This is a genomic window from Streptomyces sp. NPDC017520, assembly GCF_044329855.1.
GTDB lineage: Bacteria > Actinomycetota > Actinomycetes > Streptomycetales > Streptomycetaceae > Streptomyces.
Genome location: NZ_JBIRKB010000006.1, coordinates 287,697 through 344,310, shown reverse-complemented (window position 1 = coordinate 344,310; position 56,614 = coordinate 287,697). Strand labels below are relative to the sequence as shown.

Annotated in this window: 50 protein-coding genes, 1 pseudogene and 1 riboswitch; of the genes and pseudogenes, 24 read left to right on the top strand and 27 right to left on the bottom strand. The window is 69.6% G+C overall.

Annotation, left to right across the window (positions count from 1 at the left end):
- Nucleotides 1-118 precede the first annotated feature (118 nt).
- The 4 genes from ACH4KB_RS17315 (at nt 119) to ACH4KB_RS17300 (ending at nt 4,465) form a co-directional block, all read left to right on the top strand.
- The gene (locus ACH4KB_RS17315) at nt 119-979 is read left to right on the top strand and encodes a M24 family metallopeptidase (RefSeq protein WP_398066774.1); all 861 of its coding nucleotides are present in this window, start codon (nt 119-121) and stop codon (nt 977-979) included.
- Nucleotides 976-2,748 (top strand): SDR family oxidoreductase, encoded by a 1,773-nt coding sequence (locus ACH4KB_RS17310; RefSeq protein ID WP_398066773.1) that lies wholly within the window; start codon nt 976-978, stop codon nt 2,746-2,748. Before ACH4KB_RS17315 ends, ACH4KB_RS17310 begins: the two co-directional genes overlap by 4 nt.
- Nucleotides 2,745-3,692, top strand: a complete 948-nt coding sequence (locus ACH4KB_RS17305) for a MerR family transcriptional regulator (RefSeq protein ID WP_398066772.1) — start codon at nt 2,745-2,747, stop codon at nt 3,690-3,692. The genes ACH4KB_RS17310 and ACH4KB_RS17305 overlap by 4 nt, the downstream gene beginning before the upstream one ends.
- A 191-nt stretch (nt 3,693-3,883) precedes the next feature.
- Nucleotides 3,884-4,465, top strand: a complete 582-nt coding sequence (locus ACH4KB_RS17300) for an RNA 2'-phosphotransferase (RefSeq protein WP_398066771.1) — start codon at nt 3,884-3,886, stop codon at nt 4,463-4,465.
- A 130-nt stretch (nt 4,466-4,595) separates the two neighbouring features.
- On the opposite strand, the gene ACH4KB_RS17295 is transcribed toward ACH4KB_RS17300, so the two are convergent.
- Nucleotides 4,596-5,489 (bottom strand): LLM class flavin-dependent oxidoreductase, encoded by an 894-nt coding sequence (locus ACH4KB_RS17295; protein WP_398066770.1) that lies wholly within the window; start codon nt 5,487-5,489, stop codon nt 4,596-4,598.
- A gap of 278 nt (nt 5,490-5,767) precedes the next feature.
- Nucleotides 5,768-6,003: pseudogene (locus ACH4KB_RS17290) on the bottom strand (LLM class flavin-dependent oxidoreductase); the annotation flags it as partial.
- 148 nt (nt 6,004-6,151) lie between these two features.
- Here ACH4KB_RS17290 and ACH4KB_RS17285 point away from each other — a divergent pair.
- On the top strand, nt 6,152-7,009 hold the full coding sequence (locus tag ACH4KB_RS17285) for an HAD family hydrolase (protein ID WP_398066769.1): 858 nt from the start codon (nt 6,152-6,154) through the stop codon (nt 7,007-7,009).
- Nucleotides 7,010-7,126: 117 nt separating this feature from the next.
- Here the strand turns inward: ACH4KB_RS17285 and ACH4KB_RS17280 are convergent, their stop codons facing one another.
- From ACH4KB_RS17280 to hisC, 5 genes are all read right to left on the bottom strand, one after another.
- Entirely contained in the window at nt 7,127-8,833 is a 1,707-nt protein-coding gene (locus ACH4KB_RS17280; protein ID WP_398066768.1) for a GAF domain-containing sensor histidine kinase, read from the bottom strand.
- Nucleotides 8,834-8,928: 95 nt separating this feature from the next.
- Nucleotides 8,929-12,465 carry a thiol reductant ABC exporter subunit CydD gene (gene cydD / locus ACH4KB_RS17275; RefSeq protein ID WP_398066767.1) on the bottom strand — a complete coding sequence of 1,179 codons (3,537 nt, stop codon included), beginning with the start codon at nt 12,463-12,465 and terminating at the stop codon, nt 8,929-8,931.
- An 87-nt stretch (nt 12,466-12,552) separates the two neighbouring features.
- A complete protein-coding gene (gene cydB / locus ACH4KB_RS17270) occupies nt 12,553-13,554 on the bottom strand; it encodes a cytochrome d ubiquinol oxidase subunit II (RefSeq protein WP_398066766.1) in 1,002 nt (333 codons plus the stop codon).
- Nucleotides 13,555-13,570: 16 nt separating this feature from the next.
- Nucleotides 13,571-15,082, bottom strand: coding sequence for a cytochrome ubiquinol oxidase subunit I (locus ACH4KB_RS17265; RefSeq protein ID WP_398066765.1), 1,512 nt, complete (start codon nt 15,080-15,082; stop codon nt 13,571-13,573).
- Between the two features lie 295 nt (nt 15,083-15,377).
- On the bottom strand, nt 15,378-16,457 hold the full coding sequence (hisC, locus tag ACH4KB_RS17260) for a histidinol-phosphate transaminase (RefSeq protein ID WP_398066764.1): 1,080 nt from the start codon (nt 16,455-16,457) through the stop codon (nt 15,378-15,380).
- A gap of 405 nt (nt 16,458-16,862) precedes the next feature.
- Here hisC and ACH4KB_RS17255 point away from each other — a divergent pair, with 405 nt between their 5' ends.
- From ACH4KB_RS17255 to ACH4KB_RS17245, 3 genes are all read left to right on the top strand, one after another.
- A complete protein-coding gene (locus ACH4KB_RS17255; RefSeq protein ID WP_006126041.1) occupies nt 16,863-17,975 on the top strand; it encodes a LacI family DNA-binding transcriptional regulator in 1,113 nt (370 codons plus the stop codon).
- A 174-nt stretch (nt 17,976-18,149) separates the two neighbouring features.
- Entirely contained in the window at nt 18,150-19,322 is a 1,173-nt protein-coding gene (locus tag ACH4KB_RS17250; protein ID WP_398066763.1) for a metallophosphoesterase, read from the top strand.
- A gap of 205 nt (nt 19,323-19,527) precedes the next feature.
- Nucleotides 19,528-20,358: a hypothetical protein gene (locus ACH4KB_RS17245; RefSeq protein ID WP_398066762.1), complete on the top strand. Its 831-nt coding sequence runs from the start codon at nt 19,528-19,530 to the stop codon at nt 20,356-20,358.
- Between the two features lie 76 nt (nt 20,359-20,434).
- On the opposite strand, the gene ACH4KB_RS17240 is transcribed toward ACH4KB_RS17245, so the two are convergent.
- Entirely contained in the window at nt 20,435-20,788 is a 354-nt protein-coding gene (locus ACH4KB_RS17240) for a DUF805 domain-containing protein (protein WP_398066761.1), read from the bottom strand.
- A gap of 312 nt (nt 20,789-21,100) precedes the next feature.
- Entirely contained in the window at nt 21,101-22,921 is a 1,821-nt protein-coding gene (gene thiC / locus ACH4KB_RS17235; protein ID WP_398066760.1) for a phosphomethylpyrimidine synthase ThiC, read from the bottom strand.
- Nucleotides 22,914-23,047, bottom strand: a riboswitch (TPP riboswitch). Its footprint overlaps the gene before it by 8 nt.
- Nucleotides 23,048-23,117: 70 nt before the next feature.
- On the opposite strand from thiC, the gene ACH4KB_RS17230 reads away from it, so the two are divergent.
- Nucleotides 23,118-24,464, top strand: coding sequence for a YibE/F family protein (locus ACH4KB_RS17230; RefSeq protein WP_398066759.1), 1,347 nt, complete (start codon nt 23,118-23,120; stop codon nt 24,462-24,464).
- 23 nt (nt 24,465-24,487) lie between these two features.
- Here the strand turns inward: ACH4KB_RS17230 and ACH4KB_RS17225 are convergent, their stop codons facing one another.
- The 4 genes from ACH4KB_RS17225 to ACH4KB_RS17210 form a co-directional block, all read right to left on the bottom strand.
- Nucleotides 24,488-24,925 (bottom strand): SsgA family sporulation/cell division regulator, encoded by a 438-nt coding sequence (locus tag ACH4KB_RS17225; RefSeq protein ID WP_024263706.1) that lies wholly within the window; start codon nt 24,923-24,925, stop codon nt 24,488-24,490.
- Between the two features lie 101 nt (nt 24,926-25,026).
- Nucleotides 25,027-25,803, bottom strand: coding sequence for an IclR family transcriptional regulator (locus ACH4KB_RS17220; protein ID WP_398066758.1), 777 nt, complete (start codon nt 25,801-25,803; stop codon nt 25,027-25,029).
- A gap of 370 nt (nt 25,804-26,173) precedes the next feature.
- Nucleotides 26,174-26,386 carry a DUF5326 family protein gene (locus tag ACH4KB_RS17215; protein WP_361873254.1) on the bottom strand — a complete coding sequence of 71 codons (213 nt, stop codon included), beginning with the start codon at nt 26,384-26,386 and terminating at the stop codon, nt 26,174-26,176.
- Nucleotides 26,387-26,555: 169 nt separating this feature from the next.
- Nucleotides 26,556-26,873, bottom strand: a complete 318-nt coding sequence (locus ACH4KB_RS17210; RefSeq protein ID WP_069743704.1) for a cupin domain-containing protein — start codon at nt 26,871-26,873, stop codon at nt 26,556-26,558.
- Between the two features lie 87 nt (nt 26,874-26,960).
- On the opposite strand from ACH4KB_RS17210, the gene ACH4KB_RS17205 reads away from it, so the two are divergent.
- The 4 genes from ACH4KB_RS17205 (at nt 26,961) to ACH4KB_RS17190 (ending at nt 30,357) form a co-directional block, all read left to right on the top strand.
- Nucleotides 26,961-27,338: a phage holin family protein gene (locus ACH4KB_RS17205; RefSeq protein WP_398066757.1), complete on the top strand. Its 378-nt coding sequence runs from the start codon at nt 26,961-26,963 to the stop codon at nt 27,336-27,338.
- Nucleotides 27,339-27,470: 132 nt separating this feature from the next.
- Complete coding sequence (locus ACH4KB_RS17200; RefSeq protein ID WP_398066756.1) at nt 27,471-28,595, top strand: cystathionine gamma-lyase; 1,125 nt, start codon at nt 27,471-27,473, stop codon at nt 28,593-28,595.
- A gap of 44 nt (nt 28,596-28,639) precedes the next feature.
- Nucleotides 28,640-29,119: an NUDIX domain-containing protein gene (locus ACH4KB_RS17195; RefSeq protein ID WP_003967847.1), complete on the top strand. Its 480-nt coding sequence runs from the start codon at nt 28,640-28,642 to the stop codon at nt 29,117-29,119.
- 344 nt (nt 29,120-29,463) lie between these two features.
- Entirely contained in the window at nt 29,464-30,357 is an 894-nt protein-coding gene (locus ACH4KB_RS17190; RefSeq protein ID WP_398066755.1) for a GNAT family N-acetyltransferase, read from the top strand.
- Between the two features lie 71 nt (nt 30,358-30,428).
- Here the strand turns inward: ACH4KB_RS17190 and ACH4KB_RS17185 are convergent, their stop codons facing one another.
- A complete protein-coding gene (locus ACH4KB_RS17185; RefSeq protein ID WP_398066754.1) occupies nt 30,429-31,640 on the bottom strand; it encodes an MFS transporter in 1,212 nt (403 codons plus the stop codon).
- 140 nt (nt 31,641-31,780) lie between these two features.
- Between ACH4KB_RS17185 and ACH4KB_RS17180 the strand changes: the two genes are divergently transcribed.
- Together ACH4KB_RS17180 and ACH4KB_RS17175 are read left to right on the top strand one after the other, a co-directional pair.
- A complete protein-coding gene (locus ACH4KB_RS17180) occupies nt 31,781-32,239 on the top strand; it encodes a MarR family winged helix-turn-helix transcriptional regulator (RefSeq protein WP_398066753.1) in 459 nt (152 codons plus the stop codon).
- A 50-nt stretch (nt 32,240-32,289) separates the two neighbouring features.
- Nucleotides 32,290-32,742: a GNAT family N-acetyltransferase gene (locus tag ACH4KB_RS17175; RefSeq protein ID WP_398066752.1), complete on the top strand. Its 453-nt coding sequence runs from the start codon at nt 32,290-32,292 to the stop codon at nt 32,740-32,742.
- Between the two features lie 173 nt (nt 32,743-32,915).
- On the opposite strand, the gene ACH4KB_RS17170 is transcribed toward ACH4KB_RS17175, so the two are convergent.
- The 3 genes from ACH4KB_RS17170 to ACH4KB_RS17160 all read right to left on the bottom strand — a co-directional run bounded on the left by ACH4KB_RS17170 (nt 32,916) and on the right by ACH4KB_RS17160 (nt 36,223).
- Nucleotides 32,916-34,292: a serine hydrolase domain-containing protein gene (locus tag ACH4KB_RS17170; RefSeq protein ID WP_398066751.1), complete on the bottom strand. Its 1,377-nt coding sequence runs from the start codon at nt 34,290-34,292 to the stop codon at nt 32,916-32,918.
- A gap of 85 nt (nt 34,293-34,377) precedes the next feature.
- Complete coding sequence (gene argG, locus ACH4KB_RS17165) at nt 34,378-35,826, bottom strand: argininosuccinate synthase (protein WP_398066750.1); 1,449 nt, start codon at nt 35,824-35,826, stop codon at nt 34,378-34,380.
- Nucleotides 35,827-35,857: 31 nt separating this feature from the next.
- On the bottom strand, nt 35,858-36,223 hold the full coding sequence (locus tag ACH4KB_RS17160) for a MarR family winged helix-turn-helix transcriptional regulator (protein ID WP_398066749.1): 366 nt from the start codon (nt 36,221-36,223) through the stop codon (nt 35,858-35,860).
- A gap of 94 nt (nt 36,224-36,317) precedes the next feature.
- Between ACH4KB_RS17160 and ACH4KB_RS17155 the strand changes: the two genes are divergently transcribed.
- Nucleotides 36,318-37,052 carry a dienelactone hydrolase family protein gene (locus ACH4KB_RS17155; protein WP_398066893.1) on the top strand — a complete coding sequence of 245 codons (735 nt, stop codon included), beginning with the start codon at nt 36,318-36,320 and terminating at the stop codon, nt 37,050-37,052.
- A gap of 187 nt (nt 37,053-37,239) precedes the next feature.
- On the opposite strand, the gene ACH4KB_RS17150 is transcribed toward ACH4KB_RS17155, so the two are convergent.
- From ACH4KB_RS17150 to ACH4KB_RS17140, 3 genes are all read right to left on the bottom strand, one after another.
- On the bottom strand, nt 37,240-37,635 hold the full coding sequence (locus tag ACH4KB_RS17150; protein ID WP_398066748.1) for a hypothetical protein: 396 nt from the start codon (nt 37,633-37,635) through the stop codon (nt 37,240-37,242).
- Between the two features lie 101 nt (nt 37,636-37,736).
- On the bottom strand, nt 37,737-38,093 hold the full coding sequence (locus tag ACH4KB_RS17145) for a hypothetical protein (RefSeq protein ID WP_398066747.1): 357 nt from the start codon (nt 38,091-38,093) through the stop codon (nt 37,737-37,739).
- Nucleotides 38,090-38,521 (bottom strand): hypothetical protein, encoded by a 432-nt coding sequence (locus ACH4KB_RS17140; protein ID WP_398066746.1) that lies wholly within the window; start codon nt 38,519-38,521, stop codon nt 38,090-38,092. Before ACH4KB_RS17140 ends, ACH4KB_RS17145 begins: the two co-directional genes overlap by 4 nt.
- A 119-nt stretch (nt 38,522-38,640) precedes the next feature.
- Here ACH4KB_RS17140 and ACH4KB_RS17135 point away from each other — a divergent pair, with 119 nt between their 5' ends.
- Complete coding sequence (locus tag ACH4KB_RS17135) at nt 38,641-39,891, top strand: hypothetical protein (protein ID WP_398066745.1); 1,251 nt, start codon at nt 38,641-38,643, stop codon at nt 39,889-39,891.
- Between the two features lie 238 nt (nt 39,892-40,129).
- Here the strand turns inward: ACH4KB_RS17135 and dnaB are convergent, their stop codons facing one another.
- Entirely contained in the window at nt 40,130-41,605 is a 1,476-nt protein-coding gene (gene dnaB / locus ACH4KB_RS17130; protein WP_398066744.1) for a replicative DNA helicase, read from the bottom strand.
- Between the two features lie 458 nt (nt 41,606-42,063).
- Between dnaB and ACH4KB_RS17125 the strand changes: the two genes are divergently transcribed.
- A complete protein-coding gene (locus tag ACH4KB_RS17125) occupies nt 42,064-43,401 on the top strand; it encodes an MATE family efflux transporter (protein WP_398066743.1) in 1,338 nt (445 codons plus the stop codon).
- Between the two features lie 131 nt (nt 43,402-43,532).
- Here ACH4KB_RS17125 and rplI read toward each other — a convergent pair whose 3' ends face one another.
- From rplI to rpsF, 4 genes are all read right to left on the bottom strand, one after another.
- Nucleotides 43,533-43,979 (bottom strand): 50S ribosomal protein L9, encoded by a 447-nt coding sequence (rplI, locus tag ACH4KB_RS17120; RefSeq protein WP_003967856.1) that lies wholly within the window; start codon nt 43,977-43,979, stop codon nt 43,533-43,535.
- 18 nt (nt 43,980-43,997) lie between these two features.
- Entirely contained in the window at nt 43,998-44,234 is a 237-nt protein-coding gene (gene rpsR, locus ACH4KB_RS17115) for a 30S ribosomal protein S18 (RefSeq protein WP_003967857.1), read from the bottom strand.
- A gap of 43 nt (nt 44,235-44,277) precedes the next feature.
- Complete coding sequence (locus tag ACH4KB_RS17110; protein ID WP_398066742.1) at nt 44,278-44,895, bottom strand: single-stranded DNA-binding protein; 618 nt, start codon at nt 44,893-44,895, stop codon at nt 44,278-44,280.
- A 74-nt stretch (nt 44,896-44,969) separates the two neighbouring features.
- Nucleotides 44,970-45,260: a 30S ribosomal protein S6 gene (rpsF, locus tag ACH4KB_RS17105; protein WP_398066741.1), complete on the bottom strand. Its 291-nt coding sequence runs from the start codon at nt 45,258-45,260 to the stop codon at nt 44,970-44,972.
- Nucleotides 45,261-45,591: 331 nt separating this feature from the next.
- Here rpsF and ACH4KB_RS17100 point away from each other — a divergent pair, with 331 nt between their 5' ends.
- From ACH4KB_RS17100 to ACH4KB_RS17090, 3 genes are all read left to right on the top strand, one after another.
- Complete coding sequence (locus ACH4KB_RS17100) at nt 45,592-45,933, top strand: hypothetical protein (RefSeq protein WP_398066740.1); 342 nt, start codon at nt 45,592-45,594, stop codon at nt 45,931-45,933.
- Between the two features lie 172 nt (nt 45,934-46,105).
- Nucleotides 46,106-47,224, top strand: a complete 1,119-nt coding sequence (locus ACH4KB_RS17095; RefSeq protein WP_018957343.1) for a peptidoglycan bridge formation glycyltransferase FemA/FemB family protein — start codon at nt 46,106-46,108, stop codon at nt 47,222-47,224.
- A gap of 85 nt (nt 47,225-47,309) precedes the next feature.
- Nucleotides 47,310-48,341 carry an alanine racemase gene (locus ACH4KB_RS17090; protein ID WP_003967862.1) on the top strand — a complete coding sequence of 344 codons (1,032 nt, stop codon included), beginning with the start codon at nt 47,310-47,312 and terminating at the stop codon, nt 48,339-48,341.
- Nucleotides 48,342-48,384: 43 nt separating this feature from the next.
- Here the strand turns inward: ACH4KB_RS17090 and ACH4KB_RS17085 are convergent, their stop codons facing one another.
- Together ACH4KB_RS17085 and ACH4KB_RS17080 are read right to left on the bottom strand one after the other, a co-directional pair.
- Nucleotides 48,385-49,899, bottom strand: a complete 1,515-nt coding sequence (locus tag ACH4KB_RS17085; protein ID WP_398066739.1) for a glycosyltransferase family 87 protein — start codon at nt 49,897-49,899, stop codon at nt 48,385-48,387.
- A 173-nt stretch (nt 49,900-50,072) separates the two neighbouring features.
- A complete protein-coding gene (locus ACH4KB_RS17080) occupies nt 50,073-52,847 on the bottom strand; it encodes a transglycosylase domain-containing protein (protein ID WP_398066738.1) in 2,775 nt (924 codons plus the stop codon).
- 400 nt (nt 52,848-53,247) lie between these two features.
- On the opposite strand from ACH4KB_RS17080, the gene ACH4KB_RS17075 reads away from it, so the two are divergent.
- The 3 genes from ACH4KB_RS17075 (at nt 53,248) to ACH4KB_RS17065 (ending at nt 56,492) form a co-directional block, all read left to right on the top strand.
- Nucleotides 53,248-53,955, top strand: a complete 708-nt coding sequence (locus ACH4KB_RS17075; protein WP_398066737.1) for a helix-turn-helix transcriptional regulator — start codon at nt 53,248-53,250, stop codon at nt 53,953-53,955.
- 59 nt (nt 53,956-54,014) lie between these two features.
- A complete protein-coding gene (locus tag ACH4KB_RS17070; protein ID WP_097865587.1) occupies nt 54,015-55,097 on the top strand; it encodes an inositol-3-phosphate synthase in 1,083 nt (360 codons plus the stop codon).
- 126 nt (nt 55,098-55,223) lie between these two features.
- Nucleotides 55,224-56,492, top strand: a complete 1,269-nt coding sequence (locus tag ACH4KB_RS17065; protein WP_398066736.1) for an MFS transporter — start codon at nt 55,224-55,226, stop codon at nt 56,490-56,492.
- Nucleotides 56,493-56,614 lie beyond the last annotated feature (122 nt).

Below are 56,614 nucleotides of genomic sequence, written 5' to 3'. Positions count from 1 at the left end.
TGTGCCCGTGCTTGTCCACAGGACGTGCGGCCCCCTTGACGCAGCCGCCGGACATGGTCACATTCATCAGTGTCACGTTACGGACGCGTACCGCACACGGCAGGGAACGGACGGTGGCATGACCGGCATGACCGCGGCAGTGCAGCATGAAAGCGCCCCGGAGCTACGGGGGTTCAGGGAAGTCCAGCGTCTGGCCTACGCCTGCGCGGAGGCGGTCGCCGGTCAGCTGCGGTCGGGGGTGACCGAGCGCGAGGCGGCCCGGATGCAGCGCACGTGGCTGCGCGAGCGAGGCGTGCGCGACTGGTTCCACCTCCCGTTCGCCTGGTTCGGAGACCGCACGGCGTTCGCCGGGTTCAAGGTGCCGTTGCAGTTCTTCCCGACCGACCGGAAGCTGGAGCCGGGGATGCCGTTCATCCTCGACCTGGCCCCGGTGTACAAGGGCTGCACCGCCGATGTCGGGTATGCGGGGTGCCTCGGCCTCAATCCACTGCACGATCGGCTGCTGGCCGATCTGGAGGCCCACCGCGAGCTGATCCTGCGGGAGGTGCGCGAGCGCCGTTCGCTGCGCGAGATATACGAGGACGTCGAACGCCTCATGACCGCACAGGGATACGCGAACAGGCACCGGGCCTACCCCTTCGGCGTGATGGCCCACAAGATCGACCGCGTCGCCGAACGCCGTTGGTCGCCAAAGGTGTTCGGCTTCGGCACCCAGGCCCTCAAGGGACTGGTGAGCGACGCGCTGCACGGTCATCGGGACGGCTGGTCGCCGCTGTGGAGCCCCTACCGCTTCTCCGACCACCCGCCGCGGCCGGGCCTGTGGGCGGTCGAACCCCACCTCGGATTCCGGGGTACGGGCGCGAAGTTCGAGGAGATCCTGGTCGTCACCGACTCCAAGGACCCCGAGCAGAGCGCTTTCTGGCTGGACGACGATCTGCCGCACGTGCGGCGCTGGGCCGAGGAGAAGGTGGCGGCGTGAATCTGTCCCAGGCACGTGAGCGACGCGTGGTCACAGGAGGCGTCGAGCTGTGCGTCGCCGAACTGGGCGACGCGGGCCGGCCGACCGTGGTGCTGGTCCACGGCTATCCGGACAGCAAGGAGGTCTGGTCGGACGTCGCCGTCCGGCTGGCCGAGAACTGGCACGTGGTGCTGTACGACGTGCGGGGACACGGCAGGTCCACCGCCCCGAAGCCGCTGCGCGGCGGCTTCACCCTGGAGAAGCTGACCGACGACTTCCTGGCCGTGATCGACACGGTCAGCCCGGACCGGCCGGTGCACGTGGTCGGTCACGACTGGGGGTCCGTCCAGGCCTGGGAGTTCGTCACGGTCGGCAGGACCGAGGGCCGGATCGCCTCCTTCACCTCGATGTCCGGTCCGTCCCTGGACCACTTCGGGCACTGGATCAGACGCCGGGCCGCCCGTCCCACCCCCCGCCGGGTAGGCCAGCTGCTCGGCCAGGGCGCGAAGTCCTGGTATGTGTACATGCTCCACACCCCGGTCCTGCCGGAGCTCGCCTGGCGCGGCCCGCTCGGGAAGCGGTGGCCCCGGATCCTGGAGCGCATGGAGAAGGTGCCCGCGGGCGACTACCCCACCGCCTCCCTGCCGGACGACGCGGCGCACGGCGCCTGGCTCTACCGCGACAACGTCCGCGCCCGGCTCAGCAGGCCCCGCGCGGACGCCTATGCCCACGTCCCCGTCCAGCTGATCACGCCGACCGGCGACTCGTTCCTCTCCGCACGGCTCTACGACGGGCTGGAGGACTGGGTCCCCACCCTGGTGCGCCGCTCGCTTCCGGCCAAGCACTGGGTGCCCCGCACCCGACCGGACCAGCTGGCCTCCTGGGTCGACGAGTTCGTCACCGCGAACGAGTCCGCCGGACGGGAGGGCGCGCCCGCGCAGCGGACGGCCGCGCAGGGCCCCTACGCGCAGCGGTTCGGCGGTCAGCTGGTCCTGGTGACGGGCGCGGCCTCCGGGATCGGACGGGCCACCGCGTTCGCGTTCGCCGAGGCGGGCGCCCGGGTCGTGGCCGTGGACCGGGACGCGGAGGGGGCCGCCCGGACCGCGGAGATGGCGCGGCTGATCGGGGCGCCCGCGGCCTGGGGCGAGGCGGTCGACGTCAGCGACGAGGCCGCGATGGAGAAGCTCGCCGCCCGGGTCGCCGCCGAGTACGGCATTGTCGACGTCCTGGTCAACAACGCCGGGGTCGGGCTGTCCGGCTCCTTCCTGGCGACCACGAGCGAGGAGTGGAAGAAGGTCCTCGACGTCAATCTGTGGGGGGTCATCCACGGCTGCCGGATCTTCGGCACACAGATGGCGGACCGGGGCCAGGGCGGCCACATCGTCAACACGGCGTCGGCCGCCGCGTTCCAGCCGTCCCGGGTGCTGCCCGCGTACAGCACGTCGAAGGCGGCCGTGCTGATGCTCAGCGAATGTCTGCGGGCCGAGCTGGCGGAGAAGTCGATCGGGGTGAGCGCGATATGTCCCGGCATCGTCAACACCAACATCACCGCCACCACGCGTTTCGCGGGGGCCGACGCGGCGGAGGAGGCGCGGCTCCAGAAGCGGGCGAGCCGTCTCTACGGGCGGCGCAACTACCCGCCGGAGAGGGTCGCCGACGCGATCCTGCGGGCGGTCGTGCGCAACCAGGCTGTGGTGCCGGTGACCCCCGAGGCGCGTGGCGCGCGGCTGCTGTCCCGGCTGAGCCCCGGGGCCCTGCGCTCCGTCGCCCGGCTGAAGCCTCCGCTGTGACCGGGGCCGGCGCCCGGGCCGCCGAGTACCGGATCGAGGACCTGGCCCATGCCAGCGGGGCCACGGTGCGCACGATCCGCGCCTATCAGGACCGGGGGCTGCTGCCGACGCCCGAGCGGCGCGGCCGGGCCAATGTGTACCGGGAGACTCATCTGACCCGGCTGCGGCAGATCGCGGGCCTGCTCGACCGGGGCTACACCCTGGCCAGCATCAAGGAGTTGCTGGAGGCGTGGGACGCGGGACGGGGCCTCGGCGGGGTGCTCGGTCTGGTCGCCGAGGTGCACGGCCCGTGGACGGACGAGGAGGCCGACCGGATCAGCCGCCGGGAGCTGGACGCGAGGTTCGGCGGCCGACAGGACGACGCGGCCATCGCCGAGGCGGTGGAGCTCGGCGTGCTGGAGCGGATGCCCGGTCGGGACGACGAGTTCCTCGTGCCCAGTCCGCAAGAGCTCGCGGTGGCCGTCGAGTTGTACGGGGCCGGGGTCCCGCTGTCCGCGATCTCCGCCCATTTGAGGGAGCTTCGCGGTCAGGTGGAGCACATCGCCTCCCGTTTCCTTGAGTTCACCACCGAGCACGTCTTCGCCCGCTATCTCGGCCATCGGCCTCCCACCGACTCGGACGCGGCCGAGGCGGCGTCTCTTGTGCGGCGTCTCCGGCCCCTCGCACAGCAGACGGTGGACGCGGAACTGGCCCGTGCCATGCGCACGTTCGCGACTCGCCGTCTGCACCGCCACCTCGGCGCGGCGGAATCGGCGGCCCCGGAGGACGCGACGCGCCCCGTGCTGCTGCCCACCCGCACAACACAGGCTGTAGAGCGGCTGGTTGGCGCGGAGCGGGTGGCCGCCTTCGTCGTGGCAGCCACCGAACGGGAGGTCCAGGCACGGACCTTGGACCAGCTGAGCGCAACTCGCCTCAAAGGGGGTGAAATCAACGAAACCCCCTAAAGCGAAGAAGCGTTGTCCACAGAAACGCCAAATAGCCTGTGGATAACCTGGGTTGGCTGTGGATCAAACCCGGCGAGGGAGAAAGGAAGAAGAACCGCGGAAGAACGAAGAACCGACGAGATGACGAGGTGAGCAGCCGACGAGCCGAAATGCGGATGCACGGGCAACCCCGCCACAGGCACTCTGACGCCATGGACGAACGTCGCACCGTCAAAGTGTCCAAGTACCTCTCGACCCATCTGCGGCATCAGCCGGAACGCATCGGCCTCACCCTCGACGAGAACGGCTGGGTGGCGGTCGAGGAGCTGCTGCGCGCCGCCGCCCGGCACGGGTTCGCCCTCTCCCGCGCCGAGCTCGACCACGTCGTCGCCGCCAACGACAAGCGGCGCTTCACCGTCTGCCGCGGCTTCGAGGGCGGCGTCGAGGGCGGGGGCGTCGAGGGCGACCGCATCCGCGCCAATCAGGGCCACACCGTCGCCGTCGACCTGGACCTGCCGCCGGCCGAACCGCCCGCGTACCTCTACCACGGCACGGTCGCCCGGGCGATGGACGCGATCCGGGCCGAGGGCCTGCGCCCCATGGCCCGCCACCATGTCCACCTCTCCCCCGACCGGGAAACGGCCACCCGGGTCGGCGCCCGTCGCGGCCGCCCCCTCGTCCTCACCGTGGACGCGGGCGCGATGCACCGCGCCGGCCATGTCTTCCGGGTCAGCGCCAACGGGGTCTGGCTCGCCGACGCCGTACCTCCGCGTTTCCTGCGCCTGCGCGGCTGAGAGCGTCCCGAACCGAGCCGATCACCGGGCGAGCAACAGGCTGTCGAAGTCCGTCCGGGTCACCGGCCCACGGCGATGGGTGTCCCCGTACGAAGCGGACCCGGCAGACCCCACGCTCCTCGCCCCGCCGCTACGCCAACTGCGCGGGCGCCTCGGTCGCGATGCGCTCGAAGACCGTCGGGTCGACGTCGAAGACCGAGTCCGGGACCGGGGCGTGGATGACGATCTCGGTGAATCCCAGCTCCGTGTGGCGCCCCGCGAAGTCGACGAACGCGTCCACGGACTCCAACGGGCCGTTGCGGTCCGGTGTGAAGGCGGTGAGCAAAACCCGGTCCAGCTCGGATGCGTCCCGGCCGATCTCCGCGCAGGCCGCCGTGAGCCTCTCGTTCTGCCCCCGCAGCGCGGCCCGTGACTCCTCCGGGGTGCCGTTCTCGTACAGCTTGGGGTCGCCGGTGGTGACCCAGGCCTGCCCGTGCCGGGCGGCGAGCTTCAGGCCGCGCGGTCCGGTCGCGGCGACGGCGAAGGGCAGTCGGGGCCGCTGAACACAGCCGGGGATGTTGCGGGCCTCCTCCGCGGCGTAGTACTCCCCGTGCTGGGTCACCGCGTCCTCGGTGAGCAGCCGGTCCAGGAGCGGGACGAACTCGGCGAAGCGGTCGGCGCGTTCACGCGGGGTCCAGGCGTCCTGGCCCAGGGCCGTGGCGTCGAAGCCGCTGCCGCCGGCGCCGATGCCGAGGGTGACCCGGCCGCCCGAGATGTCGTCCAGGGAGATCAGTTCCTTGGCCAGCGTGACCGGGTGGCGGAAGTTCGGCGAGGTCACGAGGGTGCCCAGCCGCAGGCGTTCGGTGGCCGTCGCCGCGGCGGTGAGAGTGGGCAGCGCCCCGAACCACGGGCCGTCCCGGAACGTCCGCCAGGACAGGTGGTCGTAGGTGTACGCGGCATGGAACCCGAGGTCCTCGGCCCGCCGCCAGATCTTCTGTCCTTCGGCCCACCGGTGGATGGGGAGGATCACCGTGCTCAGACGCATGGCCTCGACGATACGCGGGCCTGCCGCTGCCGCGGACAAAAGGGGGAGCTGGTCGCCTTCGCTCGGAGCGCCCGCTTCGACCGCTGGTTGACACCCCTCCTGCTGGAGACGGCTGGGCCTGATCGACGGCTGGAGGTGGGGGACGCGATCCGGATCACCGATCACTTCATGCTGCGCCACCGCCTGCCGGACGGCTCGACCGTGGTGGACCGTTTCGTCGCTGGACGGCCGGGCTTGACCCCGTCGGACCGGGAGACGCTGCACGGACAAGGCTTGGCCGAGGTCACGGGAATGCCCCGCCGCAGGCGCTCGGTGGCCGTCGCCGCGGCAGTGAGCGCGGGCAGCGCCCCGAACCACGGGCAGTCCCGCCCTGGAACGTCCGCCCGGACAGGTGGTCGTAGGCGTGGGCAGGGGTGTTGAAGTCCAGCTCCTCCGAGCGCGCTGTCGGCGGTCGCGACCGCCCTCGCGCCGGCCATGGACCAGGGAGGTCCACGGTGCTCGGGCGGAGGCTCATGCCCTGGAGCCTCCGGCCATACGCGCGGGTGACGGCCACTCGATGGCTTTGGCATATGCCAGAGGACTTTTCCCCAGATCAGCGCCTTACCCACTCAGATGTGCGCCCCTCCGCACGCACGTGCACCGTTGTGGGCGAGAATGGTCCGGTGACCTCAGTGACCGATACGCCTCTTCCCGCCGTGACCCGGCTGATCGCCACCGACCTCGACGGCACCCTGCTGCGCGACGACAAGACGCTGTCCGCGCGGACGGTCGCGGCCCTCGCGGCAGCCGAGGAGGCCGGGATCGAGGTCTTCTTCGTCACCGGCAGGCCGGCCCGCTGGATGGACGTCGTGCGGGACCACGTCCAGGGCCACGGTACGGCGATCTGCGCCAACGGCGCCGTGGTCACCGACCTGCGCACGGACGGCGAGCTGCTCTCCGTACGACCGCTGGAGCGCGCGGCCGCCCTGCATGTCGTACGCACCCTGCGCGAGGCGGCCCCCGGCACCTCGTTCGCCGTCGAGATGACCACCGGCATCAACTACGAACCGGCCTACCCGCCCTTCCACCTGGACCCGGGCGCGGCCGTGGCCGTCGCCGAGAAGCTGCTGCACGAGGACGCCCCGGGCACCGGCGCGCCGGTGATCAAGCTGCTGGCCCACCACACCGAGCTGTCCCCCGACGCCTTCCTCACCCTGGCCCGTACGGCCGCCGGCGAGCAGGCCGCCTTCACCCGTTCCAGCCCCTCCGCGCTCCTGGAGGTCAGCGGGCTCGGCGTCTCCAAGGCCACCACGCTCGCCGCCTGTTGTGCCGAGCGCGGCATCTCGCCCGCCGAGGTGGTCGCCTTCGGCGACATGCCCAACGACGTCGAGATGCTCAGCTGGGCCGGCGCCTCCTTCGCGATGGGCAACGCCCACCCGGACGCGGTGGCCGCCGCGTCGGGCCGGACCACGACCAACGAGGAGGACGGGGTGGCGGTCGTCATCGAGCGGATCCTCGCCGCCCGCGCAGAGACCCGCTGAAACCTTTCGGCACATCAGCGGACCGGCTCGCGGACCCCGCCCGCGACACACCGGCTCGCGGGCCCGGCGGGCCCCGCCCCGCCCCGCCCGTCCGGCAGCGTCAGCGCCGGGCCGCCCTCACAGCGGCGCCTCCCACACCACCGTCGTACCGCCGCCGTCCTCCCCGATCCCCGGTTCGATCCGGCTCGATCCGCCCAGGGACTCGGCCCGTCGGGCCAGGTTGCGCAGTCCGCTGCGGCGGCCGCCCTCCGGGATGCCCACCCCGTCGTCGGCGACCGAGAGGCGTACCGCCGCCCGCCCGTCCGGCAGGGTCACCGTCGCGTCGACGACCACATCGATCAGCGACGCCCCCGCGTGCCGGAACGCGTTGGAGAGGGCCTCGCGCAGCGCGGCGACCAGATTCTTGCCGGTCAGCTCACCGACGAGCGAGTCCACCGGGCCCAGAAAGCGGTGCGAGGGCTTGAAGCCGAGCGGGACGGCCGCCATGTTGATCTCCCGCAGCACGCGGGTGCGCAGCCTCGACGGGGCTTCGGCCGGTTCCTGCTGGAGCGCGAAGATGGCCGTGCGGATCTCCTGGATCGTCACGTCCAGTTCGTCCACGGCCCGGCCGACGCCGGTCCGCACCTCGGGCACCACCGACCGGCGCTGGGCGCTCTCCAGCATCATCCCGGTGGCGAACAGCCGCTGGATGACCAGGTCGTGGAGGTCGCGGGCGATCCGGTCACGGTCCTCGTACACCGCGAGCCGCTCCCGGTCCCGCTGCGCCTCGGCCATCATCAGCGCGAGCGCCGCCTGGGAGGCGAACTGGGTGGCGAGCGTCCGCTCGGTCTCCGTGAACGGGCGCGCGCCCCGCGCACGGGGAGTGGCCAGCGCACCGAGCACCCGGCCGCCGCTGTGGAGCGGCAGCATCATGCTGGGGCCGAAGCGGTCGGCCAGCCTGGTGACCATCCGGCTGTCGGTGGCCGAGTCGTCGATGAACACCGCCTCGCCCGCCAGCAGTTTCGCCACCACCGCGCTCCGGGGCGGGATGATCACGCCGAGCGAGGACGCGGGGTCGTCGGACGAGACGGCGACGATCTCCAGGCCGCCCTCCTCGGCGGGCAGCAGCACGATCCCGGCGGCGGAGTCGGCGAGCCGGCGGGCCTGTTCGGCGACCACGGACAGCGCCTCGTCGGCGTCCCCGCCCGACAGGAGGGCCGTGGTGACCGCGACCGAACCGTCGATCCAGTGCTCCCGCTGCCGCGCCGCCTCGTACAGCCGGGCGTTGCCGATGGCGATCCCGGCCTCCGTGGCGAGCACCCGGACCATGTGGAGGTCGTAGTCGGTGAACTCCGCGCCGTGCCGCTTCTCGGTGAGGTAGAGGTTGCCGAAGATCTCCCCCTGAACCCGGATGGGCACCCCCAGGAAGGTCCGCATCGAGGGGTGCCCCGGCGGGAAGCCCGCAGACCGCGGATCGGTGCACAGATCGGCCAGCCGGACCGGGGCGGGGTCGTGGATCAGCGCGCCGAGCAGACCCCGGTGGCCGTCGGGGCGACGCCCGATCGCCTCGGCCACCTCCTGCGGAACGCCGTACGTGACGAAGTCCGACAGTCCCTCACCCAACTCGTCGACGACGCCGATGGCGGCGTACCGGGCGTGGGCGAGCTCGGCCGCCGTCTCGCAGATCCGGTCCAGGGTGGAGTGCAGCTCCAGCCCCGCGCCGACGGAACGCATCGCTTCCAGGAGCTGCGGCACCCGCGCGGTCAGCTCGGTGGACAGACCCTGGAGGCTGCGGGTGGCCCGGGTGGCGGCGTCCAGGGAGTCCTGCGGGTCGGGCTCTGCCATGGCCTGAGCCTAGTTAGTACCGATAGAGGGCGAAAGTCGAGAATGTACTCGACGGGCTCAGGACGTCTCCGGGGCACGGCCCGGTGCCGCCGCCGCTATCGGCCCCCCGCCCCGACCGTCTCCCGTTCGCGTTCCAGCATGCGGCGCAGCGGCCCGTCCTCGGCCGCGAGTTCGGCGTACGGTCCGCGCTGCACGACCCGGCCCGCGTCCAGCACCAGCACCTCGTCGACCGTGTCGAGGCCGGTCAGCCGATGGGTGATCAGTACGGTCGCACGGCCCCGGGTCGCGTCCAGCAGGTCGGCGGTGAGGGCGTCGGCGGTCGGCAGGTCGAGGTGCTCGGCCGGCTCGTCCAGGACGAGTACGGGGAAGCCCGCGAGCAGCGCGCGGGCCAGGGCGAGGCGCTGGCGCTGACCGCCGGAGAGCCGCGCGCCGTGCTCGCCCACCGGGGTGTCGAGCTTCCCCGGCAGGGCCAGCACCCAGTCCAGGAGCCGGGCCCGGGAGAGCGCGTCGAGCAGTTCGGCGTCGGTCGCCCCGGGGCGGGCCAGCCGCAGGTTCTCGCGGATCGTGCTGTCGAAGACGTGCGCGTCCTGGGCGCACAGCCCGACCGAGCGCCGGACCGTCTCCGATTCCAGCGCCGACGCCTCGACGCCGCCCAGCCGGTACGTCCCCGACGAGGCGTCCAGGAAGCGCAGCAGGACCTGGGCGAGCGTCGTCTTGCCCGAGCCGGAGGGGCCCACGACCGCGATGCGCCGACCGGGCGTCAGCGTCAGGTCGAGCGAGGCCAGCGCGTCGTGGCGGGCCCCCGGGTAGCGGGCGCTCAGCCCCCGTACCTCCAGCGGGAAGGGCGACGCGGGCTCCTCGGCGGGGGCCTCGGGCTCCCGTACGGGCACGGGGGCGTCGAGCACCTCGAACACCCGCTCGGCGCTTCGGGCGACGCGCTGGCGGTACTGCACGGCGAGCGGCAGCCCGGTGACGGCCTCGAAGGCGGCGAGGGGGGTCAGCACCACCACGGCGAGCGCGACACCGGACAGCCGGCCGTCCTGCACGGCGGGGACGGCGACGGTCGCGGCGGCCACCACGGTGAGACCGCAGACCAGGGCGGAAAGACCGCCGCCCAGTGCCGTCGCGGCGGCGGCGCGCGAGGCGATCCGGGTCAGCAGTGTGTCGGCCGCGCGCAGCCGCGTCTGCCGGGCGGGCAGCGCGCCCGCGACGGTCAGTTCGGCGGTGGCGCCCAGGAGGTCGGTGACCCGCGTGGCCAGGGCGGCACGGGCGGGTGCGAGCTGGCGCTCCGTACGGCGGGCACAGGCGCCGCTGACGAGCGGTACGCCGACCGCGGCGACCAGCAGCCCCACGGCCAGGATCACGCCCGCCTCCGGGAGCAGCCAGCCGGTGAACCCGGCGGCCGCGGCCCCCACCACGACAGCGGTGCCGACGGGCAGCAGCCAGCGCAGCCAGTAGTCCTGGAGCGCGTCCACATCGGCGACGAGCCGGGACAGCAGGTCCCCACGCCTTGTGGTGCGCAGGCCCCCGGGGGCGATGCGTTCGAGGCCCCGGTAGACGGAGACCCGCAGGTCGGCGAGGAGCTTCAGGACGGCGTCGTGCGAGACGAGCCGCTCGGCGTAGCGGAAGACCGCCCGGCCGATGCCGAAGGCGCGGGTCGCGGTGACCGCCATCATCAAGTACATGACCGGCGGCTCTTCGGAAGCTCGGGAGATCAGCCAGCCGGAGACCGCCATGAGCCCCACGGCCGACCCGACCGCCAGGCTGCCGAGCAGCAGGGCCAGGGTCAGCCGCCCCCGCTGCGCGCCGGCCGCCTCGCGGACCCGGGCAAGCACCCTTCCGGAGCGGGCACCGGTCCTCCGCGGTCCGTCGTCGGCAGCGCGCAGCTCCTCCGCCCGGTGGGTGTCCAGGAGTTCGCCCCCGGCGAGCGGCTGGGGGACGGCGGGTCCGGCGCCACCCGTACCTTGGGTCACCACTGCCCGGCCCGTGGAAACGCCGGTACGCGGCTTGAGCGTCACCACGCGGTCGGCGACCGCCAGCAGGGCCGGACGGTGGACGACCAGCAGCACGGTCCGCCCGGCGGCCAGCCTCCGTACGGCGTCGACGATGCCCGCCTCGCTCTCGCCGTCCAGGCTCGCGGTCGGCTCGTCCAGCAGCAGGAGCGGCCGGTCGGCGAGGAACGCCCGGGCGAGGGCCAGGCGCTGGCGCTGGCCCGCGGAGAGCCCGGCACCGTCCTCCCCCAGGGCGGTCCGCATCCCGTCGGGCAGCGCCGCGACGAAGTCGTACGCGCCCGCGTCCCGCAGCGCCGCGAGGACCGCCTCGTCGTCGGCGTCGGGCCGGGCGAGGCGCACGTTCTCGGCGATGGTGTCCGCGAAGAGGTGGGGGCGCTGGGGGACCCAGGCGATACGGCTCCGCCAGCGTTCGAGGTCCAGGTCCTTGAGGTCCCGGCCGCCGACCCGGGCGTGCCCCTCGTCGGGTACGGCGAACCCGAGGAGCACGTTCAGCAGGGTGGACTTGCCGACCCCGCTCGGGCCGACCAGGGCGACGGTCTCCCCCGGCTCCACGGTGAGCGACGCGGCGTCCAGCGAGGGTTCGGCGCGGCCCTCGTGGCGTACGGTCACCTCCGCCAGCTCCAGGCGCGGCGCGTCCGGGACGTCCTCGGTCCCCGAGGCCCGGGGGTCGGTCTCCAGGACCGTGAAGATCTCCTCGGCGGCCGACAGCCCCTCGGCCGCCGCGTGGTACTGCGCCCCGACCTGGCGGATCGGCAGATACGCCTCCGGGGCCAGGATCAGGACCACCAGGCCGGTGTAGAGGTCGAGTTCACCGTGGACGAGCCGCATACCGATCGTGACGGCGACGAGGGCCACCGACAGGGTCGCCAGCAGCTCCAGGGCGAACGAGGACAGGAAGGCGATCCGCAGGGTGCGCAGGGTGGCCCGGCGGTAGTCGGAGGTGATCGTGCGGATCGATTCGGCCTGGGCCTTGGCCCGCCCGAAGACCTTCAGGGTCGGCAGGCCGGCGACGACGTCCAGGAAGTGCCCGGAGAGCCGGGACAGCAGCTGCCACTGGCGGTCCATCCGGGACTGGGTGGCCCAGCCGATCAGGATCATGAAGAGCGGGATGAGCGGCAGGGTGACGACGATGATCGCCGCCGACACCCAGTCCTCGGTGACGATCCGGGCGAGCACCGCCACAGGCACCACGACCGCGAGTCCGAGCTGCGGGAGATAGCGGGCGAAGTAGTCGTCGAGCGCGTCGATGCCCCGAGTCGCCAGCGCGACGAGCGAACCGGTGCGCTGCCCGCTCAGCCAGTCGGGGCCCAGCCGCGCGGCCCGCTCCAGGAGCCGGCCGCGCAGTTCGGACTTGACGGCCGCGCTGGCTCGATGGGCCGCGAGCTCGGTGAGCCAGGCGACGAAGGCCCGGCCGAGGGCGACCGCGGCGAGCAGGAGAAGGGGGTCGCGCAGCGCGGTGACCGTGAGTCCGCCCTCGAAACCGCCCACCACGATCTCGGCGATGAGCATCGCCTGGGCGATCACCAGCAGGGCGCCGACCAGGCCGAGTGCCACCACGGCCGCCAGGAAGAGGCGGGTGGCGCGTGCGTAGTGGAGCAGACGCGGATCGATCGGTTTCACGTGAAACATCCCCCCGGCGGGGTCGATGAACTCTGCGGGACGGTGAGCTGCCGCGGGCCTCGCGGGGCTCGCGGCAGCTCACCGGAGTCAGTGCGCTTCGGCGATGTGCTGGGTGCCGATGCGCTTGCGGAAGACCCAGTAGGTCCAGCCCTGGTAGAGCAGCACGACGGGCGTGGCGATACCCGCGCACCAGGTCATGATCTTGAGCGTGTACGGGCTGGACGAGGCGTTGGTGACCGTGAGGTTCCAGGCGTCGTTCAGCGAGGACGGCATGACGTTCGGGAAGAGCGTCAGGAAGAGCATCGCGACCGCCGCCGCGATGGTCACGCCCGAGAACGCGAACGACCAGCCCTCGCGGCCCTTGGCGATGGCCCCGATCGCGGCCAGGAGCGCCACCACCGCCACGATCATGGCTCCCAGGCTCCAGGCGTCCCCGTTGTCGGCCTGCGTCCAGACCAGGAAGCCCAGCGCGAGCACCGCGGTGACCGGCCCCAGCTTCAGCGCCAGCGCGCGGGCCCGGGCCCGGATGTCGCCCGCCGTCTTGAGGCCGGCGAACACCGCCCCGTGGAAGGTGAAGAGGGCGAGGGTGACGAGGCCGCCGAGGATCGCGTACGGGTTGAGGAGGTCCCAGAAGTTGCCGACGTACTCCATCTCGGCGTCGATCTTCACACCCCGCACGATGTTCCCGAACGCCACGCCCCACAGCACCGCGGGGATCAGCGAGGTCCAGAAGATCGCGGTCTCCCAGTTCGTCTGCCACCGCTCCTCGGGCCGCTTGGCGCGGTACTCGAAGGCGACGCCGCGCACGATCAGGCAGAACAGGATGATCAGCAGCGGCAGGTAGAAGCCGGAGAAGAGCGTGGCGTACCACTCGGGGAAGGCGGCGAAGGTCGCGCCGCCGGCGCTGAGCAGCCAGACCTCGTTGCCGTCCCAGACGGGCCCGATCGTGTTGATCAGGACCCGGCGCTCCTTGCGGTCGCGGGCCAGCAGCCTGGTGAGGACCCCGATGCCGAAATCGAATCCCTCCAGGAAGAAGTAGCCGGTCCAGAGGACGGCTATGAGCACGAACCAGACGTCGTGGAGTTCCATCTCTCAGCTCCTGTGCTCAGTACGAGAAGGCCATCGGCCGGTCGGCGTCTTCTTCGTCGTGGCCGCCGATCCGGGTGGGCGGGTTGAGGTCGTCCTCGGTGAGTTCCGGGGGTCCGGCCTTGATGTACTTCACGAGCAGCTTCACCTCGATCACGGCGAGCACCGCGTACAGCAGGGTGAAGGCGACCATCGAGGTGATGACCTCGCCCTGCGAGACACCGGGGGAGACCCCGGCACGGGTCTGGAGCACCCCGTAGACGACCCACGGCTGGCGGCCCATCTCGGTGAAGATCCAGCCCCAGGAGTTGGCGATCAGCGGGAAGAGCAGCGTCCAGAGCGCGACGACCCAGTAGAGCTTGGTGAGTCTCGGGCTCAGCGCCTTGTTCTTGAAGAGGACCAGATGGGGCACCTCGTCCTCACCGGTCCGCAGCGCCGGTGGCAGCAGGAACTTCCTCCGGGTCAGCCAGAGCCCCAGGAGGCCGAGGCCGAAGGAGGCCATGCCGAAGCCGATCATCCACCGGAAGCTCCAGAACGCGACCGGGATGTTGGGACGGTAGTCGCCGGGCCCGTACTTCTCCTCCAGGCTCTTGTTGATGTCGTTGATGCCGGGGACGTGCGAGTTCGGGTCGTTGTTGGCGAGGAAGGAGAGCACACCGGGGACCGAGATCTCGACCGAGTTGTGGCCCTTGCTGACATCCCCGTACGCGAAGATCGAGAACGGCGCCCCGTCCTGTCCGTCCCAGAGAGCCTCGGCGGCGGCCATCTTCATCGGCTGCTGCCGGAACATGACCTTGGCGAGGCTGTCACCGCTGACGGCGGTGAGCATTCCGGCGACGACGACGGTGATCAGGCCCAGGCGCAGCGAGGTCCGCATCACCGGGATGTGCCTCTTGCGCGCCAGGTGGAACGCGGCGATGCCGACCATGAAGGCCCCGCCGACCAGGAACGCCGCCGTGATGGTGTGGAAGAACTGGGTGACCGCGGTGTCCTGGGTGAGCACCCGCCAGAAGTCGGTGAGCTCGGCGCGACCGCGCTCCTCGTTGATCCGGTACCCGACCGGATGCTGCATCCAGGAGTTGGCCGCCAGGATGAAGTAGGCGGAGAGGACCGTGCCGAGCGAGACCATCCAGATGCAGGCGAGGTGGATCTTCTTCGGCAGCTTGTCCCAGCCGAAGATCCACAGGCCGATGAAGGTGGACTCGAAGAAGAAGGCGATCAGCGCCTCGAAGGCGAGCGGAGCGCCGAAGACGTCACCGACGAAGCGCGAGTAGTCGGACCAGTTCATGCCGAACTGGAACTCCTGGACGATGCCCGTGACGACGCCCATGGCGATGTTGATCAGGAACAGCTTGCCCCAGAACTTGGTCGCCCTGAGGTACTTCTCGTTCTCCGTCCGCACCCAGGCGGTCTGCAGGCCGGCGGTGAGCGCGGCGAGCGAGATCGTCAGGGGGACGAAGAGGAAGTGGTAGACGGTGGTGATGCCGAACTGCCATCGCGCCAGGGTCTCCGGCGCCAGAGCGAGGTCCACGTCGTCAGTCTCCTTACATCGCCGTGGTCATACCGGCACTACGCCCCTTTGATCCCCCTGATTACGGGAGAAAGCAGGGCACGCTTGTGAACGCGTTCACATTCACAAGCAATTATGGCGCACACACTTTCGGACCCTTCGCCGGGGGTACCCCTTTTCGGCCCCGCCCCGGGAAACCGGCGCCCGCCCCGCGAAAACCGGCCCCCAGCCCACGCAAAGGGCCCCGGACCTCACGATCGAGGTCCGGGGCCACCAGGCCGTATTGGCGACCCGGCCGTACAGGCGCGTACGGGCGCTACAGCTCCGCGCGGAACGCCTCCGCCGTCTTCAGGAAGAGGTCGTTGCCCTCGTTCTCGCCGATCGAGACCCGGACGCCCTCGCCCTTGAAGGGGCGCACGACCACCCCGGCCCGCTCGCAGACCCCGGCGAAGTCGAGGGTCCGCTCGCCGAGCCGCAGCCAGACGAAGTTCGCCTGCGACTCCGGCACCGTCCAGCCCTGGCGCACCAGCTCCGCGCTCACCCGGGCGCGCTCGGCGACCAGCGAGCCCACCCGGCCCAGCAGCTCGTCCTCCGCGCGGAGCGAGGCCACCGCCGCGTCCTGGGCGAGCTGGCTCACCCCGAACGGGACGGCGGTCTTGCGCAGCGCCGCGGCCACCGGCTCGTGCGCCACCGCGAAGCCGACCCGCAGCCCGGCCAGACCGTACGCCTTGGAGAAGGTCCGCAGCACCGCCACGTTGGGCCGGTCCCGGTAGATCTCGATGCCGTCCGGCACCTCGGCGTCGCGGATGAACTCCTTGTACGCCTCGTCGAGCACCACCAGCACGTCGCTCGGCACCCGGTCGAGGAACCGTTCCAGCTCGGCCCGGCGCACCACCGTGCCGGTGGGGTTGTTGGGATTGCAGACGAAGATCAGCCGGGTCCGGTCGGTGATCGCCCCCGCCATCGCGTCGAGGTCGTGCACCTCGCCGTCGGTCAGCGGGACCTTCACCGAGGTCGCGCCGCTGACCTGCGTGATGATCGGGTACGCCTCGAAGGACCGCCAGGCGTAGATGACCTCGTCGCCAGGTCCGGAAGTGGCCTGGAGCAGCTGCTGGGCCACCCCCACCGACCCGGTGCCAGTGGCGAGATGCGCCAGGGGCACACCGAAGCGGTCGGCCAGCTCGTTCATCAGGCCGGTGCACGCCATGTCCGGGTAGCGGTTGAAGCTCCCCGCGGCGGCGAGCGCCGACTCCAGCACCCCCGGCAGCGGCGGATAGGGATTCTCGTTGGAGGACAGCTTGTACGCGACCGGTCCACCGGCCGCCGCCGGCTTCCCCGGCACATAGGCGGGAACGCCGTCCAGCTCGGCGCGCAGCTTGGGGCTCGTCTCGCTCACCGCAGGTCCTCCTCGACCGTCTGTTCACAGCAATACTGCACACCTTAAGAGGATTGGGCCCCGCTGCGAACGGCCCGAGCGGGAAATCGACCGCAGTGCCCGGGAATGGGGCCTCGCGCGGGGCCGGTCCGAGGCCTCTCCCGGGGGGAGCGTTTCGCGTTCCGGCGCGCGCTGGTGGCTCGCGCCGTGGCGCGCGTCCCCCGAAGTGGTGAGTTGAGACCTCTTCGAGACATCGCACATACAGCAGGCTGCCGCCCTCCAACACCTGAAACAGCTATGCATGAGCGGCCAAGTTCCTTGCATTGCAAGGATTTTGATGGTTAGTGACCTTGCAGAAACGTGCCTGTCAACGTGTGCATATGCGACCGGACCGACCACCCCTCGGAGCCCTACTATCGGCTCGCCATGACAGCAGCAGGGAAGCACCAGGTGAGCCGGACGGAGACCCCCCGGCGCAGCGGCCGGCCGGGACGGGCGGGGATCCGTGATGTGGCCGCCGCGGCCGGCGTCTCGATCACGACCGTCTCCGACGCGCTCAACGGCAAGGGCAGGCTCCCGGACGCCACCCGCCGCCATGTCCGCGAGGTCGCCGAGCGCTTGGGCTACCGCCCGTCCGCCGCGGCCCGAACCCTCCGTACGGGCAAGTCGGGTCTGATCGGCCTGACCGTGACCACGTACGGGAATGAACCTTTCACCTTCACCGAATTCGCGTACTTCGCGGAGATGGCGAGAGCCGCGACCTCCGCGGCGCTCGCCCGCGGCTACGCCCTCGTCATCCTCCCCGCCACCTCCCGGCACGACGTCTGGTCGAACGTCGCGCTCGACGGGACCGTCGTCATCGACCCCTCCGACCAGGACCCGGTCGTCACCGAACTCGTCCGCCAGGGACTGCCCGTGGTCTCGGACGGCCGCCCGGCCGGGACGCTCCCCGTCACCGCCTGGGTCGACAACGACCACCGGGCCGCCGTGCTCGACCTCCTCGACCATCTCGCCGCCGCCGGAGCCCGGCGTATCGGCCTGCTGACCGGCAACACCACCGACACGTACACCCGGTTGTCCACCACCGCCTACCTCCACTGGTGCGAGCGGGTCGGCCAGGATCCCGTCTACGAGTCCTACCCGGCCCACGACCCCTGCGCGGGGGCGGTCGCCGCCGACCGGCTGCTCGCCCGCCCGGACCGCCCCGACGCGGTCTACGGGCTCTTCGACCCCAATGGGACCGACCTCCTCGCGGCGGCCCGCCGCTACGGACTGCGGGTCCCCGAGGACCTGCTGCTGGTCTGCTGCAGCGAGTCCACCGTGTACGCGGCCACCGAGCCGCCCATCACGACGCTCTCGCTGAAGCCCCGCCGCATCGGCACGGCCGTCGTCCAGCTCCTCATCGACGCCATCGAAGGGGTCGAGCACGACGGGCCGGTGGAGCAGGTCATACCGACGGAGCTCATCGTCCGGACCTCCTCGCAGCGACGTCCACCGCGCACCACGGTCAGCGCGCCACGCTCCCCCAGCGGGGACTGATCATCTCTTTTCGGACTAATCAGCCGGTGAACCGTGCGTGCGCCCGGATTCACCACCCCTGGTGCGTCACACAGATCGATCCGCATTCCTATGATGGGCGCACGACACCGCGGACCACCTCTACCAGGCAAGGCCCGTCAGGTGTACGGCGGCGCGACGGTGGTGGAGGGGTCGATGACTCAGGGGGCCGGTCAGGAACCCGTGGTGCGGACGGCGACGTTGCGTGACTTCCGGGTTCCGCCGTATGCGCAGACACCCGTGCCACCGCAAGCGCAGGCGGCGCCTCCTTCCCCGGTGCCACCGCGGGCGCCGGAACCGAACCCTCCGGCGCCCGGCGCCTCCGTGCCCCCGGCAGTGCCGCCGCTCGCTCCCGCCCCGCCCCGGCCGCCGCATCCCGGCAACGCCGTCGTGGGCGGCGAGCAGCCGGAGGGCTACACCCCGACCGAGCGGGACCTCCCGGTCATCCGTCGCGGCGACACGGTCCAGGTGCGGACCGTTCCCGAGCCGCGCCCCGTGGCCGAGGACAGCCGCGGCCCGCTCTTCGTCGTCGGCGACGTCCACGGTTACCTCGACGAGCTGATCGCCGCCCTCGGCGCACAGGGCCTCATCGACGCCGACGGGAACTGGGCCGCGGGCAACGCCCGCCTGTGGTTCCTCGGCGACTTCACCGACCGCGGGCCCGACGGCATCGGGGTCATCGACCTCGTCATGCGGCTCTCCGCCGAGGCGGCTGCGGCCGGCGGCTACTGCAAGGCCCTGATGGGCAACCACGAGCTGCTGCTGATCGGCGCCAAGCGGTTCGCCGACACCCCCGTCAACTCCGGGGCGGGCACCGCCACCTTCCAGGCCGCCTGGCTGCTCAACGGCGGCCAGAAGAGCGACATGGAGCGCCTCCAGGACGTCCACCTCCAGTGGATGTCCCGGCTCGACGCGGTCGTCGAGGAGGACGGCCATCTGCTGATGCACTCCGACACGACGGCCTACCTCGACTACGGGTCCACCATCGAGGACGTCAATGACACGATCACGGCCATTCTCACGCGCAATGACGCCGACGAGTGCTGGGACCTCTTCCGCAAGCTCACCAAGCGGTTCGCCTTCCGGGACGAGGGCGGCGCCCAGGCGGTGCGCGAGCTGCTGACGACGTACGGCGGACAGCGCGTCGTCCATGGTCACAGCCCCATCCCCTACCTCCTGGGCGAGGTCGGCACGGAGGACGGCGAGGACGGCGCGGGGCCCGTGATCAACGGCCCGCACGTGTACGCGGACGACCTCGCCATCGCCATGGACGGCGGCGTGACCATGGCCGGAAAGCTGTTGGTGGTTCAACTCCCGCTGCATGACTGACCGTCGGCGGGGAAGGCGCTTCAGGTTCCGCCTGCGCCGACCTCGCCGATCGACGGGCCCGTCACCGGGCCCAATTCTGGAAACACCCTGTCACCCCGTGCCGTGAGCGCTCTACCATCGGCGTATCAGTGGCAGGCTCTCCTCCGTTTCCGCCCGATCGCCCGGTCTCCACGCGGGCTGCCGGGCACCGACGGAGCATCGGGGGATGCAGATGACAAGCGCTCCGCACCTGCTGGCCGAGGACGGACCCGAGTACGAGCGGATCCTGGGCGACGCACTGCGCCACGCTCATGAACGCCCGGACCTGGAGGGCGTCGGGGACCGGCTCAACACCGAACAGCTGCGCACCATGGCGCTCAGCGCCACGGCGCTGATCACCGCGGCCGCGGCCACCGAGTACGAGCACTACGTGAAGGCCCGCGGCGAACTGCGCCGCGCGGCGGCCGCGGAGGAGCTCGACGGCGGCCCGGCCACGGACGGGCCGCAGAGCACGGCGGCCGGCTCGGGCGCCGGCATAGGCGCGGTCATCACGGTCCTGACCCCGCTGCTGGCCGGCTCCGCGGCCGTCATCTTCCTGCTCGTCGGCTATCTGCTGAAGGCGGTCGGCCCGTCGGTGACCTTCGGCGGCTCGATGGTCGCGGCCGGGTGGTTCTTCGCGGCGGTCGCCGCCGCGGCGATCCTGGTCGCGGCCGTCGGACTGCTCGTCACCGCGCTCCGCAACGGCGCGACGTCCCTGGCCGCCGAGAACGAGGAGCAGGAGCTTCCGGAAGACGTCGCGCGGGCCAGGGAGGCGTGGCGCCACGCGCTGCTGGAGCGCGGCATCCTCCCGTTCCTCCGGGACGCCCTGGCCGACCCCACCGCGGGGCCCGCCGCACGGACTCCGCACCGTTCGCCCAACCGCATCCCGAAGGTCGGGTACAGCAGGCCGGATTTCTCCGGCCCGGACGACGGCCCGGCGGCCGGTCCCCGGCCGACCTTCACCAGCCCCGATTTCACGAGCCCGGACTTCGGCGGACCGGAGCACCGGCCGGAGTGAGGCCCGGGTACGGCGAAGGCCGGGGCGGCTGTGTGCCGCGCCCGGCCTCACGGTGCTCCAATACCGGAGCTGTTGGTCAGACGGCCGGAGCCAGCTTCGGGTTGGCACCGTGCTGGTTCGTCTCCGGCTTGCCCTCCGAGGCGAGGAAGACGAGCAGGATGATGCCGCCGACCAGCGGGACGAACGAGATGAAGAACCACCAGCCCGAGCGGCCGGTGTCGTGCAGACGACGCACCATGACCGCCAGCGACGGAACGATGACCGCGGCGATGTAGAGGAAGTACGGGATCTGCGTGTCGATCGCCATGCCGAGCGCCGACAGCACGACGGCGATGATGAAGTTGAAGAGCACGAACATCCAGTACTCCTTGCGGCGCGCGCGTCCGCTGAAGCCTGCGTAGTTCTTGAGTACGTCCAGGTACCAGTTCACTGTGATTCCCTCCCCGGCCCCCGTTCCAGAGGGCGCCAATTTCAAGCCAAGCAAGCCGGAAAGTAAGCCACAGATAAGGAAAGGGTCAAGCGCAGGTGAGCTGCGGGCCAAACGTACATACAGCTGCCACACGACTGTATCCATACTGCCGCTTGACAAGGTGTCAAACTATGTCAAACCGAGCCGAAACGGCCGTAGTTGCTCGATAAGCCGTAGAACGCCCATACGTACCGGGCCGAATCGGGCCTCAGTCCCGCGGCTTCGCCTCCGGGAGAAGCCGACCGCCGGGGACGGGCCGGCGGTCGGCCCGTATCAGTCGGCGATGGGCAGGTAGACCCGGTTGCCCGCGGCCGCGAACTCCTTCGACTTCTCGGCCATGCCCTCCTCGATCTCCTCCTGCGAACCGCCGTGCTGACGCCGGATGTCCTGGGAGATCTTCATCGAGCAGAACTTCGGCCCGCACATCGAGCAGAAGTGCGCCGTCTTCGCCGGTTCGGCGGGCAGCGTCTCGTCATGGAACTCCCGCGCCGTGTCCGGGTCGAGGGCCAGATTGAACTGGTCCTCCCAGCGGAACTCGAACCGCGCGTCGGAGAGGGCGTCGTCCCACTCCTGCGCGCCCGGGTGTCCCTTGGCCAGGTCGGCCGCGTGGGCGGCGATCTTGTAGGTGATGACGCCCGTCTTCACGTCGTCCCGGTTCGGCAGCCCCAGGTGCTCCTTGGGCGTGACGTAGCAGAGCATCGCGGTGCCCCACCAGGCGATCATCGCGGCGCCGATGCCGGAGGTGATGTGGTCGTAGGCGGGCGCGACGTCCGTGGTCAGCGGACCGAGCGTGTAGAACGGCGCCTCCTCGCAGATCTCCTGCTGGAGGTCGATGTTCTCCTTGATCTTGTGCATCGGGACGTGCCCGGGGCCCTCGATCATGGTCTGGACGCCGAACCGTTTCGCGACCGTGTTCAGCTCGCCCAGCGTGCGCAGCTCGGCGAACTGCGCCTCGTCGTTGGCGTCCGCGATCGAACCGGGACGCAGCCCGTCGCCCAGGGAGTAGGTGACGTCGTACGTCGCGAGGATCTCGCAGAGCTCCTCGAAGTGCTCGTAGAGGAACGACTCCTTGTGGTGGGCGAGACACCAGGCCGCCATGATCGAGCCGCCCCGCGAGACGATGCCGGTCTTGCGGCGGGCCGTCAGCGGGACGTACGGCAGGCGCACACCGGCGTGCACCGTCATGTAGTCCACGCCCTGCTCGGCCTGTTCGATGACGGTGTCCTTGTAGATCTCCCAGGTCAGCTCCTCGGCCCGGCCGTCGACCTTCTCCAGCGCCTGGTAGAGCGGGACGGTGCCGATCGGCACGGGGGAGTTGCGCAGCACCCACTCACGGGTGGTGTGGATGTTGCGGCCGGTGGACAGGTCCATGACCGTGTCGGCGCCCCACTTCGTCGCCCAGGTCATCTTGTCCACCTCCTCCTCGATGGAGGAGGTGACGGCCGAGTTGCCGATGTTGGCGTTGACCTTCACCAGGAACCGCTTGCCGATGATCATCGGCTCGATCTCGGGGTGGTTGACGTTGGCGGGCAGCACCGCCCGGCCCTGCGCGATCTCCTCGCGGACGACCTCGGGCTCCACGTTCTCCCGGATCGCCACGTACTCCATCTCCGGGGTGATCTCCCCCCGTCGGGCGTACGCGAGCTGGGTGACGGGACGTCCGTCGCGGCTGCGGCGCGGCTGGCGCGGGCGGCCGGGGAAGACGGCGTCGAGGTTGCGCAGTCCGCCGCGCGGCGAGGTGTGCTTGAGCCCGTCGTCCTCGGGACGGGCCGGCCGGCCCGCGTACTCCTCGGTGTCGCCGCGGGCGATGATCCAGTTCTCCCGCAGGGGCGCGAGGCCCCGCCGGACATCGGTGTCGATGGAGGGGTCGGTGTACGGCCCGGACGTGTCGTACAGCGTCACGTCCTGGCCGTTGGTGAGGTGCACCTGTCGAACCGGCACCCGGAGGTCCGGGCGCGAGCCCTGGACGTACCCCTTGTGCCAGCCGATGGACTTTCCGGCCTCGTCGTTCGGCGTCGTGCCGTCCGGCGTCGTGCCGTCCGGCGTCCCGTCGATCTGTTTCGAGGCAGGCGTGCGTGCGTCCGCTGTGGTCATGAGACCTACTCCCTACGCCGGCATTACCCGGTAACAGGTTCGGCGGTCGGCGCAGCGTGTCCCGTACGGATGTACGGCGATCAGCGCCCTCTCAGCCCGGTGCTCCGAGCTCCCGCGTGTGCAAAGGTGCCTCCACGCTAGCGTCCTTTCGGGCGAGCTGACCAGAGGGGCCTCCCCTTCTTGCGATGATCGCCCCGTGACCTCCCCCCAAAGCGACCCCGCACCCCAGCCGCCCCAGGGCCACACCCACGGCCACACCCACAGCCACGGACCGGCCGCTCCCGTCTCCCGGCACCTGCGCAAGGTGATCGCCGCCGTACTGATCCCGTTCGCGACGGCGGTCGTCGTCGGCCTGATCGCGTTCTGGCCCGGGGGCGCGCCCGACCACGAGCGCACCGGCGTCGGATTCGACCGGCAGACCCAGGACGGCAAGGTCGTCCAGGTCGTGAAGGTCGACTGCGCGGACGTCAACGCCGCGCAGGTGCCCCCCACCGGTGACACCTCCACGCCCTCGGGCCGCGAGGCCGTCAACGAGCAGGAGGGGGATTGCGCGAAGGCCACCATCGAGGTGACCAGCGGCGACGACAAGGGCCGGAAGTTCGTCGAGGTGGTCCAGCCGGACGCCCCCCGACAGCTGAAGGAGGGTCAGGGCGTGGTCGTCGCGTACGCCCCCGACGCGCCGCGCGACCTCCAGTACTCGGTGACCGACGTGGACCGGAAGATCCCGATGGCGGTGCTGGCCGGGATCTTCGCGCTGGCGGTGGTCCTGGTGGGCAGGATGCGCGGGGTGATGGCGCTGGTGGCGCTGGCCGTGTCGTTCGCCGTGCTGACCCTGTTCATCCTGCCGGCGATCCTCCAGGGCTCGAATCCGCTGGTCGTGGCGGTCATCGGGGCCAGCGCGATCATGCTGGCGGCCCTCTATCTGTGCCACGGGGTGACGGCCCGTACGTCGGTCGCGGTCGTCGGCACGCTGATCTCGCTGCTGCTGATCGGGCTGCTGGGCTCCCTGTTCATCGGCTGGGCGCACCTCAGCGGCAACACCGACGACAACACCGGCCTCATCCACGGCCTCTACCCGGACATCGATATGAGCGGTCTGCTGCTGGCCGGCGTCATCATCGGTTCGCTCGGGGTGCTCGACGACGTGACGGTCACCCAGACCTCCGCCGTCTGGGAACTTCACCAGGCGGACCCGCGGATGGGTTGGAAGGGTCTGTACCGGGCAGGTATCCGCATCGGCAGGGACCACATCGCCTCGGTGGTCAACACCCTGGTGCTGGCGTACGCGGGCGCGGCGCTGCCGCTCCTGCTGCTCTTCTCCATCGCCCAGAGCAGTGTCGGGACGGTGGCCAACAGCGAGCTGGTCGCCGAGGAGATCGTCCGCACGCTGGTCGGATCGATCGGTCTGGTCGCCTCGGTGCCGGTGACCACGGTGCTCGCCGCGCTGGTCGTCTCCGCGGACCGTCCGGGGTCCGGCGGCGCCCAGGCGGCTACGGCCGTACCCGCGCGGACGGGCAGGGGCCGTCGTCGTAAGACAGGGTGACGGGGCATTGGGTGCGTCCCCGGTCAGCCCGCGTTCTGCTCCTCGGCGAGAATGCGGCCGAGCGCGTCCTCCAGGTTCCCGTCGAAGTCACCCAGCGTGTGCTCCTGCCCCAGCGGCACCAGCTTGTCCGTCCGGTCGAGAAACGCCACCAGCGGCGCCGTCCCCGCCCGGAACAGCGCACGGTCCGCGCCGACCTGGAGCCGGATGTGCACATCGCCGAGGCCCTCGGGCTCGGTCGGGCCGATGTGCACATCGCCGTCGCCGCTCGGGCTGTTGAGCCCGTCCAGCAGCAGTTCGCGGCCGAATGCCCAGGTCACAGGGGCATCGCCGGGAAGGTGGAACGTCATCCGGATGGCATACGGATCGCCGACCTCGTATCGGAGCTCCACCGGAATACGGAACGAGAGCTCCTCGGAGACGAGGAAGCTCATCATGACCTCTGCTTGAACCGACTCGCGCATCGTTCAACCCCGCAGTAGATGAATCTGGCCAGGAATGATCCCCCATGGCCCTATTGACGCCATCGTGGTGCACGCGATAGCAGATCACAAGGAGTGATTTTTCAGATACTGATAGAGAACACGAGCGAACGCAAGAGGCTGGATACTTCGCCACGTAGCTGTTCGACTGCGGGGAGCAACCGATCTTCTCGGTCCAGAGGTAAGGAAATGGCCATCGCCGCAATCGTGGCACCGGCCGTGACGGGAATCGCGGCGCACACGGTCCCCAGTGCGTACTCCTGGCGTTCGATGACCGGTTCACCTCGTCGGAGGGTGCGCAGCCGTTCCAGAAGCGTGGCGCGATCTCGCACTGAGTAACGGGTGAGAGGGCGCACGGGGTGCCGGTCCAGATGGTCCTCGCGGGCTCGCTCGTCGAGTTGGGCGAGCAGACACTGGCCGATGGCGTGCGCGTGGGCGGTTTCCCGGAACGAGGCCCACTCCTCCACGGCCGGGGTGTCGGGGGCGTCCGCGACCGCGATGAGATCGATCTCGCCGTCGCAGTAGACGGCGCAGTACACCGGGGCTCCGATGACATCCCGCCAGCGGCCGAGGGAATCGGCGACGGAGGCGGGGCGCGGGCGGTTCCGGACCCCGGGGGCGACGGTCAGGTTCTCGGCGGCCGCGCCGAAGAGGAAGACACCGTTCTCGCGGCGGAGATAGCCCTCATGGGTGAGGGTGCGCAGCAGGTGGTACGCGGTCGGGAGCGGAAGCCCCGCCTCACGTGCCAGTTGCTTGGCGGGCGCCCCGTCCCGATGGGTGCCCACAGCCTCCAGCAGCCTCAACGCCCGCTGAACCGAACCGATCAACGTCGGCACAGCGGTGCTAGATGCCGTGGACAAGGGCCACCCCCAGGCATGGTGACGGGCCGTCGGCCCTCCCGTGGGGGCCGCCCCCACGGGCCTGCCGCGATCCCGAGGACCGGAGATCCGGCCCGCGACCGGCGAGGACCGGTCCGGGCGCCGACGATCGAAGGCCAACGACCGGACTGTCGTACCCAGGACCGATCAGGCGATCGATATGGTGACGGAAGGTCACATTCCGGATGGCGGCAGTGGTTTGTCACTGTATCGGCCGCCTACGGCAGACGGGTGGTTTCTTCCGGGACTTAGCTCTGCTGGGCTAATCCCGCGCCGGCGCTGACCTCACCTCGTCCTGCGGACCCGGGACGAGCGGGCCGGACCGCCCCCGTACCGACCCGCGTTCCGGGTACTACCAGTCACCACGCGAGGGCGACGACGACATGAACTTACGGACGACGAAGATCAGCCCGCCGACCACGACGACGAAGACCAGCGCCTTGAAGAGCAGGCTGATCACGAAGCCGACGACGCTGGCGATCAGCCCGCCGAACACGAAGATCGCAATGACGGGCACCGCGATCCACTTCACCCACCAGGGCATTCCCGCGAATATCTCCCGCACGGCCATCGCCTCTACCTCGTCTCTCTGGGTCCTTGCCTCGATGCTAAAGGCGCGAAGGCCTCCTGCGGGGGGCGGGCAGCCCTTGAAGACCCCTGATCGAGCCCCTAGGGATCCCTGGGGCGGGCACGTCGGATCCCGGCATGGAAGCTCACCTCTCGGGCGGCGTGAATCAGCCCTCGGGCGGCGAGAAGACGACCATCACCCGTAGATCCTCGGTGATGTGGTGGAACTTGTGGGCCACGCCCGCGGGCACGTAGACGACGCTTCCCCTGCCGACCTGCGTCGTCTCCGTCCCCACCGTGATCGACGCCCGCCCGCTGACGACGAAGTAGACCTCGTCCTGCTGGTGCGGCTGCTGCGGATCGAGCTCTCCCGCGTCCAGGGCGTACAGGCCGACCGACATATTGCGTTCCCGCACGAACTGCAGGTAGGCGCCGTCGTTGGCGGCCCGCTCCGCCTCCAGCTCGTCCAGTCTGAATGCCTTCATGGCCCGTCCCGCCCCTTGTACTCACGCTGTCGGCTGTGCTCGCGCTGCCGGTGTCCGCCACCGATCATGTCTGCCACGATCAGACACATGAAGAATTTCGTAGTCAAGACGATCGCCAACGCGGGTGCGCTGGCCGTTGCCATCTGGCTCATCGGCGACATCACGCTGGAGGGTGGCAGCACGGGCCGCAAGACCCTCACCCTGATCCTGGTCGCGCTGATCTTCGGCCTGGTGAACTTCCTGGTGAAGCCGGTGGTCCAGCTGCTGACGTTCCCGTTGTTCATCCTGACGCTGGGACTGATCACCCTGGTGGTCAACGCCCTGATGCTGATGCTGACCTCCTGGCTGGCCGGTGTGTTCGATCTCAGCTTCCACGTCGAGGGGTTCTGGACGGCGGTGCTCGGCGGACTGATCATCTCGGTCGTGTCCTGGGCGCTCAACGTCGTCCTGCCCGACGAGAACTGATTCCGGTATCCCGACGAGAACTGATTCCGGTATTCGGGATTCCGGACCTCCGGGGAAGGCTGCTCCGGGGGCCTCTGGAAGAGTGCGGGGGACACACCGGTCCACCACCGGGAGAGCAGCGAAGGAGCAGGCATGAGCACTATGGGCGACGGAACGCGCGCGGTACGCGCCGGGCTTCCCGAACCGGAGCAGTTCGGTCCCACCCTGCCCGGCCCGGTCTTCGCCGCGCACTTCCACCTCTCCGGCGAACCGGTGGGTCCCTACACCTACGGCCGGGAGACCAACCCGACCTGGACCCACCTGGAGCGGGCCATCGGCGAGCTGGAGGCTCCCGGTGAGGAGGTGGGCACGACCGTGTTCGCCTCGGGCATGGCGGCGATCACCGCCGTACTGCTCTCCCAGGCCCGTTCGGGCGACGCCGTGGTCCTGCCCGACGACGGCTACCAGGCACTGCCGCTCGTACGGGAGCAACTGGAGGCGTACGGGGTCGAGGTCCGGACCGCGCCGACCGGTGGCGACGCCCAGTCGGCCCTGCTGTCCGGGGCGAAGCTGCTCTGGATCGAGAGCCCGTCCAACCCGGGGCTGGACGTCTGCGACATCCGGCGGCTGGTCGAGGCCGCGCACGCGGCGGGCGCTCTGGTCGCCGTCGACAACACCCTGGCCACCCCGATCGGCCAGCGCCCGCTGGAGCTGGGCGCCGATTTCTCGGTCGCCAGCGACACCAAGGGCATGACCGGGCACGGCGACATCCTGCTCGGCCACGTGACCTGCCGCGATCCCCGGCTGACGGCGGACGTACGGCGCTGGCGCAAGGTCGTCGGGGCGATTCCGGGGCCGATGGAGGCCTGGCTGGCGCACCGCTCGCTGGCCACCCTCCACCTGCGCATCGACCGGCAGTGCACCACCGCTCTCGCTCTCGCCGAGGCGCTGACGAAGCGTGCGGAGGTCACAGGGCTGCGGTATCCGGGACTGCCCACCGACCCGTCACACGTCGTCGCGGCGCGCCAGATGCGGCGCTTCGGATCCGTGGTCTCCTTCGAGCTGGCCGACCGGGAGACCGCGGAGCGCTTCCTCTCCGCGCTGCGCCTGGTCGACGACGCGACGAGCTTCGGCGGCGTCCGGTCCACCGCGGAGCGCCGCGGACGCTGGGGCGGCGATGCCGTCGCGGAGGGCTTCATCCGCTTCTCGGTCGGCGCGGAGGACCCCGAGGACCTGCTCGCCGACGTCGAACAGGCGCTGAACACGGCGGTCCGGTAGGCCGGGGGAGTTTCAGACGGTCCTGCACGGGCCACTCTCTTGCCATGACCGAACGTCCTGTGGTCAAGCGCACCGCACGCGCCGTCCTGCTCGACGGTGACGACCTCATCCTGATCAAGCGCACGAAGCCGGGAGTCGATCCGTACTGGCTCACCCCTGGCGGCGGGGTCGAGCCGGAGGACGCCACCGTCGTCGAAGCACTGCACCGGGAGGTCGACGAGGAACTGGGCGCCAAGATCGTCGACGTGGTCCCGTGCTTCGTCGACACCGTGGAACACATCGCGGACGGCGGCGTGACGGGAGTGAAGGTCCAGCACTTCTTCGTCTGCCGACTGGCGTCGATGGACGTCTCCCTGCGGCACGGCCCGGAGATCGACGAGCCCACCGGGGAGTACGAGATCGTCCGGGTGCCGTTCAGCCGGGTCGGGATCGCGGCCGTGCACCTCGTTCCGCTGTCCCTGCGGCACTACCTCGACGGCAACATCGAAGGCGTACGGGCGATGCACGCCCCCGACCTGGGCTGACACCGCCCGACCTGGGCTGACACCCCCCGCGGCGGGCACGCACCCCGGCCCCGCCGGGGCGCGTACTCGCCAGCGAGTACCCATGGGCACTCCGCTGCCAGACGCCCCGGGGAACCCCTCTCGGCATCGTGTTTCACGTGAAACCACTCAAGCGCCCGTACACCGAGACATCCTCGTCACCCATGCCTCCGTCTCCGTCAGCCGGCTCGGCCTGACCGTCGGCCTGCTGACGCTCGGCATCACCGCGCCCTGGGGACTTCCCCGGCGCGGCAGGCGGCTGCGGATCTCGGCCAGTTCCGCGAAATCGGTGGACGCGCGATCATCCCGTCGGACAGCCTGACCCCATGCACAGCCCATCACCCCTCTCCCTCGTCGAGTTGCCCATCCGGCGCCTGAACCGGGGAGACCTGGTCCCGTGCGCCGATCTCTGCGAGGACCGCGGCTGGCCGCGCGACGAACACCGGTGGGGGCTGCTTCTCTCGGCCGGCGCCGGATACGGGATCGATGCCCCGGACGGCAAGGGCCTGGCGGGGACCTGCCTGACCATGCCCTACGGATCCGGCCTCACGGCGGTCGGCATGCTGCTCGTCGCCGACCGGTACGGACGTCGGGGGCTCGCCCGCCGGCTCATGCGCCACGTGATGGAAGCCGTGGGGGACACCCCGCTCGTCCTGTACGCCACCGAACAGGGGCAGCCGCTCTACGAGGACCTCGGCTTCTCCCCCGTGGGCCGGGCCCAACGCGTCGGCGGCCGTTTCGAAGCGGGTGGCCCCGACCGCTCCCCCTCCCCCTCGGTCTCTCACCCGTCCGTGACCACCCGCCCTGCGGCGGCGGACGACCTGCGGGCGTTGGTCCGGCTCGACGCCCCCGTGTTCGGCGCCGACCGGACGCATCTGCTCGCCCGGCTGCCCGCCTTCTCCGACCGGCTCCAGGTCGCCGAGGAGCACGGCGAGCTGATCGGCTACGCGGCGCTCTGGCCGAGCGGGCAGGCCGAGGTGGTCGGGCCGCTGATCGCCCGGGACACGGCCACCGCGCAGGCCCTGGTCACGGCCCTGGCCGCCACGACGGACCGGCCACTGCGCACCGACGTCCACGCCGCGCACAAGGAGTTGCTCGGCTGGCTGGTGGAGCGCGGGTTGGAGCCCCTCACCCGGACCACCGTGATGACCTACAACATCACGGACCTGCCCGGCGATGTCGCCCGCAGGTTCGCCCCGCTCACCCTCGCGACGGGCTGACGCGAAGCGGCCGCACCGCGACGAGGACGGCGCGGCTGCTCCGCGATGTGTCTCCCCGGGGAGGGGGCGGATCAGTGCCGGGCCGCTGCCGCGACGGCCGGCTCAGCGCCGCTCCCGTCGACGATCCGGCCCTTGCCGGTCTCCCGACGCTCCAGCAGGCTGGAGAACACCGCCAGGACCAGGGCCGACGCGGCGAGCGCGGCACCGACCCAGTTGGGGGCGGTGTAGCCGAGACCGGCCGCGATCACGAGACCGCCGAGCCAGGCGGAGAGGGCGTTGCCGAGGTTGAACGCCCCGATGTTGACCGCGGAGGCCAGCGTCGGCGCACCCGCCGCCTGGTCGAGGACCCGCTTCTGCAGCGGCGGCACGGTCGCGAAGCCCAGGGCGCCGATCAGAACGATGGTGACGGCCGCGGCGATCTTGTTGTGGGCGGTCACGGTGAACAGGCCGAGCACCACGGCGAGCGAGCCGAGCGAGACGTACAGCATGGGCATCAGGTGGCGGTCGGCGAACCGGCCGCCGATCAGGTTGCCCCCCACCATGCCGAGGCCGAAGAGAACGAGCAGCCAGGTGACGGACGAGGCCGAGTAGCCGGTGACCCCGGTCATCATCGGGGTGATGTACGTGATCGCGGCGAAGACTCCGCCGAAGCCCAGGACGGTCATGGCCATGGCCAGCAGGACCTGGACATTGCGGAACGCGGCCAGCTCGTGGCGGATGCGCACGCCTTCCGGCCCGGGCTGGTCCGGTACGAGCTTCGCGACGCCGAGCAGCCCCACGATGCCCAGAACGGCGACCAGGAGGAACGTGGTCCGCCAGCCCGCGGTCTGTCCGATGAAGGTGCCCAGCGGAACGCCGACAACGTTGGCGACGGTGAGCCCGGTGAACATCATGGCGATGGCCCCGGCCTTCTTCTGCGGGGCGACCAGATCGGCCGCGACCACCGAGCCGATGCCGAAGAAGGCACCGTGCGCGAGGGAGGCGATCACCCGTCCGGCGAGCATGACTCCGAAGACGGGGGCGAGCGCGGACACCACGTTGCCGACGATGAAGAGCCCCATGAGGAGCATCAGCATGCGCTTGCGGGTGACACGCGTGCCGAGCAGCGTCATCAGCGGGGCGCCGAGGACCACACCGAGCGCGTAGCCGGTCACCAGGAAGCCCGCGGTCGGGATCGAGACCTGGAAGTCACCGGCGACCTCGGGGAGCAACCCCATGATCACGAACTCGGTCGTTCCGATCCCGAATGCCCCGATGGCGAGGGCGAGGAGCGCGAGCGGCATGGGTTTCACCTTTCCTGGAGATTGCGTCTGCGCCTTACAGGCGTCCACAATAATTGCAGACGCTGGCTAATTGCAAGCGCGGGCTATTGCAGACGTCCCCTATCCTGGAGTCACGCAGCTCCCGCCCGGAGGAGAGAGACATGACAGCGACCGACCCCGCCCTGACCGCCATCGCCCAGAGCTGGTGCGCGCTCTCCCTGCTTCACGGGAAGATCGAGGCCCGGATCGAGCGGGCCCTCCAGGCCGGCCACGGACTCAGCGCCCGCGAGTACTCCCTGCTCGACGTGTTGAGCAGGCAGCACAACGGCATCGGCGGACATCTCCAGATGAAGCAGGTCGCCGACGCCGTGGTCCTCAGCCAGAGCGCCACCACCCGGCTCGTCACCCGGCTCGAGGACCGGGGGCTGCTGACCCGCTATCTGTGCGACACCGACCGCCGCGGCATCTACACCGACGTCACCGAGGCCGGGCTCACGCTGCTGGAGGCCGCCCGGCCGACGAACGACAACGCGCTGCGGGCGGCACTGGACGAGGCGGCCGAGAACCCTGAGCTCGCCGCTCTGGTCAGGGCCGTCGAAGAGCTCAAGGTCCCGGTCTGACCGAGCCTGACCGGCGCTCCATCCCCCGGGGCCGTCCTAGGATGCCGATCATGAGTGATCTCGCCATACGACCCGCCGTCCCGGACGACCTGCCCGCGGTGGTCGCCATGCTCGCCGACGACCCTCTGGGCGCGCAGCGCGAGTCACCGGACGACCTCGCCCCCTACCAGAGGGCCTTCCAGCGGCTGGCCGACGACCCGAACCAGTACGTGGTCGTCGCCGTTCGCGAGGACCGGGTCGTCGGCACGCTGCAACTGACCGTCGTCCCGGGGCTGTCCCGCCGCGGCGCGACCCGCTCGATCATCGAGGGGGTCCGCATCCACGCCGACGAACGCGGCAGCGGCCTCGGCACCCAGCTCATCCAGTGGGCGGTGGACGAATCCCGCCGCCAGAACTGCCAGTTGGTGCAGCTGACCTCGGACGTCACCCGCGAGGACGCGCACCGCTTCTACGAGCGGCTGGGCTTCACCGCCAGCCATGTGGGCTTCAAGCTGGCGCTCTGACGAGCGCGGACGGGTGGGCGTTTCACGTGAAACGCGGGTGGGTGTTCGCATGTGACGGGGTGGGCGTTCGCATGTGACGGGGTGGGTGTTTCACACGAAACGGGGGCGGGTGTTTCACATGAACGCGGGTGGGTGTTTCACGTGAAACACCCACCCGTTACCCGGCCGGAAGCTCAGTCGGCGAGCCCGCGCCAGCCCTCCGCGTCCACGCCGCCGGGCACGGCCGCGCCCGCCTCGTACGGCTCCCGGGTGAAGACGAACGAGCCGAGGTCGAGGTGGTCCACCGAGCCGTCGTCCTTGCGTACGACGCGCAGGGTCTCCCCCGCGTAGTAGTCGTTCTGGCCCGTCCAGGTGCCGTCCGGGCGGTACGTGAAGGCCGCGCCTCGTCCCGTGCCGCCCAGCGGAGTGAGCTGCAGGCCCCGGTCCCCCGTGAGCCTCAGCGTGACCGGGTGGGTGCCCCAGTGCCAGATCCCGGTCAGCGCGAGCAGCTCGTCGTCCACCTCGGGCAGCGGGCGCCAGGGCTCCGGGATCCGCGGCTCGGCCTCGGCCACGATCCCCAGAAGTTCGGCGGCCACCATCGCGGCGGGCAGCCCGGAGGTGACGTTGGCGAGAACGACCGCGGCCACGTCATCCTCCTCGCTGACCCAGAGGCCGGCGACGAACCCGGGGAGCGATCCCGAATGCCCGAAGAGCACGCGCTCTTCGCCCCCCACGATCTGGAGTCCGAGACCATAACCGCTGCCACCCGTCTCTGCCGGTGCGGCGGGCGTCCGCATCTCCTGCACGGAGGAGGCCGACAGAACCCGGTCGTCGCCCTCGGTCAGGAAGGCAGCGAACCGCAGCAGGTCCGCCGCGGTGGACCAGAGCTGACCGGCGGGCGCCATGATCCCGAGGTCCTCGGCGGGTTCGCTCAGCATGACATCGGCCCAGGGGTGGACGGCCCAGCCGCCCGCGTGCGGAGCCACGGGCTCGCTCGACGTGCGGTGCATACCCAGCGGCTCCAGGATCTCGCGGCGCAGCGCCTCCTCCCAGGAGACGCCACGCACCGCTTCCACCAGTGCACCGAGCAAGGTGTAACCAGGGTTGGAGTAGTGATGGCGATGACCGGCCGGATGCCTCTGCGGCCGGTCGCCCAGCACGTCGGCGAGCTCGGGCCGCAGGCCGCCCGGCGTCCGCTCCCACCAGGGGGCGGGTGTTTCGGCGCCCAGACCCGCGCTGTGGCCCAGCAGCTGAAAGACGGTCACCCCGCCCGCCCCCGTGCCGGGGAGGTGCTTCTCCAGGGGATCGTCCAGGTCGATCAAGCCCTCGTCCCGCAGCCGCAGAACCAGAACGGCGGTGAACGTCTTGGTGATCGAACCGATCCGGTACTGCGTATCGGCGTCGGGAGCATGCCCTTCGACGCACGTACGCGCCCCGCTCCAGGCCGTACGCCCCTGCCGCCGCACCGCGGCCACGAGAGACGGCGCGCGGCCGTCCCGCTGGGCGACGGCGATGCGGTGCAGCAGGGCGCGTCGGGTACTGGGAAGCAGGTCTTCGCCGATAGAAGTCATGGTCCAACCCCTACCCGACGGGCAGCCCCCTGACGACCCGTTTTCACGGAGCCGCGGCCCGGACCAGCACGGATGACGCTTTCGGTCAGTCGGTGCCGAACTCCATCGCGGCGTGGTCGAGCATCTCGTCGCCACCGGACACCCTGCCGCGTGAGGCGATGACCTCGGCGCCGCCCTGCGGCATCGCGCCGATCAGCCCGGTGGATGCCGCCTGAGCAGCGCCGATGAGGGCGGGATGGGTCGATCCGACCATGCCGAGGCCGGCGTACTGCTCAAGCTTGGCACGCGAGTCGGCGATGTCGAGGTTGCGCATCGTGAGCTGGCCGATCCGGTCCACCGGACCGAAGGCAGAGTCCTCGGTGCGCTCCATCGACAGCTTGTCCGGGTGGTAGCTGAACGCCGGTCCGTCGGTGTCCAGGATCGAGTAGTCGTCACCACGCCGCAGCCTCAGCGTCACCTCCCCGGTGACCGCCGTGCCCACCCAGCGCTGCAGCGACTCGCGGATCATCAGCGCCTGCGGGTCGAGCCAGCGGCCCTCGTACATCAGCCGGCCGAGCCGCCGCCCCTCGTTGTAGTAGTTGTCCAGGGTGTCCTCGTTGTGGATCGCGTTGACCAGCCGCTCGTACACCACGTGCAGCAGCGCCATCCCGGGTGCCTCGTAGATGCCGCGGCTCTTGGCCTCGATCACCCGGTTCTCGATCTGGTCGGACATGCCCATACCGTGCCGTCCACCGATGGCGTTCGCCTCCATCACCAGGTCGACCGGGGTGGCGAACTCCTTGCCGTTGATCGTCACCGGGCGGCCCTGGTCGAAGCCGATCGTCACGGTCTCGGCAGCGATCTCCACCGTGGGATCCCAGAACCGCACGCCCATGATCGGCTCCACGGTCTCGATGCCGGCGTCGAGGTGCTCCAGAGTCTTGGCCTCATGGGTGGCGCCCCAGATGTTGGCATCGGTGGAGTACGCCTTCTCGCTGCTGTCGCGGTAGGGCAGCTCGTGGGCGATCAGCCACTCCGACATCTCCTTGCGGCCGCCGAGCTCGGAAACGAAGTCCGCGTCCAGCCAAGGCTTGTAGATCCGCAGATGAGGGTTGGCGAGCAGCCCGTAGCGGTAGAACCGCTCGATGTCGTTGCCCTTGAACGTCGACCCGTCGCCCCAGATCTGTACGTCGTCCTCCAGCATCGCCCGGACCAGCAGGGTGCCCGTGACGGCACGGCCGAGCGGCGTGGTGTTGAAGTAGGCGCGCCCACCCGACCGGATATGGAACGCGCCACAGGTGAGCGCGGCCAGCCCCTCCTCGACCAGCGCCGCACGGCAGTCGACCAGGCGGGCGATCTCGGCACCGTACGTCGCCGCGCGCCCGGGCACCGAGGCGATGTCGGGCTCGTCGTACTGGCCGATGTCGGCGGTGTAGGTGCACGGGACGGCACCCTTGTCGCGCATCCACGCGACGGCTACCGAGGTGTCGAGACCGCCGGAGAAGGCGATGCCGACACGCTCGCCGATGGGCAGGGAGGTGAGGACCTTAGACATAGTAAGAGTATGCATCCGAACGCATGATCATTCAACGTGGCGTGCCCGGGGAACTTCCGCGCCGTCCCAAAGGACGCCCCGTCGAGCGCGGAACGAGCTGGTCGCGTTCGGACGGGCAGCCCGGAACGAGCTGGTCGCGTTCGGACGGGCTCAGCAGTGCGAGCAGTTCGCCCTCCAGGACGTCCAGGGTCTCGCCCAGGAGGCTCAGGCGCCGGCGGCCCCGTGTGGAAATCGTGATGACGTTGCGGCGCCGGTCCGCGGGATCGGGCGCCCGCTCGACGATCCCGCGCTCCCCGAGTTCGTCGAGCACGCCAACCATGTCGCTCCGGCGGGTGCCGGAGCGCTTGCTCAGTTCGGCCTGGGTGCCGGGTCCGTACTCCGAAAACGCTAGTGTCACCAACGTTGAGGGCGTGTCCGGCGGATCAGGGCCTAGCGCCATGAACGGTGACGCCCTGACCGTGAGGGCGAACTCCCAGGAAGGAAGAGCCGCCATTCCCAGCAAGACCGTGCAGATTCCCACCGCGGACGGCCTGGCCGATGCCTTCGTCGCCCACCCCGAACACGGCGACCGGCATCCAGGGGTGCTGATGTACGCGGACGCCTTCGGCATCCGCCCCGTACTGCGGGAGATGGCCCGCGAACTGGCCGGGCACGGTTACTACGTGCTCGTCCCCAACTTCTTCTACCGGAACGGGCCGACACCGGTCGTCGATCTTCCCGATCACATCGGAGAGAAGGACCGGCCCGCGCTCATCGGCCGGCTGATGCCCTTGATCGAGGCCCACACCGCCGAACGCGTCGCGCGCGACGCCGACGCCTACCTCACGTTCCTCTCGGCCCAGCCCGAGGTGGACGCCGGACCGGTCGCGGTGACCGGTTACTGCATCGGCGGCCTCCTGGCGACCCGTACCGCCGCGGCCCGCCCCGGACAGGTGGCCGCCGTCGCCGCGTTCCACGCCCCCGTCTCCGCCGACGGCCCCGACAGCCTGCGCCGTCTCACCGCCGAGGTCCACTTCGGCCACGCGGCGACGGACATCACGCCGGAGGCGCTCGGCGAGCTCAACGGCTTCCTGGACACCGCGGGCGTCGGCTACACCTCCGAGATCTACCCCGGCACCGTCCACGGCTTCACCATGTCCGACACCGACTCCTTCGACCCGGCCGGACTGCAACGCCACTGGGACCGCCTGCTTCCCCTCCTCGCCCGCACCCTGACGGACGCCTGAAGTCCGGAAGGCCGCCCGCCCGGCAGGCGGGGGGGCGGGCGGGCGGGCGGGCGTAGGTTCTCACTTTCGGTGTCAGGCGCCGACGCTATGACCTGGACGTCCCCCTCCAGTTCTCACGACGTGTCGGCAAGCGGCTGTCTCAGATCGATGGCATTTCCTCAGACTGCCCAGCCGGCGGCCCCGGACCTCATGAACCTGCATCGGCGGCCGTCCGTTCCATCCACTCCCGCACCTTCACTGCCTGCTCGATGCGGTTGACGATGTCCTTCTTGGACGCCGTATCCAAGGTCTCCGGGATCTTGTCGAAGGTGTCGGGAAGGACGTCGAGGAGACCCCAGATCTGCTCGCCGGTGCTGAGGGTCAGCAGTTGCTGGCACCTCCACTGCAGCGGCACCTCGGGACGGTGCGTGAGCCGCTGCACGAGTGTCGGGAACAGGTAGTGCGTCGCTTCTGCGGCGAGGTGCTCTCGTAGCCAGTCGACCGGGAGCCGCTGGTTGAAGCCATGCATGGCGGCCTCCTGGGCCAGGTCCAGCAGCTGAGCGGTGTCGACGGCTCGGATGGTGCGGGGAAAGGCCGGGGTCATGTCGCGATGATGCCAAGAAGCCCTCGGAACACCGAGGTCGGCGGGGTCAGGTTGCCATCTGTCAAGGAACTCGGCCCAGGCTTTCTCAAACTCGCCGGAGGTCACCCTTCCCCGGACGGCTCGCCCTTTATGCGGATCCATTCGTGGATGGCCTCGATGGCGTCGAGGAGGTCCTGGAAGGTGCAGAGATCCCGGTGCTGTTGTCGGACCTGGCCTGCTGCCATGTCCCCGTACTCAAGCTCGGCTTCCCCGCTGCTCCAGACGATGAGCACGGCGACGAAGTCATCGTTTTCGAGCGTCATCCAGGTGCTGTTCTTGGTTCGGCCGTCCTCGGGCGACTGCTGGACCGCACCCGTGATTCCGCACGATTGCAGGCGTTCCTCATGCTCGGCGAACCAGGCCAGGAGCCTCTGCGGCAGCTCGACCGATACGGACTGCTTTTGTTCGCTCTGCCTCATGGCTGGGCGATGAACCCTGCGGATCGGTCGAGCTGGGCAGGAGATCCGGCCTCGGTTGGTTCCCAGCCTCGGTCCCGTGCTTCTCGGATGCTGGCAGCAACGTGGGCTGGGCGGATGGGCACTGCCTCGGCGCCCACCCAGTTGCTGGGATGGGCCCGGCCGCTGGTGACGATCAAGGTCGCGCCCGGCTGGCTGCCGCTGGCCGCTTCAACTGCATGGGTCATCGGTGTCCAGCAGAGTCCCCGCATGTGGGAGGGCTTCCTGCGGATCCGCCAGCGGTACTCGATCCCGTCAACGGTTATGCGCCGGGAACCCTTCTTGTTCAGCACCATCTTCGCCTCCTCCGCTGTTGGACTCTGTTGTGTCGCCGCGGTCGCGAAAGGCAGGTTGCACGCGAACGTGTTGCACGCGAACGTACCGAACGTCATCGCCGACAAGCACCTTCGGGGCTACGGATGGGTTGATCAGACCATAAGTTGGTGTCAGTGCCGAGCGACCCGGCGCATCGCACCCACCCCGGGTGCACTCACCGCGATCGGAGAGCACCGTGAAGAACAGCCCGTTGTGGCGAGTGGTTGACAACGAGAGCGGCGCCCAGTCCATCGTCAGCACGCCCTCCGAGGCGGTCGCGTTCGTCAACAGCCGGTTCGACACCGATGACGACGACGAGCCGTTCAGCATCACCGAGGTCGGCCCTCTCCTTCCGAAGCCGCTCGGGGTCATCACCGCATGGGCCGCCGAGAAGGACGGCGAGCGAACCGACGGGCGTACTGCCCCGATCACCATCAGGCCGGTTGTGACGGACAACGCCAGCGCGTGCGATGACGTCGTGCTCTGGGGCGACGTGTACGTCTCCTGGGACCAGGACATGTACACCGTCGAGGGGCCGGACGGCTCCGAGTACAGCGAGGCTTATAGTGCAGCCGAGTTGAGCGAGATACTCGACGAGTACGCCGGCGACTACGAGTACGCGCCTGAAGGGCCTGAAGGGCCCGACAGCCACAGGTGGCCGAAACCGGAAGAGTTGATCACCTACGGCGCCCAGGAGTGTGCCAAGCGGTTCGGGCACCTCGACGACGACGCCCTGCTGTGGCTCGCTGCCACCCGCATCACGCTCGCCGTGTGGCGCAACACACCCGTCGAGAACTGGCATGCCGGGAAGAGTCCGCTCCACGACGGCACAATGATGCGGATCAACACGGCAACCACCCGACTCGTGCGCTCGATGCTGTCGTTCGACCATGTCGACTGGATCGGTCTCGGTCTCGCGATCGTCAACCCGTCCCGGGTTCTACCGACAGGGCAGTCCGTACTCGAGCTCGGGCTGGTCTGCCACAACCCTGACGACCCGGCGCACGAGGTTGATCCGCGTGAAGAACTCGCGGAGATGGCACAGGTCGCGATCTCATGGGGGCGAAGGTACTGCCTTCACGAGAAGGAGTTCGGCCTGCGAACCCTGATCGAATCCTTCTGTGCGTCCGACAACGGCTGGTTCGGAGCACCGAGTTGGGGGCGCATCGTCGATCGGTTCCTTACGGCTGTCGACGACCGCGAGAATGCGCACTGGGGCATGTACCAGGACAAGCCTTGGTTCAACGAGTGGTTCACCAACCGGCCGGCCGACATTGCGAGTACCACAGAATTTCGTCGGCTGCTCCTCGCCGGGCCCGACCTGCTTTCCGAGGAGGCCGCCGAATGGTGCGTGGATGGTGCCATCGGCTATGTCTGCCAGGACGACCACGCGAACGACTGCTGGCGGTGCGGTATCCCGCTGGCAACGGAGCCCCCCGACGAGTGAACGTGTGCACCAGCATAGAAAAGCAGCAATCCACCGACCACGCTCTCTCCCGCTTACTCGGCAGCCGCCCCTGCTTGGGGAGCCAGTCGCGGCTCCACTGACCGGAAATGTGCGGGTGCTTCTGACGGATGGCGCGCGTGGAGGGGCTGGGATCCCGCAACCGGGACAGCCTTGGTGGTCGACCCGCAGCTAGGGGCACTGCGCCAGGACACTGGATTTGAGAACCTACAGCGGTCCGTCAGGTCTGGGCCATGTCCACGAAACGGGAGTAGTGGCCCTGGAACGCCACGGTGATGGTGGCCGTCGGGCCGTTACGGTGCTTGCCGACGATGATGTCCGCCTCGCCCGCGCGCGGTGACTCCTTCTCGTACGCGTCCTCGCGGTGGAGCAGGATGACCATGTCGGCGTCCTGCTCGATGGAACCGGACTCACGCAGGTCGGACACCATCGGCTTCTTGTCCGTGCGCTGCTCGGGACCACGGTTCAGCTGCGAGAGCGCGATCACCGGGACCTCCAGCTCCTTGGCCAGCAGCTTGAGGTTTCGGGACATGTCCGAGACCTCCTGCTGACGGCTCTCGGAACGCTTCGATCCACCGGCCTGCATCAGCTGTAGATAGTCGATGATCACGAGCTTGATGTCGTTGCGCTGCTTGAGCCGGCGGCACTTCGCGCGGATCTCCATCATCGACAGGTTGGGGGAGTCGTCGATGTACAGCGGAGCGGCCGAGACCTCGGGCATCCGGCGGGCGAGCCGCGTCCAGTCCTCGTCCGTCATGGTGCCGGACCGCATGTGGTGCAGGGCCACCCGTGCCTCGGCCGACAGCAGACGCATCGCGATCTCGTTGCGCCCCATCTCGAGGGAGAAGATGACGCTGGGCAGGTTGTTCTTGATCGACGCGGCACGCGCGAAGTCCAGCGCCAGCGTGGACTTGCCCATGGCGGGGCGGGCCGCGATGACGATCATCTGGCCGGGGTGCATGCCGTTCGTCAAGGCGTCGAGGTCGGTGAAGCCCGTCGGCACACCGGTCATCTCGCCGCTGCGCGACCCGATGGCCTCGATCTCGTCGAGCGCGCCCTCCATGATGTCGCCGAGGGGCAGATAGTCCTCACTGGTGCGCTGCTCGGTGACCGCGTAGATCTCGGCCTGCGCGGAGTTGACGATCTCGTCGACGTCCCCGTCGGCCGCGTATCCCATCTGCGTGATCTTCGTGCCCGCCTCGACCAGCCGCCGGAGCACCGCCCGCTCGTGGACGATCTCCGCGTAGTACGAGGCGTTGGCCGCGGTGGGCACGGACTGCACCAGGGTGTGCAGATACGGTGCTCCGCCGACCTTGGTGATCTCTCCGCGCTTGACCAGCTCGGCGGCGACCGTGATCGGGTCGGCCGGCTCGCCCTTGGCGTAGAGGTCGAGGATCGCCGTGTAGACGGTCTCGTGGGCGGGGCGGTAGAAGTCGTGCCCCTTGATGATCTCCACGACGTCCGCGATGGCGTCCTTGGACAGCAGCATGCCGCCGAGAACGGACTGCTCGGCGTCGAGATCCTGGGGCGGCACCCGCTCGAACCCGGGGGAGCCGCCTTCCCAGGCCTCGTCCGAGCCGCGGTCGTGGCGGTCCTCACGTCCCTTGCGGTCCCCCCGACGCCGGCGGGAGGCGGGCAGACGGTCCCCGGGACCGGTCTCGGTCCAGGGGTCGTCCAAAGGCTCGGGAATGCTCACCGGGCCGCCTCCTCCCGTCCGCATCGCGGACCTAGCCGTGCCACTCTTTCTTACGGCACAGCACCGACAAACAGGTCGCCCGACTCCACTTCCGGCGCATCTGGTTCGGTGGAGTCCGGTGCCGGAACGGAGTGCGGGCGCCGCACCACGGTAGGCCCCTCCGCACCGTCAGCCAATCTGGTTATCCACAGGGCATGTGGACGACGGACCAGATGCTGTGGAGAACCCTGCCGAACCTGTGCACGGACCGGGGGACAGCACTGTGGACAAACTCATAGCGGTAGCGGCGTGACCGTCCTGACCTGCATGTTCTCCGTCCACTGACTGTGGGGGAGAAAAACTTTCGCCCTCATTTCAAGATCACCGCAAACGGCGCGGGAAGGAAGGCCCCACCGGCCCACAAGTAAGGGCCGTAGGCCAATTGCATCTCTTACCTGTGGAAGATTAGATTGACCCTCATGACGAAGGCCCCCGCGACACCGAAGAACGGCCGCAGACGGCACGACCGCGAGATCATCGCCCTTGCCGTCCCGGCATTCGGCGCACTCGTCGCCGAGCCCCTGTTCGTGATGGTCGACAGCGCCGTCGTCGGCCACCTCGGCACCCCGCAACTGGCCGGCCTCGGCATCGCCGCAGCCCTCCTGATGACGGCCGTGAGCATCTTCGTCTTCCTCGCCTACGCGACCACGGCTGCCGTCGCCCGCCGCGTGGGGGCGGGCGATCTCCCCGCCGCCATCCGCCAGGGTATGGACGGCATCTGGCTCGCCCTGCTGCTCGGAGCGGCCGTCGTCGCCCTCGCGGTCCCGACGGCCCCGTGGCTCGTCGACGTCTTCGGTGCCTCCGACACCGCGGCTCCGTACGCCATCACCTACCTGAGGATCTCCATCCTCGGCATTCCGGCCATGCTCGTCGTGCTCGCCGCCACCGGTGTACTGCGCGGGCTCCAGGACACCCGCACCCCGCTGTACGTCGCCATCGGCGGTTTCACGGTGAACGCCGCTCTCAGCGTGACCCTCGTCCACGGTGCCGGGCTCGGGATCGCCGGCTCCGCCTGGGGAACGGTGATCGCCCAGGTCGGTATGGCCGCCGCCTATCTCGTCGTGGTGGTCCGCGGAGCCCGAAGGCACAACGCCTCCCTGCGCCCCGACGCGGCCGGCATCAGGGCCAGCGCACGGGCCGGCGTGCCTCTGCTGATCCGGACCCTGTCCCTGCGCGCCGTCCTGATGATCGCCACCGCCGTCGCCGCCCGGCTCGGGGACGTCGACATCGCCGCGCACCAGATCATCCTCTCCCTCTGGAGTCTGACCGCCTTCGCGCTCGACGCCATCGCCATCGCCGGGCAGGCGATCATCGGCCGCTATCTGGGGGCGAACGACGAGAAGGGCGCCCGCGAGGCCTGCCGCCGGATGGTCGAGTGGGGTATCGGCTGCGGCATCGTGCTCGGCGTCCTGATCGTGCTCGCCCGGCCTCTGTTCATCCCGCTCTTCACCAGCGACCCCTCGGTGAAGGACACCCTGCTCCCCGCGCTCCTGGTCGTGGCGGTCTCCCAGCCGATCGCCGGCGTGGTCTTCGTCCTGGACGGCGTCCTGATGGGAGCCGGCGACGGACGCTATCTCGCCTGGGCGATGCTGGTGACGCTCGCCGTCTTCGCGCCCGTCGCGCTCCTGGTGCCCTCCCTCGGCGGCGGGCTCACCGCGCTCTGGTGGGCGATGACGCTGATGATGGCCGTCCGCCTCATCACACTCTGGCTGCGTACCCGGTCGGGCCGGTGGATCGTCACCGGAGCCACGCGCTGATCCGTACGCTTCGCGGCCTGTTTCACGTGAAACAGGCGGCCGGTTTCACGTGAAACACCACGCACCACAGAAAACAGAAAGGGCCGCACCCCATGGGGTGCGGCCCTTCACTGACTCAGCTGAGCTCTGCCTTAGGCAGCAACGACCTCGACGCCGAGCTTCGCTGCGACCTCGGGGTGCAGACGGACGGACACCTGGTGTCCGCCGAGCGTCTTGATCGGCGAGCCGAGCTCGACGCGACGCTTGTCGACGTCGGGACCACCGGCAGCCTTGATCGCCGCAGCGACGTCGGCCGGGGTGACCGAGCCGAAGAGACGACCGGCGTCGCCGGAGCGAACAGCCAGACGGACCTTCACGCCCTCGAGCTTGGCCTTGATCTCGTTGGCCTGCTCGATCGTCGCGATCTCGTGGATCTTGCGGGCGCGGCGGATCTGCGCCACGTCCTTCTCGCCGCCCTTGGTCCAGCGAATGGCGAAGCCACGCGGAACCAGGTAGTTACGGGCGTACCCGTCCTTGACGTCGACGACGTCGCCGGCGGTGCCGAGGCCGGAGACCTCGTGGGTGAGGATGATCTTCATGCTCTTGTCACCCTTCCCTTATCGCGCGGTGGACGTGTAGGGCAGCAGCGCCATCTCACGGCTGTTCTTCACAGCCGTGGCGACGTCACGCTGGTGCTGCGTGCAGTTGCCGGTGACGCGGCGGGCACGGATCTTGCCGCGGTCGGAAATGAACTTCCGCAGCATGTTCGTGTCCTTGTAGTCCACGTACTGGGTCTTGTCCTTGCAGAACGCGCAGACCTTCTTCTTAGGCTTGCGCACAGGCGGCTTCGCCATGGTGTTTCTCCTGTGTGATCAAGAAGTGGGGGTACGAGCAGCCCTAGAAGGGAGGCTCGTCCGAGTAGCCGCCGCCAGAGGAACCGCCGGAACCGCCGGAGCTTCCGCCCCAGCCGCCCTGGCCGCCCTGCTGTCCCCCGCCGCCCTGGCCGCCTGCCGGCGCGCCGGTCGCCCACGGGTCGTCGGCGGATGCACCGCCGCCGCCCTGCTGGCCACCGCCACCGGGACCGCCGCCCCAGTTGCCGCCGCCCTGCTGGCCGCCGCCGTATCCACCCTGGCCGCCCTGACCACCGCGACCGGTGGTCTTGGTGACCTTGGCCGTGGCGTTCTTGAGGCTGGGGCCGACTTCCTCGACGTCCAGCTCGTAGACCGTGCGCTTGACGCCCTCACGGTCCTCGTAGGACCGCTGCTTCAGCCGGCCCTGCACGACGACGCGCATGCCTCGCTGAAGCGACTCCGCGACGTTCTCCGCCGCCTGACGCCAGACCGAGCAGGTGAGGAACAGGCCTTCGCCGTCCTTCCACTCATTGGTCTGCCGGTCGAAGATGCGGGGAGTGGACGCGACACGGAACTTCGCGACCGCCGCACCGGACGGGGTGAAGCGCAGCTCGGGGTCGTCGACGAGATTGCCGACGACCGTGATGACGGTCTCGCCTGCCATGGGTGAACCTCTCGGCGGGGATTGCTTCTGGCTGCTTGCTGCTACTCGGACCCGAAAACCGCTGAGCTAGAAGCTCAGTGCATCTCGGGACGGAGGACCTTGGTCCGGAGGACCGACTCGTTCAGGTTCATCTGGCGGTCGAGCTCCTTGACGACCGCAGGCTCGGCCTGCAGGTCGATGACCGAGTAGATGCCCTCGGGCTTCTTCTTGATCTCGTAGGCGAGCCGACGACGGCCCCAGGTGTCGACCTTCTCCACCTTTCCATCGCCCTCACGGACGACGGAGAGGAAGTTCTCGATCAGCGGGGAGACTGCTCGCTCCTCGAGATCGGGGTCGAGGATGACCATCACCTCGTAGTGACGCATGTGGAACCCACCTCCTTTGGACTCAGCGGCCACGGTCGTTCCGTGGCAGGAGGGTCGTGATGCGTGTTGCAACGGTGTTCCCGAGGAGAACACCCAGCACTGACAATCCGCTCCCTGAGGAACCCGTAGACAGGGTTCGGGGGGAGGCTCGCCGTGCCGGCCTGGGCAGACACCGGTGCAGACCGTACAGACTACCCGTAGACCGGCTTCCGGTTGAAATCAGGAGCTCAGAGGGCACAATCGAGACAGATGCAGTGTGAGAGGCGCTACACCCGCCGCGGTGCGTAGGGCGCTGGATCCACCGCCCATCCGTCCGGCCAGGAGGTACTCCATGGCACAGACCATCCGACCCGCCGGCTCCCGGTCCCAGCCCGGCCGCCGCGCCACCGGTTCACTCTTCGCGACGGACGGCAAGCCGCACCCCGTCCAGGACGTCCTGATGGTGGTGACCGGGGTGCTCGGCATCCTCGCCTTCGTCACGGCGATGTTCCACCACCTCCACCTGATCAGCTCCTGGGCGGGGCTCGTCGGGATTCTGACCGGCGCATACGGCCAGTACATCTCGAAGACCACCTGGGAGCGGTTCGGCCTGATCATGGGCATCGGGGCCTCCGCGGTCGGCTTCTACCTCGGCATGGCCCACGGGGGTCTCTTCGGCGGCGTGATCACCTGACCGGAGCACCGGCCGGAGCACGGGCCGCCGCGGGTGCCCAGGCCCCCGCGGCGGTCCGCCGTCCGTTCCTGGCCCCCGGGGCCAGGCCGGGCGCCCCTGGGTCACAGTAGGCTTCGGCGCGAGAGCCGGAGCCCCTGACCGATGGGGACACACCTGCCGAGGAGCGCCCCGCATGAGCCTGACCCTGAGGACCATCAGCCGAGAGCAGCATCTGGCGTACATCCAGAGCCTGCCCTCGGCCAGTCACTGCCAGGTCCCGGCGTGGGCTGATGTGAAGACCGAATGGCGCTCGGAGAGCCTGGGCTGGTTCGACAAGAACGGCGAGATCGTCGGCGCCGGCCTCGTCCTGTACCGCCAGCTGCCCAAGATCAAGCGCTACCTGGCGTACCTGCCCGAGGGCCCGGTCATCAACTGGTACGCACCGAACCTGGACGACTGGCTCCAGCCGATGCTCGCGCACCTCAAGCAGCAGGGCGCCTTCTCCGTGAAGATGGGCCCGCCGGTGGTCATCCGCCGCTGGGACTCGGCAGCCATCAAGTCCGGCATCCAGGACCCCGACGTGAAGCGCCTGCGCGACGTCGAGGCCACGCACATCGAGCCGCGCGCCTTCGAGGTCTCCGACCGGCTGCGGAAGATGGGCTGGCAGCAGGGCGAGGACGGCGGCGCCGGATTCGGTGACGTACAGCCCCGCTACGTCTTCCAGGTGCCGCTGGCCAACCGCTCGCTCGAGGACGTCCTCAAGGGCTTCAACCAGCTGTGGCGCCGCAACATCAAGAAGGCCGACAAGGCCGGCGTCGAGGTCGTCCAGGGCGGCTACGAGGACCTGGCCGAGTGGCAGCGGCTCTACGAGATCACCGCCGTGCGCGACCGCTTCCGCCCTCGCCCGCTCTCGTACTTCCAGCGGATGTGGACCGTCCTCAACTCCGAGGACCCCAACCGGATGCGCCTCTACTTCGCCCGGCACAACGGCGTGAACCTCTCCGCGGCCACGATGCTCGTCGTCGGCGGACACGTCTGGTACTCCTACGGCGCCTCCGACAACATCGGGCGCGAGGTCCGACCGTCCAACGCGATGCAGTGGCGCATGCTCCGCGACAGCTACGCGATGGGCGCGACCGTCTACGACCTGCGCGGGATCAGCGACTCGCTGGACGAGACCGATCATCTCTTCGGCCTGATCCAGTTCAAGGTCGGCACCGGCGGCGAGGCCGTCGAGTACGTCGGGGAGTGGGACTTCCCGCTCAACAAGCTGCTCCACAAGGCGCTCGACATCTATATGTCGCGTCGCTGACCCACTGAACCGCTCCACCGCACATCTGGGCACACACCGTTCGTTCCTGATCCACCGCAGCCACCAGAAAGGTTCCGGGCCGGCCATGGCGCTCTCCCTCTACGTCGACACCGCGCGCTGGCGGGCGCACCAGAAGTCCGTGATCGACCAGTTCCCCGGGCTCGTACCCGTCTGCAAGGGCAACGGCTACGGCTTTGGTCACGAGCGCCTCGCCGACGAGACGATCCGCTTCGGATCCGACACCCTCGCCGTCGGGACGACCTACGAAGCGGCCCGGATCAAGGACTGGTTCAGCGGCGACCTGCTCGTCCTGACCCCGTTCCGGCGCGGCGAGGAGCCCGTGCCCCTGCCGGACCGCGTCATCCGGTCCGTCTCCTCCGTCGACGGGGTGCACGCCCTGGTGGGCGCCCGGGTCGTCATCGAGTGCATGAGCTCGATGAAGCGCCACGGCGTCAAGGAGGAGGAGCTCGGACAGCTGCACGCGGCGATCGAGGACGTACGGCTCGAAGGCTTCGCCCTGCATCTGCCGCTGGACCGCACCGACGGCTCCGACGCCGTCGAGGAGGTCATCGGCTGGATGGACCGGCTGCGCGCGGCCCGGCTGCCGCTGCACACCATGTTCGTCAGCCATCTGCGCGCCGAGGAGCTGGCCCGGCTCCAGCAGCAGTTCCCCCAGACCCGCTTCCGCGCCCGTATCGGCACCCGGCTCTGGCTCGGCGACCACGAGGCCACCGAGTACCGGGGGGCCGTCCTGGACGTCACCCCCGTCGTCAAGGGCGACCGGTTCGGCTACCGCCAGCAGAAGGCCGCCTCCGACGGCTGGCTGGTCGTCGTGGCCGGGGGTACGTCCCACGGGGTCGGCCTGGAGGCGCCCAAGGCGCTGCACGGCGTGATGCCGCGGGCCAAGGGCGTCGCCCGCGCGGGGCTGGCCACGGTCAACCGCAACCTGTCACCGTTCGTCTGGGCCGGCAAGCAGCGGTGGTTCGCCGAGCCGCCGCACATGCAGGTGTCGATCCTGTTCGTGCCCTCGGACGCCCAGGAGCCGCGCGTCGGTGACGAGCTGGTCGCCCACCTGCGCCACACCACCACGCAGTACGACCGGCTCGTCGACCGCTGAGCCCGTCCGGGCGCGGCCCTGAACGGCCGCGCCGGGCCCCGGGTCAGCCGTCCCGGGTGGGTGCGGCGCCCCACTCCACCTGGGGTCCCGTGACCGCCGGGGCCTTGTGCCCGGACGGACGGGCCTCGGGCGCCAGCACGAACGCGTCCGGAGCCCCGTCGAGGACACCGCCCGACGGGTCGTCCGACCCGTCCCCGCGCACCGGGTCCTTCTCCGGCTGCAGGATGTCCCGGACGATCAGCGCGCACAGGTACAGCGTGCTCAGCAGATGCAGGGCGATCGCGACCTGGTAGCCCTCCTGCGGCAGCCCCTGGTGCTTGTCCCCGCCGCTGGTGTAGGCGAGGTAGAACCAGATCCCGAGGAAGTACATGACCTCGCAGGCCTGCCAGATGAGGAAGTCGCGCCAGCGCGGCCGGGCCAGGACGGCCAGCGGGATCAACCAGAGCACGTACTGCGGTGAGTAGACCTTGTTCGTCAGGATGAACGCGGCCACCACCAGGAACGCCAGTTGGGCGAAGCGCGGCCGGCGGGCCGCGGAGAGCGCCAGACCCGCGATGCCCGCGCAGAACACGACCATCAGGACGACCGACGCGGTGTTGACCGTCTCCACGTCGATGGGCTTGCCGGTGCGCTGGGTGATGATCAGCCAGAACGAACCGAAGTCGATGGGCCGCTCCTGGCTGAACGTGTAGAACTTCCGCCACCCCTCGGGGGCGAAGACCATCACCGGCAGATTCACCACCAGCCAGGCCGCTCCCGCGCCCAGCAGCGCCGTCCCGAACTCGCGCCACCGGCCCGCCCGCCAGCAGAGCACCAGGAGCGGGCCGAGCAGCAGGACGGGGTAGAGCTTGGCCGCGGTCGCCAGGCCGATGAGGATGCCGAACGCGAGCACCCGGCCCCGGGACCACATGAGCATCGCCGCGGCCGCCAGGGCGACGGCCAGCAGGTCCCAGTTGATGGTCGCGGTGAGGACGAACGCGGGGGCCAGCGCGACCAGGAGGCCGTCCCAGGGACGACGGCGGTGCGTGCGGACGGTGCACACGGCGACGACGACCGCGCAGATCATCAGCATGCCCGCGTTGACCATCCAGTACATCTGCTCGCGCTGCTGGATGGGGTCGCTGTCGGGCGTCAGCGTCAGCCAGGACGCCACCTGCATGAACACCCCGGTCAGCACGGGGTACTCCAGGTACTGCATATCGCCGCTCAGCCGGTCGAAGTACGGCACGAGGCCGTCGGCGAACCCGCGCCCCATGAAGAGGTGCGGAATGTCGGAGTAGCAGGCGTGGGTGTACTGCGAGGTGGCCCCGCGGAACCAGGCCCACTCGTAACAGGGGATCTTCTGCACCATGCCGAGGGCGAACATCCCGATCATGACCAGCGCGACGACGCGCACCGGCGTGAGGGGGCCGTCGCCGAGCCGCGCCCAGCGCCCCACCCGGCCACCGAACAGCTCGCTCCCGGCAGCCGCGACCTCGTCCTGATCGGTGGGCCGCACGACGGGCCGCTCCTGGTGCACGCTCGTGTCTTCTGCGCTGGGGCTTGGCATGCCGCACATCCTGCCGTACGGGGCTGTGCCCGGGGCAAGGGCCGCCCGGGGGACACGGGCACAGATCCGGGATGCCGCATGCCACCGCCGGGAACGCGGCGAGGGCCGCCGTACCCGGGTGGGTACGGCGGCCCTCGCCGCTGTGGTGGGCCGGCCCTTGAGGGCCCGGGCGGGACGTCCGGCTATCCGTTGTTGCCCCAGATGGAGCCTGTTCCGCCCGGGTTGCCGTTGGCTCCCTGCGCTCCACCGTTGTCGCCCCCGTCGGTCGTTCCGGTGTTGTCGCCCCCGTCGGTCGTTCCGGTGTTGTCGCCCCCGTCGGTCGTTCCGGTGTTGTCGCCCCCGCCGTCCGCCCCGGCGTTCGCCCCGCCGTTGGCCTCCTGGCAGTTCGGGTCCCAGATGCTGCAGGTCCTGCTCGGCGACGGCGACGGGCTGGGGGTGGTCTGGGTCGGCTTCGGGGACGGCGGCGGCTTCTCCTCCTCCTCCTTCTCGGAGGGCGTCGGCGAAGGCGTGGGGCTGGGCGTCGGACTGGGGCTCTTCGCGCCACCGCCCCACACGACATCACCGAGGTCCTTCGGTTCCGGGAAGGAGATGGCCTTCTTGCCCTTCATCGCGCCGGTCATGTAGTCGTGCCAGATGGAGGCCGGGAACGAGTTTCCGTGGATCTTTTCCTCGCCACCGGTGCCGAACATCTTCTCGAACTCGCGCTCTTTGTTCGTCTCGTCGTCATCGAGCCGGAACATGCTGATGGCGGTCGAGATCTGCGGGGTATACCCGACGAACCAGGCGGACCGGTTGCCGTCCGTCGTACCGGTCTTGCCCGCGGCCTCACGGCCCTCGAGTCGGGCGGGCTTGCCCGTTCCGTTCTCCACGACGTTCTTCAGCACGTCGGTCACGTTGTCGGCGATCTCGGCGCTGAAGGCGCGCTTGGGCTTCTTCTTGTGCTGGAAGACGGTCACGCCCTCCTGCTTCACCTCGGTCACCGAGTACGTGTCGTTCTGCTGACCACTCGTGGCGAAGGTGGCGTAGGAGCCCGCCATCCGGATGGCGCTGGGCGACGAGGTGCCGATGGAGAACGAGGGAACGGTGGAGTCCGCCATGAAGGTGTCGTCCTTCAGACCGGAGGCGACGGCGACGTCCTTGACCTTGTCGGTGCCGACGTCCATGCCGAGCTGCACGAACGGGGAGTTGGCGGACTTCTCCATGGCCGTCCGCAGGTCGATCTCGCCGTAGTCATAGTTGCCGTCGTTGGTCTGGCGCCATTCCTTGTCGTCCTGGTTCAGCCAGATCTTGCCGGTGTAGTCCCTGATCCGCAGGCCGTCGTCGCCGTTGTAGATGCTCTCCGGCGAGACCTGGGTGCGCTCGGAGTTGCTCTGCTCCGGCCCGCCGGACGGGTCGCGCACGCCGTACTGCATGGCTGCGGCCAGGACGAACGGCTTCCACGTCGAACCGACCTGGGCACCGGTGGCGTCCGCGTTGTTCGTGAAGTGCGTGGTGGCGTTCTGGCCGCCGTACGTGGCGATGATGGCGCCGGTCTTCGCGTCGACGGACGCACCGCCGAACTCGACGTGCGTGTCCGTCTCAGGGCGCTCCTTGGGCCGGATCTTGGCCTTGTAGACCTTGTTCACCGCTGCTTCGAGCTCCTGCACCCGCTTCTTCTGGAAGGTGGTGTGGATCTCGAAGCCGCCCAGTTCGAGTTGCTTGGCGTCAATGTTGCGGTCGTTGTTGGCGAGGAAGTACTTCTTGGAGAGTTCCACCAGGTAGCCGGTCTGGCCGCCCAGCTTGGCGTCCTTCTTCTTCGGCAGCGGCATGGGGAACTTCGTGTACTTGGCGCGCTCCTCCGCCGTCATGCGCCCGTCCTTGACCTGCTCGTCAAGGATCCACTTCCAACGGTCCTTCGCCCGCTTGGTGTTCTTCTCCGCGGTCGCGTTGTTCTTGTCGATGTCGGGGGCCCCGGCGGGGTCGTAGTAGCTCGCGCCCTTGAGCAGGGTGGCCAGGAAGGCGCACTCGCTCGCGTTCAGTTCGCCGGCGTCCTTGTTGTAGTAGGTGCGGGCCGCCGCCTGCAGCCCCGAGGCCCCGCGCCCGTAGTAGGAGACGTTGAGGTAGCCCGCCATCACCTCTTCCTTGCTCTCCTCACCGGCGACCTTGAGCGTGATGAAGAGTTCCTGGAACTTCCGCTTGAGCGTCTGGTCCTGGGTGAGCATGGAGTTCTTCACGTACTGCTGGGTGATGGTCGAGCCGCCCTGGGTCTCACCGCCCGTGGCCATGTTCAGCACCGCACGGCCGATGCCCTTCGGGTCGATGCCCTTGTCCGTCTCGAAGCTCTTGTTCTCGGCCGAGATGACGGCGTTGCGCATCTCCTCCGGGATCTGCTCGTACTGGAGGACCTGGCGGTTGACCGCCCCGCCCGTCGCCACCATCTGCGTGCCGTCGGCCCAGTAGTAGACGTTGTTCTGCGCCCTGGCCGCTTCGTTGATGTTCGGTTTGGACACCAAGGCGTACGAGATACCCCCGACGCCCATCAGCACGCCGAGGAAACCCAGACAGAGCCCCGACACCAGCTTCCACGAGGGGACCCAGCGGCGGAACCCGTACCTGCCATGGCGCGGGTAGTTGATGAGGGGCTTCTTGCCGGGGTCACCGTGGTCGTACCCGCGCCCCCCCGGACCGTCTGAGCCACCGCCACCGCCACCACGGCGTCGGCCACCGCCGCCCGCACCGTGGCCCCCGGCATCGGCACCCCGACGCCGGCCGCCCTTCTGGGCCGCGCGGCGGGCCTCGGCGCGGCTGCCGTACTGGCGCTCCTCGCCGTGCGACTCGGGCACCGATTCGGAAGGTGATACCGATGTGGCTCTACGTGACGGGACTGCTCGGCGTCCGGTCGACTGCTGGGCGGCTCGTCTGGCCGCTGCACGCCCGCCACCCTGTGGCTGCGGCGTTTTGCGACGGTGCTCGCTCATGGAACGACTACTCCTCGGGCAGGCGAGAGCGCCTGGAAGCGGCAGTTGAGATCCGGTCCCCCCGAATTACGGACAAGCCACTGCGGAAGGCTCATCCGCAGTACATCCGGCAGTCCGCGATGACTGACGCGCGAAAGCGCCTCGCGGTTCCCGGTGGTCTGCATGCCGCACAGACTACGCAGGGTCAAAACCCGCCTAGGGCCGAACTTCACCCCAAACAACGCAAGTCGAACTCTGAGAATTGCTGATGTGACGCCGTTCACGAAGGTCACCCTTGTCGAACAGGTCGGAGCGATCTATCGTGCTGATGTATCGAGTCGATACATCAGCACGGCATAAGTACGCCGGTGATTCCGGTGGACCGTGCCGACGGAAGCAGCGGCAGAAGGAGGAGGCACCGGTGAGCAGACGCTCCGGCATCCTCGAGTTCGCTGTTCTCGGCCTGCTCCGCGAATCGCCGATGCACGGCTATGAGCTGCGCAAACGCCTCAACACCTCGCTGGGCATCTTCCGTGCGTTCAGCTACGGAACCCTCTATCCCTGCCTCAAGACGCTGGTAGCCAGCGGCTGGTTGATTGAGGAGCCCGCCGGTGATCCGGCGGACACCGCGCCGGTCACCGGACGCCCGACCGCCGCGTCCTCCTCACTGACGGGGCGCCGGGCGAAGATCGTCTACCGGCTGACGGCAGAAGGTAAGGAGCACTTCGAGGAGCTGCTGTCGCACACGGGTCCGGACGCCTGGGAGGACGAGCACTTCGCAGCGCGCTTCGCCTTCTTCGGGCAGACCGAGCGCGAGGTGCGGATGCGGGTGCTCGAAGGCCGGCGCAGTCGGCTGGAGGAGCGCCTGGAGAAGATGCGCGCCTCTCTCGCCCGCACCCGTGAACGACTCGACGACTACACACTTGAGCTGCAGCGACACGGCATGGAGTCCGTGGAGCGCGAAGTGCGCTGGCTGAACGAGCTCATCGAGAGCGAGCGGTCGGGACGGGATCAGCGACGATCCTCGCCTGAGGGCTCAGCTCAGCAGGACACACCTGGAGAGACGGGCGGCCTGCCCCGGCACCGGGACAACACCCGGCCGGATCCGTCCGACGACACCGCCAAGTGAAGTCATCGCACTCCGCGGCGACTTCATCGGAAACACCGATTACACAGGGAGCAACCGGAATGGGTTCGGTTCGCGTAGCCATCGTAGGCGTGGGCAACTGCGCCGCCTCGCTGGTGCAGGGCGTCGAGTACTACAAGGACGCCGATCCGGCCGGCAAGGTGCCCGGTCTGATGCACGTCCAGTTCGGCGAGTACCACGTCAGTGACGTCGAGTTCGTCGCCGCCTTCGACGTCGACGCGAAGAAGGTCGGCCTCGACCTCGCGGACGCCATCGGCGCCAGCGAGAACAACACCATCAAGATCGCGGACGTGCCGAACACGGGCGTGACCGTCCAGCGCGGCCACACCCACGACGGCCTGGGCAAGTACTACCGCGAGACGATCGAGGAGTCCGCGGACGCCCCGGTCGACGTCGTCCAGATCCTCAAGGACAAGCAGGTCGACGTTCTCGTCTGCTACCTGCCCGTCGGTTCCGAGGTCGCCGCGAAGTTCTACGCGCAGTGCGCCATCGACGCCAAGGTCGCGTTCGTCAACGCTCTCCCGGTGTTCATCGCCGGCACCAAGGAGTGGGCGGACAAGTTCACCGAGGCCGGTGTCCCGATCGTCGGCGACGACATCAAGTCCCAGGTGGGCGCCACCATCACGCACCGCGTGATGGCGAAGCTCTTCGAGGACCGGGGTGTCATCCTGGACCGCACGATGCAGCTGAACGTCGGCGGCAACATGGACTTCAAGAACATGCTCGAGCGTGAGCGCCTGGAGTCCAAGAAGATCTCCAAGACGCAGGCCGTCACCTCGCAGATCCGTGACCGTGAGCTCGGTGCGGACAACGTTCACATCGGCCCCTCGGACTACGTGGCCTGGCTGGACGACCGCAAGTGGGCGTACGTGCGCCTCGAGGGCCGCGCGTTCGGCGATGTTCCGCTGAACCTGGAGTACAAGCTCGAGGTGTGGGACTCCCCGAACTCGGCCGGTGTCATCATCGACGCCGTCCGTGCGGCGAAGATCGCCAAGGACCGCGGCATCGGCGGCCCGATCCTGTCGGCTTCGAGCTACTTCATGAAGAGCCCGCCCGTGCAGTACTTCGACGACGAGGCGCGCGAGAACGTCGAGCGGTTCATCAACGGCGACACCGAGAGCTGAACCGGCCCTCTCGGCCGAGACGCCTCACCGAAGCACTGAGCGGAGACGCTCACCTCTTCCTGCCGCACGTCGGGGGTCCCCGGGCAATCCGCCCGCGGACCCCCGACGTGTGTGACGCTTGCTCCCATGTCTGTCGCGCGTGATCTGCGCACTCTGCTGCGTCTGCGGAACTTTCGCCGCCTGCTCACCGTGCGGCTGCTGTCCCAGTCCGCCGACGGCGTCTACCAGGTCGCCCTCGCCGCTTACGTCGTCTTCTCCCCCGAGAAGCAGGCGTCGGCCGCCGCCATCGCTTCCGCCATGGCCGTGCTCCTCCTGCCCTACTCCTTGATCGGCCCCTTCGCGGGGGTTCTGCTGGACCGCTGGCCCCGACGCCAGGTCTTCCTCTACGGGAACCTCCTGCGGGCCGCTCTGGCCTGCTCCACGGCCCTGCTGATTCTCGCCTCGGTGCCCGACTGGCTCTTCTACGCCTCGGCCCTCTGCGTCACCGCCGTCAACCGTTTCGTGCTGGCCGGCCTCTCCGCCGCCCTGCCCCGGGTGGTCGACACCGATCGCCTCGTCGTCGCCAACTCCCTGTCTCCCACCGCCGGCACTCTGGCGGCCACCGCGGGAGGCGGTCTCGCTTTCACCGTACGGCTGGTGGCCGACGAGTCCGACGCGGCGGTCGTGCTGCTGGGATCGATGCTCTACCTGCTCTCCGCGCTGGCGTCCCTGAGCCTGCCCCGCGCCCTGCTGGGACCGGATACCGACGGGAGCCCCCTGCGACTGCGGGCCGCTCTGGCCGTCACCGCGCGCGGCCTCGTCGCAGGGCTGCGCCATCTGACGCAGCGGAGACACGCGGCCGGGGCGCTGGCCGCGATGACCGTGATCCGCTTCTGTTACGGCGCCCTCACCGTGATGGTGCTCATGCTGTGCCGCTACGCCTGGTCGGCCACCGAGTCCGACGGACTGGCCCTGCTCGGCCTGGCGGTCGGGGTGTCAGGTGCGGGATTCTTCGTCGCCGCCGTCCTCACCCCCTGGGCGGTGGGACGGCTCGGCCGGTACGGGTGGATCGTGGGCTGCGCCGGTGCGGCGGCGATCCTGGTGCCCGCCCTGAGCCTCTCCTTCGCCCTTCTCCCGATACTGATCGCCGCCTTCGTGCTCGGTGTCGTCACCCAGGGGTCGAAGATCGCGACCGACACGGTGGTGCAGACCTCGGTCGACGACTCCTTCCGCGGCCGGGTGTTCTCGCTCTACGACGTGCTCTTCAACGTCGCGTTCGTGAGCGCCGCGGGGGTGGCGGCTCTCATGCTCCCGCCGGACGGCAGATCGGCCGCCGTCGTGGTGGTCGTGTCGGTGCTGTACGCGGTGGTCGCGGTAATGATGTTCCGTCGGCGACGGATCGACGGTTACCGGTAGCCGGTCATGGATGTGGCGAGGGGCGGTGTTTTAACGGTAAAAAAACCCCCCCCCCCCAACCGGCGCGGGTTTTTTACAGGTAACAAAACGGGGCCGGGGCACATGTTGCCCGCCCCCCCCAA

Excerpts from the sequence above, each read along its gene's own strand:
- ACH4KB_RS17185 (WP_398066754.1), bottom strand. The coding sequence starts at position 31,640 with ATGCCGCTCGCGCTCCTCGCCCTCGCCATCGGGGCATTCGGGATCGGA.
- ACH4KB_RS17085 (WP_398066739.1), bottom strand. The coding sequence starts at position 49,899 with ATGTGCGGCATGCCAAGCCCCAGCGCAGAAGACACGAGCGTGCACCAG.
- ACH4KB_RS17315 (WP_398066774.1), top strand. The coding sequence starts at position 119 with ATGACCGGCATGACCGCGGCAGTGCAGCATGAAAGCGCCCCGGAGCTA.
- ACH4KB_RS17280 (WP_398066768.1), bottom strand. The coding sequence starts at position 8,833 with ATGGCAGAGCCCGACCCGCAGGACTCCCTGGACGCCGCCACCCGGGCC.
- ACH4KB_RS17125 (WP_398066743.1), top strand. The coding sequence starts at position 42,064 with ATGACGAAGGCCCCCGCGACACCGAAGAACGGCCGCAGACGGCACGAC.
- ACH4KB_RS17080 (WP_398066738.1), bottom strand. The coding sequence starts at position 52,847 with ATGAGCGAGCACCGTCGCAAAACGCCGCAGCCACAGGGTGGCGGGCGT.
- ACH4KB_RS17090 (WP_003967862.1), top strand. The coding sequence starts at position 47,310 with ATGGCGCTCTCCCTCTACGTCGACACCGCGCGCTGGCGGGCGCACCAG.
- ACH4KB_RS17180 (WP_398066753.1), top strand. The coding sequence starts at position 31,781 with ATGACAGCGACCGACCCCGCCCTGACCGCCATCGCCCAGAGCTGGTGC.
- ACH4KB_RS17170 (WP_398066751.1), bottom strand. The coding sequence starts at position 34,292 with ATGACTTCTATCGGCGAAGACCTGCTTCCCAGTACCCGACGCGCCCTG.
- ACH4KB_RS17200 (WP_398066756.1), top strand. The coding sequence starts at position 27,471 with ATGAGCACTATGGGCGACGGAACGCGCGCGGTACGCGCCGGGCTTCCC.
- ACH4KB_RS17065 (WP_398066736.1), top strand. The coding sequence starts at position 55,224 with ATGTCTGTCGCGCGTGATCTGCGCACTCTGCTGCGTCTGCGGAACTTT.
- rplI (WP_003967856.1), bottom strand. The coding sequence starts at position 43,979 with ATGAAGATCATCCTCACCCACGAGGTCTCCGGCCTCGGCACCGCCGGC.
- ACH4KB_RS17100 (WP_398066740.1), top strand. The coding sequence starts at position 45,592 with ATGGCACAGACCATCCGACCCGCCGGCTCCCGGTCCCAGCCCGGCCGC.
- cydB (WP_398066766.1), bottom strand. The coding sequence starts at position 13,554 with ATGGAACTCCACGACGTCTGGTTCGTGCTCATAGCCGTCCTCTGGACC.
- ACH4KB_RS17250 (WP_398066763.1), top strand. The coding sequence starts at position 18,150 with ATGACTCAGGGGGCCGGTCAGGAACCCGTGGTGCGGACGGCGACGTTG.
- argG (WP_398066750.1), bottom strand. The coding sequence starts at position 35,826 with ATGTCTAAGGTCCTCACCTCCCTGCCCATCGGCGAGCGTGTCGGCATC.
- ACH4KB_RS17145 (WP_398066747.1), bottom strand. The coding sequence starts at position 38,093 with ATGAGGCAGAGCGAACAAAAGCAGTCCGTATCGGTCGAGCTGCCGCAG.
- ACH4KB_RS17110 (WP_398066742.1), bottom strand. The coding sequence starts at position 44,895 with ATGGCAGGCGAGACCGTCATCACGGTCGTCGGCAATCTCGTCGACGAC.
- rpsF (WP_398066741.1), bottom strand. The coding sequence starts at position 45,260 with ATGCGTCACTACGAGGTGATGGTCATCCTCGACCCCGATCTCGAGGAG.
- ACH4KB_RS17205 (WP_398066757.1), top strand. The coding sequence starts at position 26,961 with ATGAAGAATTTCGTAGTCAAGACGATCGCCAACGCGGGTGCGCTGGCC.
- ACH4KB_RS17245 (WP_398066762.1), top strand. The coding sequence starts at position 19,528 with ATGCAGATGACAAGCGCTCCGCACCTGCTGGCCGAGGACGGACCCGAG.
- ACH4KB_RS17210 (WP_069743704.1), bottom strand. The coding sequence starts at position 26,873 with ATGAAGGCATTCAGACTGGACGAGCTGGAGGCGGAGCGGGCCGCCAAC.
- ACH4KB_RS17255 (WP_006126041.1), top strand. The coding sequence starts at position 16,863 with ATGACAGCAGCAGGGAAGCACCAGGTGAGCCGGACGGAGACCCCCCGG.
- ACH4KB_RS17195 (WP_003967847.1), top strand. The coding sequence starts at position 28,640 with ATGACCGAACGTCCTGTGGTCAAGCGCACCGCACGCGCCGTCCTGCTC.
- ACH4KB_RS17140 (WP_398066746.1), bottom strand. The coding sequence starts at position 38,521 with ATGACGTTCGGTACGTTCGCGTGCAACACGTTCGCGTGCAACCTGCCT.
- ACH4KB_RS17225 (WP_024263706.1), bottom strand. The coding sequence starts at position 24,925 with ATGCGCGAGTCGGTTCAAGCAGAGGTCATGATGAGCTTCCTCGTCTCC.
- ACH4KB_RS17175 (WP_398066752.1), top strand. The coding sequence starts at position 32,290 with ATGAGTGATCTCGCCATACGACCCGCCGTCCCGGACGACCTGCCCGCG.
- ACH4KB_RS17095 (WP_018957343.1), top strand. The coding sequence starts at position 46,106 with ATGAGCCTGACCCTGAGGACCATCAGCCGAGAGCAGCATCTGGCGTAC.
- ACH4KB_RS17070 (WP_097865587.1), top strand. The coding sequence starts at position 54,015 with ATGGGTTCGGTTCGCGTAGCCATCGTAGGCGTGGGCAACTGCGCCGCC.
- thiC (WP_398066760.1), bottom strand. The coding sequence starts at position 22,921 with ATGACCACAGCGGACGCACGCACGCCTGCCTCGAAACAGATCGACGGG.
- ACH4KB_RS17300 (WP_398066771.1), top strand. The coding sequence starts at position 3,884 with ATGGACGAACGTCGCACCGTCAAAGTGTCCAAGTACCTCTCGACCCAT.
- ACH4KB_RS17190 (WP_398066755.1), top strand. The coding sequence starts at position 29,464 with ATGCACAGCCCATCACCCCTCTCCCTCGTCGAGTTGCCCATCCGGCGC.
- ACH4KB_RS17150 (WP_398066748.1), bottom strand. The coding sequence starts at position 37,635 with ATGACCCCGGCCTTTCCCCGCACCATCCGAGCCGTCGACACCGCTCAG.
- rpsR (WP_003967857.1), bottom strand. The coding sequence starts at position 44,234 with ATGGCGAAGCCGCCTGTGCGCAAGCCTAAGAAGAAGGTCTGCGCGTTC.
- ACH4KB_RS17295 (WP_398066770.1), bottom strand. The coding sequence starts at position 5,489 with ATGCGTCTGAGCACGGTGATCCTCCCCATCCACCGGTGGGCCGAAGGA.